We start from the raw sequence: 57437 nt of genomic DNA on the forward strand, positions 1-57437 counted from the left end.
CCGTTGACTACATTACCTTTGACGAGCCAATTGAATATGAATACCCATTCAGCGGCGGGCCATCTTTATCGACATACTCGCCACGCTAAAAACGGAGCCGGATTATCCGGCTCCATTTTTTTAGGATTACACTATCCTTTTATAAATATTTTACTGCACCAATGATCATCAATACCCATGCAGCAAGAAAGCTAACGCCGCCAAGCGGTGTGATCGCGCCCAGAATCCCTACCTTTGTCAAGCTCAAGAGATAGAGGCTGCCGCTAAAAAGAATAATCCCGATTACCATCAGCCACCCCGACCAGGTAAACAACGAACTGGACGCAACTTTTCCGAGCAAAATCCCCGCAACGAGAATGCCAGTAGCATGAAACATTTGATAGGTGACACCCGTTTTCCATATCTCCAAATACTTGGGCTCCAGCTTGTTTGCAAGGCCATGGGCGCCAAATGCCCCAAAAGCGACAGCTAAGAAAGCATTAATTGCACCAATAACAATAAAAACTTTCACTTTCATTCCTCCACTTTAAAAGTCAAATAAGGAATCGCCATTTGCACCGTCATCCGTTTCCAGTTTTTTCGGTTGATTCAAACCAGATAGTGGTTTTGCGGCCGCTGGCAAGGATGATGCTGGCGCTGTATGGATCATTGCCTCATTGCTTTTTACTGTTTGCTCATCAAGAATTAACTCACATAATATTTTAATAGAGTAAATTTTTTCCCGCAAGTTTTCTTCCTTGCCACTACTTTTGGCCATGTACAACTCTGTCTCCATTTTCGCCAATAACTTCTCAATTGATATGTTCATGAAAAAAACCTCCCGAATTCTTTTTCTATTGTACATGAGAAGCAGACCAAAATTAAACAATTTGCCGACCGGGTATTCGCTTCCTTAATTCGACATTATTCTGCCCTGTTTCACGTGAAACAAGTAGAAGTTTGGAAAATTACCGCGGATCTTGTTCTATACTGCCATCTTCATCATGTTTATTCTTTTGTTTAGGGGATATATAAAAACTATCCATGCGGATGCATTTTACTAGAGAAGGAGGAGTTCAGATGTATAAAGTAGAAGTGGTCGAAAATGGTGTACAAGCATTGGATGTCATTTCAAATTTGCAAACCGATGGATTTAGCCGCGAGGATGTTTATCTTTTTGCCCACTCTGAAAAAAGGGAAGAAGATTTAGCCGATGCTACCGCAACAGCTGAGATTGGCATGAAAGAACAAGGAATGCTGGATTCTGTCAGCAATTTGTTCAAAAGCCGGGGCGACGAGCTGCGTTCCAAGATGCAATCGCTCGGTTTAACAGAACAAGAAGCTGAAAAATATGAAAAGGAACTCGACAACGGCCGTCTCGTCATCATCGGCTCAAAAACCAACTAATCCGCATTATTGCCGAAGGCTTGGCTAGCTACCAAAATGAAAAACCCGTACCGAAAAATGGTACGGGTTTTTTACCCCATAATCCGTTGATAAACGGTTTTGGCATGAGCTAAATCCTTTGTTCCGTGGATGAGTGCGCGGCCATCTGTAAAAATAACCATCCGTTCTTCTTCCATTTCGACGGATACCAAATAAGGATTGCCGTTAACCTTGTAGCCTGCCGTTCGCAGCTGATCGGCAAACCGTTGCAGTGAGAGCTTTAGCGGTTTTGCGGGGCGAACCTGCACCGTATCACGGCCGCAAAGCACAGTGGTCTTCGTCTGATTTTCTTTTTGCAAATAAGGATAGGTGGGGTGTGTCCCGCATGATAAACAGCCGGGGTTCTTTGCTTTTCCCATTTTCATTTGATTGTATTCATTCCGCCATACATCAAAGCTGACAAACGTTGTGCGCACGGCTTGCCAATCCTCCGCAAGAATTTTCAGCGCTTCCGCTGTTTGATGGGCAATCACCATTTGAACAGCCGGACCGATGATCCCGCCTGTATCGCATGTTAACCCTTGCAAGGGGACTGTTTTCAACAGGCAATTCAAGCAAGGCGTCTTACCGGGTATAATGGTAAAGCTCATGCCATAACTGCTGACACAAGCCCCATAAATCCATGGAACCCGATACTTTTGTGCAGCATCGTTGATCACCATTCTTGTTTCAAAATTATCGGTAGCATCCATCAATAAGTCGGCTGCCCCTGCTAATTCCTCAAGCATCTCCGGCGTAGCATCCCCAATGATCGCACGAATGTCCACATTCGAATTGATGGCTCTCAGTCGCTTTTGTGCAGCTGCTGCTTTTGGCAGTTTGGCCGCCACATCTTCTTCTGTATAAAGCTGCTGGCGCTGCAGATTGCTTGCTTCCACATAATCACGGTCAACAATCGTCAATTTTCCAATTCCGGCACGGACAAGCACTTCGGCATTCCCGGAGCCAAGGGCGCCGGCGCCGATGATGACAACATGCTTTTCGCTGATTTTTTTCTGTCCCTCTTTACCGATCCCTGCAAAAAGAATTTGCCTTGAATAGCGCTCACTGGTACTCATGTTGCTTCCCCTTTTCCACACCGTATTAGCCCCCGCTTACTGGCGGAATAAAAGCGATCGTATCCCCTGTTTTTATCACTTCATCATCGGCAGCAAACTCTTCATTGATGGCCGTCATCACCGTTTCCATTTTCTGCAGCTTGTAGTTAGTTGCAATCTCTTCTTTTAATTCCGCTACCGTTTTTCCCGCAGCATCCCATTCGATAAACTCTTCACCCACGGCGTCACGCAAATGGGCAAAAAATAACACTTTATTCATTTAGATCGCTCTCCTCAGGTCTTCCGTTTGGATATTCAACGGTTTCCAATTGATTTCCCATCCATTTTTCGCCGTTTTCCCAATGTTCCTTTTTCCAGATTGGCACAATCTCTTTGATTCGCTCAATTGCATATCGGTTCGCCTCATAGGCATCAGCGCGGTGCGGCGTTGAAACGGCAATGACAACTGCTACATCGGTAATCTCAAGGCGGCCGATGCGGTGCGTGATCGCTACCTTTGATCCTTGCCACCGTTCTTCGATCTCTTTACCAATTTGCTCAAGCTTTTTAACTGCCATCGTTTCGTATGCCTCATAAATTAAAAACAATGTTTTTTTGCCATCTGTCAATTCCCGAACCGTTCCAATAAATGTTGTGACCGCACCGGCCTCGCGCTGGATCACTTTATCGATGACCGATTGAATGTCAATCGGTTCTTTTACTATCTCGTAGTTCACGAACTTCCCACCTCATCGTTCAACCTGCCCAAGGCAAGCGAAATTATGTTTCTATGATTGTCCTCGCCCATCTTTTAGCCTCTTCATACTCATTCGGACGATTCATATTGAAAAAAATCCGTTCCAACTCCCCGGCAGCAAACATGGGCAAATCACCCTCTGTCATATAGTGGACATGCAAACGTTCCAGCACCTGTTTCATGCGCAGTTGATCGGTTTTGATACTATTTTCAACGACGGCAGCCGTTTTCTTTTTAAAAATTGAAAATAAAGGATGCTGTTGACCGCAGATCACCGGCACAACCGCATCGTAATCTGCCATTTGTCCGATCATCACTTTTGCAAGCGCGGGCGACACAAACGGCATGTCACAGGCAACAATTGCATTGATTTCATGGGTTGCTGCGGTTAAACCAGCGTGGATTCCAGCGAGCGGCCCTTTCCCCGGGTAATGATCCGAAACGGTTGGCAACTGTAAAAATCGATACTCCTCAGGATGATTGGTTACAAGGATGAGCTCCAGAAAATGCGGTTTTAGCAATGAAACAATCCGCTCAATATTCGGTTGTTCGTTGATGGGCAGCAGCGCCTTATTTGTCCCCATTCTGCTCGACTTTCCGCCTGATAGTAGTATCGCTCCTGCTTTCATGAACAGCACCTTCTTCCGCCTTTTCTTTATCCATTATACTTTGAACGGATTCCGGCCGCCAGACATACCCCTCACAACCCTATCATTGCAATGGAATCTTTTTCAAGAACCCTTTTTCACTGAAACATTCAACCTTAAGGATAATGCGGTACTGAACGATTACTCCTAACCGTATAATACTTTTGCACCTAGCTTTTAACAGTAATGTTTATCACGCTGAAGCCCTTTTTGATTGCCTGAAAACTACGTTTACTCGGTTCTCGGCAGGCAGGGGTTTCGCTTTTTGCAGATGATTTTAGTATGATAATACTGTTTCCGCTATAAAATGAACAATATAAATGGAAGCGAGGCGAAACGTAATGAAACCGATTGAAGTAAATTCTGTCCAAGAAGCCATTAACCGCTTTGCTGATAAAGATGTGTATGTACACCTTGAAACGACGAACGGGGCTTATGCCTCTCATCATGATGAAACGTTCTTTTCAGCAGGTGCTTATATCCGAAATGCCCTGATTCGGTTTGAACGGGGAAAAATAACCGGAAGCGGACCGTATCGGGTCGGTCTGAAAACCGGAATTGGCTGGGTTTATGCAGAAGGCCTGACCCATTTTGAAGTGGATGAAGAAAATCGGCTTCTTTTGGCTGGTCACGATTTTAACGGCAAGCTTGCCGTGGCGCTTGAAATCAGTCATACACCGTTTGAATGACGGTTGCCGCAAAGGCTCATGTGCAGACATTGATAAAGCTCAAATGGAAAAAAATACTTTCGAGGAGAGGTATTCATGGAAAAAGAATCTCATGTTTTAGTTGTGTTCCCTCATCCGGATGATGAAGCATTTGGTGTTTCCGGAACGATTGCATCCCATATCGAAAACGGAACGCCAGTGACTTATGCCTGCCTCACATTGGGTGAAATGGGGCGCAACATGGGAAATCCCCCGTTTACAAATCGGGAAAATCTCCCGAAAATTCGCAAGGAAGAATTAAAACAAGCAGCACAGGCGCTTGGAATTCAGGATTTGCGCATGCTTGGTTTTCGTGACAAAACGATCGAATTTGAAGATGAGGAAATGTTGGCGGATCTCATTTCTTCTCTTATTGATGAATTGCACCCCTCGCTGATTATTACCTTTTATCCAGGTTATGCTGTCCATCCGGATCATGATGCTACCGGTGCTGCAGTTATCAGAGCGGTCAAGCGCCTGCCAGCAGAAGAACGCCCGAAATTGAATTGCGTTGCGTTTTCACGAAATTGTATTGAAGAACTTGGGAAGCCGGATATCCACAACAATATTCAGAATGTGATTGAGAAAAAGCTGGCAGCAATCAGCGCCCACCGTTCCCAGACGGAGCATATGACAAAAGACTTGCCTGAAAAGCGGAAAAACGAAGATCCGCAAATTATGGCATGGCTGAAAGATGAACGGTTTTGGACGTATAAATTTTAAAAGGGTGTTCCAAAAGCATTGCTTTTGGGTACCCTTTTTTCTTTTACTTTTAAAAAATAGCCATTGACCTTTGCAAATTATCAACTATAATTGGGAGTGAGTAATCACTCATTTTTTAGTAATGGGAGGCTTTTGAATGGTACCTTCAATTGTGGTGGACCAAGTCAGCAAACGTTTTGGCAAAAAAGAAGTATTGCAGAATGTGAGTTTAAAAGTACAGCCCGGGGAAATTTTTGGCCTCATCGGGCCATCCGGCTCTGGAAAAACAACGCTTGTCAAACTGATTGTCGGAATGGATCAGCCGTCCGCAGGGGAGGTCCTTGTCAAGGATACCCGGATTCCGAATTTGTCGATTCTGCAAAAAATCGGCTATATGGCCCAAGCCGATGCCCTTTACACCGATCTAACCGGAAAAGAAAATCTCTCCTTTTTCGCATCATTGTTTCAATTAAAAAAAGCAGAGCAAGTGGAACGAATTGCTTACGCTGCCGAATTGGTGAACCTATCCGGAGAATTAAAGAAGAAGGTTCAAGCCTATTCCGGCGGCATGAAGCGTAGGCTCTCACTTGCAGTCGCCGTTATTCAGAATCCAGATATCCTTATTTTGGATGAACCAACCGTCGGAATTGATCCGGAATTAAGACAGTCGATTTGGGCAGAACTTTATCGCTTGAAAGAAGCCGGCAAAACGATTTTGGTTACAACCCATGTAATGGATGAAGCGGAAAAATGCGACAGGCTGGGAATGATCCGCGACGGCAGACTGATCACAAGCGGTTCCCCTGCCGAATTGAAAGCCCAATATGGCATCGATAGCTTGGAAGAAGTATTTTTAAAAGCAGGGGGTACGGGCAGATGAGAATTCTTGCGCTAATCAAGCGAATTTTTCAGCAGATTTTAAGGGACAAACGCACACTTGCGCTGATGATGGTTGCCCCGTTATTTATTCTGACCCTTATGCATTTTCTGTTTAACAGCACATCACCTGATCCTAAAATCGGCGTGATCAATGGCAGCACCGCCTTCATTCAACAATTGCAGGACAAGGCTATTCACGTAAAGCAATATGATGAGGTGAAAAACATCAAGAAGACGATCGTTGCCGACGATTTGGATGGAATCTTGAAAATCGACGGTTCCCGCTACCAATTAACCGTAAGCAACTCCGACCCCACTGCCGCAAAAGGCCTGGAAATGAAAATTCAGCAAATCATTGCGGCAGAAACAGCGAAAACGCAAGCCGCCAATGGTGCAGCCTTTATGGAGAAAGTTCAAAAGGCAGTTCCTGCCCTGCCTGCCAAAATGGAACAGATTCAGCCGCCTAAAGTGGAGACAGCCTATGTATACGGCAATAAAGACACGACCTTCTTCGACATATTGGGACCGATTTTAGTTGGCTTTTTTGTTTTCTTTTTTGTTTTTCTGATCTCTGGAATTGCTTTATTGCGCGAACGGACAACAGGTACGCTTGATCGCTTATTGGCGACCCCGGTTCAGCGGCGCGATATTGTTTTTGGCTACTTGTCCGGCTATGGATTGTTTGCGATCATCCAGACAGTGATCGTCGTCTTCTATGCCGTAAAAGTTTTAGGGATTGTCCTTGCCGGTTCGTTATGGAATGTGATTTTAATTAATTTAATTTTGGCCCTTGTTGCGCTTTCGCTTGGAATTTTGCTGTCGGCTTTTGCGAATTCAGAATTCCAAATGATGCAGTTTATTCCCATTGTCGTCATTCCGCAAGTATTTTTTGCCGGCATTTTACCGGTTGACGGCATGCCAAACTGGCTTCAAGTCATTGCAAAATTCATGCCAATGTACTACGGAGGCGATGCGCTGAAAGCGATCATGTATAATGGACTCGGGCTCGGCGATATTCGCAGTGACATTTTGATTCTTCTCGGTTTCGCAGTCTTCTTCATTGTCCTGAATGTATTTGCTTTGAAAAAATACCGGAAAATTTAAGCCGGGAGGAGAAGTTGTTGAATTCATGCGGAAAGTTGTAGAATGAAGCTGGAAAGACGTCGAATCCGATTGGGATCATGTTGAATCCCTTGTTAGTTGCGTCGAATCCGATCGGGATCGCGTCGAATTCCTCGTTAGTTGCGTCGAATCTGATTGGGATCGCGTCGAATCCACTTGCAATTGCGTCGAATTCCTCGTGAATCGCGTCGAATCCACTTGCGATTGCGTCGAATTCCTCGTTAGTTGCGTCGAATCCACTTGCAATTGCGTCGAATTCCTCGTGAATCGCGTCGAATCCACTTGCGATTGCGTCAAATTCCTCGTAAAACGCGTCGAATCCACTCGCGATTGCGTCGAATTCTTCGTGAAATGCGTCAAATCCACTTGCGATTGCGTCGAATCCACTTGCGATTGCGTCGAATTCCTCGTAAATCGCGTCGAATCACTCGCGATTGCGTCGAATCGCACCAAAAAGTGGTCGAATTCACTTGTAAAGCCAATTCGGCCCGCTCTAGGAGTGACCGAAAGTGGCTTGATCATCAATTAGTTAATAAAAGGTGATGAAAATCCATGTCAGCAAGAAATTTTATTGAATTGGCCATTAGCCAAGCAAAGAATAAACAAGAAATGACAGAAAAACAACAGCGTGTCTTTGAAGCAGCCATCTCCTTATTTGCCGAAAAAGGCTATGCTTCCACGTCAACGAGTGAAATTGCCAAAGCCGCCGGGGTTGCTGAAGGGACCATTTTCCGCCATTTTGGCTCAAAAGAAAATTTATTGTTCTCTGTCATTCTGCCATTTATCATTGAGTCGATTCCGATTGTCGCAGATGAGTTTATTCAAGATGTCTTCACCAAATCCTATCCCAGCTTCGAAAGTTTCCTGACAGCTTTAATTGAAAACCGGCTGCACTTTGTCAAAGAGAATCAGGAAATTTTTAAAATATTGGTTGTTGAACTGCTGCAGCGTGACGACTTGCGGATGCAACTAATCGCTTTTTTTCAAAAAGCCCCATCCCAGCACATCAATCGGATTCTGGATGGTTTTAAACAGCGTGGTGAATTAATCGACCTGCCCAATTTTACATTGATCCGATCCATGCTTACGCAAATCTTTGGCTATTTCATGATCCGTTTTACCATCCTGCCGAACCGGAAATGGGACGATGCAACAGAGGTAAAGCGGCTCGTTCAACTCATTCTTCACGGCGTCGGGGCGTAAAAGATCGAAAAGATACACTAACGCTGTCGAAATTGCAGTATTCTTTATGACTGTTCGATCAACGATCCGCGAAAAACATACGCTATGTACTATTCGATAGATATATAAGGCCGATTTTCCCTATTTTTAGGAACTTTCGGCTTTTTAGAAATAACCATACTATATATGTTCGTCAATTATTAATATAAATTTTGATAATCACTTCATTTTCAGTATGGAAAACTTGTTTAATTTCATTCGTTTTAAAATTAAAGTATTTAACTGACGATGAAGAGCCTATTGGGTTATCATCAGCAATAAAATAATAACCATTGTTTTTTTGGTCATATATTGGGTTACGAATATTGAAAATTTGTTTTGAATCTTGAAGTAATGGTTTTAAACTATGCCTATCTATCGAGTATTTAGCTACGATCGAAGGTTTATTTGGTTCAATTCCATCTTTATAGTTGATTAAAATTGTCTTTCCATTATCAGATAATGCGGCACTTCGTACAAATTTTTTTAACACTAATACTTCTTTTTCCAAATTTCCATCCTCAGTATATAGAGATATTTTGTATACAGGTGGTATAGGTGCCGTTTTAGTTTTATTCGCCTTATCAATATTTTCGAATTCTTCTTTTATTGATTTAGTTACTGCTAATATTTTATTTGCTTTAGCATTATAGTCAAACCATACTACGGATGTATCCGAATCATGTGGATTCCAAACTTCATACTTTGACGTAAGCAAATTATAAGTTGCAATATGAAAATTACGATCAGTATTTCCAACCAACGCTCTTATATATATCAATTGTTTTGATCTATTCAATGATAAAAAATCAATAAAATTTAAGTCTTTTGTCAGTTGTTTAGTTTGATTATTGTTAAGATCTTTTTCAAATAGTTGGGTGCTCTTATTTTCGATTGATTTAGAAAAATAAATCCTGTTATTCTTTTCGGAATAAGCAGAAGTGGGATATGCCTCCTGAACAGGCCTTTTTAATAACAATTTCTTTTCCTTCGTATTTGCATCTATTTTTATTTTATATAAAAAATGATTCAGGTTGTCCGCAGTATCAATGTATAAATTTTTCACTTTTGTTAGATTGTGGTCTAATGAAAGGACTTTAACCTTATTAAAAGTAGTCACTGCAATAATTAATGCTATAGCAACTATCAATGAAAATATTATAAATTTTTTCCTCATAGATACACCTCTATATTAATAGACCTCATCCTTACAATGTAAAGATGAGGCACTTAAAATGATACTTACATTAATTAGTAACTTATTCTTCCATTGGGGATATATCCTAATGTAATACTTCCGCCCAAGTCATATTGGAATGCTGACCTTTGAACATCTAATATTACAGGATCATTAAATCCACCCCAATCCCATTTATAGAGAGTGACAAATTTTAGTTTATCTTCATTAGAAGTATAAATTGGTGTTCCTTTAGTAATATATTTATAGAGAAATCCAACTGCACAATCATACCGTGTAAGTATTTTTTGATCTGCACCTAATTTACCTTCTCCATCATAAAAACTAATCTTCCCTCTTCTAACTGTTGCCGCATCTGATTCTTTTATTCCAACAGAGACAGCAACTAATGAAAACACCATAGCTAAAGCAATTAATCTCTTTAAAAAATCATCCCTTCCACTCCCTTTGAAAATAGTTTCTGTAACAAATTGAATAATTATATATAAAATACCATAATCCTCCTGTGTTATAAAAAAAGTATAAACTAAAATATTTTGTCTTTTTTAACTATTTGTACGTGTTCAAAGAGTCTATATTCTCTATGTGTTCATAATAAACTCTATATCGGACGGAATGGTCGTACAAATGGTGACCTCATCGCTAAATTTGTGGACGAATGAACAATTCCTTTGTAGCACACAAATCAAAATAAAGGGTATCATTCCCCAACCAGATGTATAATTGAGTATATACACGAAAAACGGGGAGTGTTACAATGGAAGCAAAGAAAAAAAGGAATGAAAAAGAGGTGGAACGAATGCCAATAGCTACAACGATCCAAAAATGGGGGAATAGTCTTGCAGTAAGAATTCCCAAAGAGATCGCAGAAAGAGTCAGAATGCAGCAAGGCTCTGAAATAGAAATCCGAGTTTCTGCTAATGACGAGGCTATTACATTAACCCCCAAAAAACAACAAAAAAAATATTCATTGGATGAACTCTTGGCAAAATGCAAACCGGAATATCGCCACAAGGAAATAGATTTGGGAACAGAGGGGAATGAGCTAATCTAATGTCAACACCGGATCAAGGCGATCTTGTTTATGTGAATTTCAATTCGCAATCAGGACATGAACAAGCAGGAAATCGTCCTGGGATTGTTTTATCGCCAAAAGAATTTAATGAAATAACAGGGTTTGCAGCCGTATGTCCCATTACAAATACGATTAGAGGATGGGGATTTGAAGTCATGCTCCCTGAGGGCTTGGCTTTTCAAGGCGTCATCTTAACGGATCAAGTGAAAAGCCTGGATTGGAAAGCTCAAAATCTCAAAATAAAAGGACAAGTACCGGAAGAAATCGTCAATGATTGTCTAGCAAAAATACATACTTTTTTATAAAACACTGATACAACTTTAAGCAATTCCCCAACCGAAAAAAACCACAACCTACGGCCATGGTAAGTATGGTAAATAAAAACTCGCCAGCAGGCGAGTTTTTATTATTCCAATACCGCTAAAATTGCTTTGGCTACGCCGCTTTTCTCATTCGTATCCGTAACGAAATCGCAAAGGTCCTTGATCATTTGACTGGCATTTCCCATTGCCACTGAGCGGCCGGCTTTTTCAAACATCGACACATCATTAAAATTATCACCGATCGCCATTGTTTCTTCGAGCGTTATTCCTCTTGCTTTTACAAATGCCTCCAAGGCAATGCCCTTTTGGGCCTGTTTGTGGGTAATTTCAAGGTTTTCATGACCCGAGGAACTAATAGCAAGTGTTTCAATTTGTGCCAATTCCTTTCCTGCCTTTTCTAGTTTTTCCGCATCAAAGGAAAAGGCCAGGAATTTGTATATGTTGGTGTTCTCATTCGCAAACAATTCATGAAAATCTTCCACTTGATGAATCTTTTTTACCCTTTCCTCGGCAAAATGAATCACTTCTTGATAATCTGCATCCGGATTGGCACTTACGACAATGTCAACCATCACCGATACGGACTTTTTCGGATCGTTGGTAAATTTGCCTTTATCGGTGTAAACCTCAAAATACACATCATTTTCTTTTAAGAACATGGCGGCATCTGCCGCATCCTGCTTTACCATAGGAGTCCTCGCGACGACTTCGCCTTGCTCTGACCGGACCTCCGCACCGTTTACACAAATTACCGGGCACTGCAATCCGGCTTCTTCCAGCAAGAAATCCGCTTCATCATAAGATCGGCCGGTAGCAATGACAACCTGAATGCCTTGGGACTGCGCTTTTAAAATCGCAGCCCGATTTTCATCCGTGATTTTTTTCGCTGTTGAATTCAAAAGAGTACCATCCATGTCTGTTGCAATACATTTAATCATGCTGTTCTCCTTCTCTACTTATTTCCCTTTTCCATTTTACCATGATCTTCGACAATAGTATTGGCTTTTTGCTTTAGTCGAATGCCGCATTGATGAATAAAAATCACGATAAGGATGAAACTACAAGTAGTTTCGATGAAGGGAGATATCCAAAATTGACCAAAAAATACAATAAAGGAAGTAAAAATCAAAACGCCCCGGAAGCAGGCGGTACATCCGTAAGCGGTGACAATAGTAAAGGAAATAAACGCAATAAAGACCAACACAGCAAAGACCATTCATAATCCTGGATGCATAAAGGAGCTTGAAGATGGCAAAAGATCATGAAGATAGGAAACTCTCACGCTCACGAGGCCAAGGGCTTTCAGAAGCAGAGGAAGCAAATCTTGAAATGCAGAAACCATTCAAGGGGGATACGGAACAAACACCGGATCAAGGAATTTCCTCCGCATTTATTTTCACGCCTGTCGTCAATGTGAAAAAAGAATAAAACTGTTCAGGGTTCCCCCTCCCCGGACAGTTTATTCTTTATTTAATCAATTCAACAAACTCCGCATGCGTAACCTTTTTTAATTGATTCGGGTTTATAACGATTTGCAGCCCGATTTTCCCGCCGCTGACCACCACTGAGTCAAGGGCTTGCCCACTCTGATCAATAAAAGTCCGATAGTCTTTTTTCATCCCGATTGGCGAGCAGCCGCCGCGAATATAGCCAGTCCATTTTTGAATGTCCTTTACCGGAACCATTTCAACCTTTTTTTCGCCGGAAACTTTCGCTGCTTTTTTCAAATCAAGCTCTGCACTCACGGGAATGACAAAAATCACTATCGCTTTGCTTGCTCCCTGTGCCACAAGCGTTTTAAAAACTTCACTGCTGCTTCGACCCATTTTCGCCGCTACGGAAACACCATCAATTTTTCCATCATTGGCATCATACGATACCATTTCATAAGGGATTTTTTGAGCGTCAAGAAGCCTCATCGCATTTGTCTTTGTCTGCGCCATCGTCCTCATCCTTTCATTAATGGGTGTCTACTAGCTATTTTGAACGATTGGCCAAAAAATTTCACCCTTCAAGCCTTTAAAAATAACACAGGAACCGGAAATGCCCGATTCCTGTTTTCGTTTTAATGTCCGCCCAAATAGGCATTTCGAATTTGGTCGCTTTGATTGAGTTCTTCGGCTGTTCCTGCGCTGACGATCCGTCCTGTTTCAATGACATAGGCGCGATGAGCAATGGACAGCGCCATGTTTGCGTTTTGTTCAACAAGAAGAATTGTTGTCCCACTTTGATTAATTTCTTCGATAATCCGGAAAATCGTCTTTACTAACAATGGCGCCAGACCCATTGACGGCTCGTCGAGCAAAAGCAACCTCGGCCGCGCCATTAATGCCCGCCCCATGGCAAGCATTTGCTGTTCGCCGCCTGACAAGGTTCCGGCTTGCTGTTTTTTTCGCTCAAAGAGCCGGGGAAACAGCTGGTACACGTTTTCAAAATCTTCGCGAATGCCTTGTTTATCTTTTCGTAAATACGCTCCAAGCTCTAGATTTTCTTCGACAGTCATGTTGGAAAAAACACGCCGTCCTTCCGGAACATGGGAAATTCCCTTTTTAACAATCGCTTGGGCGACTTTTCCGCCAATGGACTCTCCTTCAAAGACGATCTCGCCCTGTTTCGGTTTTAACAGGCCGGAAATCGTTTTGAGCAGGGTGCTTTTGCCTGCACCGTTCGCCCCAATCAGCGTCACAATTTCCCCTTCCGTTATTTCCAAAGAAACCCCTTTGAGCGCCTGAATATTCCCATAATAGACATTCATATTGTTGATCTGTAGCATTAGGAAACCTCCTCCCCGAGGTATGCTTCAATGACCTTTGGATTGCTGCGAATTTCCGCCGGTGTTCCTTCGGCAATCAGCTGGCCGTGATCCAGCACATAAATCCGCTCACAAACCCCCATAACAAGCAGCATGTCATGTTCAATCAAAAGCACCGTCAGCGAAAATTTTTCGCGAATAAACGCAATTAAATTCATTAATTCTGCCGTTTCCTGCGGATTCATTCCGGCCGCGGGTTCATCCAGCAGCAGCAGCTTCGGATTGGCCGCCAGCGCCCGGGCAATTTCCAAACGGCGCTGCTGACCATATGGAAGGTTTTTGGCTTTTTCGTGCATGTATTTTTCCAGCTTAAAAATTTTTAGAAACTCAATCGCCTTCTCTTCCATTTCCTGTTCACCTGAAAAATGGGGAGGTAGGCGAAAGATCGAACTCGCAATCGAATGCTTGGCAAGCGAATGGTAGGCAACCTTTACATTATCAAGCACAGACAATTCGCTGAATAAGCGAATATTTTGGAACGTCCGGCTGATTCCCTTCCTTGTGATTTTATAGGGTGCCAATCCATTTAATTTTTCACCATCCAGCTCGATGGTTCCTTCTGTCGGAACATAAACACCCGTAAGCAAATTAAAGAACGTTGTTTTTCCGGCGCCGTTTGGTCCGATCAAGCCGGCGAGCTCGCCTTGCCGCAATTCCAGATTGACATCCGATACTGCTTTTAATCCGCCAAATTGAATGCCGACATGATCCACTTTAAGCAACGGTGTGTTTGCTCTCATCGCTCATTCCTCCTTTGGCAGTTGATCGTCCTTTAAAAAAGGAAGTCAATTCTCTTGTGCCGAGCAGTCCTTGTGGACGGTAAAGCATCATCACAATTAACACAAGGCTGTAAATGATCATCCGCGTTCCCGGATAATCCTGCAAATACGTCGAAATAATCGTCAGCAGTATTGCGGCAATAACAGCACCTGACATGCTTCCCAATCCGCCAAGAACAACAAAAATTAAAATATCGAATGATTTCAAAAAGCCAAAATTGGTCGGCTGGATAATATAAAAATTATGAGCATAAAGAGCGCCCGCGACACCAGCAAAAAAAGCGCCAATGGCAAAAGCGGTTACTTTGTAATAGGTCGTATTGATCCCCATTGCGTCTGCTGCAATTTCATTTTCCCTGATCGCTATACAGGCGCGGCCATGTGTCGAGTTGGTAAAATTGACAATCACTACAATGGTTACCAGCAAGCTGAATACAAGCCATGGCCATGTCGTTAGGTGGGACACTTGCATTCCGCTTGCTCCGCCCACATAATCGATATTCAGAAAGGTAATTCGGACGATTTCACCAAAGCCAAGGGTCGCAATGGCCAAGTAATCGCCTTTCAACCGGAGACTTGGGATGCCAATCAGTAAACCGGCAACAGCTGCGGCTAAACCGCCTGTCAACAAGGCAACCGGGAAGGGAAGTTGCAGCTTCATGGTCATAATCGCCGAAGCGTAGGCGCCAACCGCCAGAAATCCGGCATGTCCAATCGAGAATTGCCCGGTGATGCCGATGATCAAATGAAGACTAGCAGCAAGGATAATATTGATGCCAATAAAAAACAAGGTGTTCACATAAAACGTATTCAGTGTTCCGCCGGTAATCAGGAATTGGATAACAATTGAAAAGATGGCGGCCAAAACGATTGCGGTCCAAAAGCCTTTTGCTCGTTTAACTGTATTCATCGCTAAAGCCCCCTACACTTTTTCTCTGACGTTTTTGCCGAGCAATCCGGATGGACGGAAAATCAAAATCAAGATGAGGACAACAAAGGCGACGCCATCCCGCCATAGCGAGTAACCAAGCGCACTGACAAGCGCTTCGACCACACCGAGCAGCAAGCCCCCGACCATTGCCCCGGGAATGATTCCGATTCCGCCTAAAACTGCGGCAACAAACGCCTTCAATCCAGGAATAATCCCCATCAGTGGCTCAATTTTTGTATAGTACATTCCAAAAATAACCCCTGCGGCACCTGCCAAGGCAGAGCCAATTGCAAAGGTTGCGGAAATGGTGTTATCAACATTAATACCCATTAATCGGGCGGCATCCATATCATGAGAAACGGCGCGCATAGCCTTGCCGATCTTTGTTTTGTGTACAATAAATTGAAGCAAAATCATGAGCAAAACCGATACGCCTAAAATAAACAGCGACTGGCTGTTGATTTCAATCCCCAAAAATTTAATCACTTTTGTCGGAATGATTCCATCTGGATAGGCCTCAGGCTGGGCTCCTCTTAAATAAATCGTTCCATACTCAATAAAAAGCGATACGCCGATCGCTGTAATCAATGCCGCAATCCTTGTCGCGTTTCGGAGCGGTTTATAAGCAATTCTTTCAATTAAAACACCGAAGATGGCACAGGCTACCATTGAAAGCAAGAGTGCCGGCAGAAATCCCAAATGAAAAACCGTTATGGAATAAAAGCCAATAAATGCCCCAACCATGAAGACATCTCCATGGGCAAAGTTAATTAATTTTACAATTCCGTATACCATTGTGTACCCTAACGCAATCAGGGCATAAATACTGCCCAGCGAAATACCGTTGATCAGCTGCTGAACGAATTCCATGTGTGAACCTCCTTTAAAAGGGCCAATTGAGACAGTTGTGGTTGGTTTAAAAAAACCAGAAAAGGGAGACCCCGCATCTCCCTATTCATCTTTCTATTCTTTCTTTCATTTAGTTGTCTGCCGGATGTTTCTTTTATGTCTATCCGACCTTCCGCTTTAAGGATTCACCTTTGTTTTGAAAACTTGCTGGCCGTCTTTGTATTCAAGAATAACCGCTGATTTAATTGGGTCGTGATTTTTATCCAACTTGACTTTTCCAGTAACAAGCTGGAGACCATCTGTTTTGGCCATTGCATCCTTAATTTTTACCGGATCAGCACTTTTTGCCCGCTTAATGGCATCGGCGAGGAAGTATCCTGAATCATAACCAAGAGCATTAAAGGCATCCGGCGATTTGCCATTGTATTTTTCTTTAAATGCTTTCACAAATTTTTGCACGACTGGATCCGAATCGCCTGATGAATAGTGATTCGTAATATACGTATTGTTTAACGCTGCGGCTCCGGCTATTTCAACGAGTTTTGGAGAATCCCAGCCGTCTCCGCCCATAAACGGTGCGGTAATGCCAAGCTCCCGTGCCTGTTTGACAATTAACCCGACCTCTTCATAATAACCAGGGAGGAAAACGAACTCCGGATTTTTGGCTTTGATCCGTGTCAACGTTGCCCGGAAGTCAGTATCTTTGGCAACATAAGCCTCTTCTGAGACAATTTCGCCACCATTTTTCGCAAACGATTTTTTAAACGCAGCAGCTAAACCTTTCGCATAGTCGCTTGAGTTATCGATTAAAATAGCTGCCTTTTTAACCTTTAATTCTTTCGCCGCAAAGTTGGCTGCAACCGTTCCTTGGAATGGATCGATAAAAGACGTACGGAAAACAAATTCATTCACTTTTCCATCTTTATTTGTAATCGTGGGACTTGTACCAGTTGGCGTCAATAGCGGAATCTTATTGTCTTGTACGATTTGCACTTGAGCCAATGTATTCGTACTTGTTGCCGCGCCAACAATCGCAGCAACCTTATCCTGACTGACAAGCTTGATGGCAGCATTGGTTGCTTCACCAGCATCTGATTTATTATCAACTTTTACCAATTCCAGTTTCTTCCCATTAACTCCGCCATTTTTATTTATTTCATCAAAAGCGAATTCTAAACCTTCAAGTGCAGACTGCCCATATGAAGCAACACCCCCAGAAAGCTCGAGGTTGGCGCCAATTTTGATGGTTCCGCCTCCGTCTCCGCTTTTTCCACCCGTGCTTGCAGAACTGCACCCGGCGATCACGCCTGCCGTTAACATCAATGTCGCCAGCATGCCTGCAAATTTTCTTTTTCTCATGGTATACCCCCTAAAAAATTTGTCAATTGCAATTGCGCAAACAACCCAGCAAGCAAATTCATATTTTGCCCACTTTTTGGATTGTTACCAATAAAAATAATATTCTGAAAACATTGTACATAATAATTGACCTTTCGTCTAGTAGTACGTACTATTATTTTAAAATAATTGTAATAAATGGGTTTATTCATAAAAATCAGTTATTTTTAATTTATTTGTGTAAAAATTTTTTTGAGTAAAACGAATTGTGATTCAAAAGGATTCTTCTTTTTCTATCGGGACAAAAATAAAAGAATGAACGTTTCATTGCGTCCATTCTTTTGTTGCTTAAGCCAATTCTTTTTGTTTTGTTTCTTTTCCCAATACAAGGACACTTGCAGCGCCAATTAAAACAGATAGGGCAAAGAGGATGAAAATAGTCGAAATGGATACTTGTCTTGCCACAAGGTAGCCAACGAGAAGCGGACCAATGATGCCGCCTATTCGGCCAAAGGAAGCGGCCAAACCTGCGCCTGTTCCGCGAATTGCCGTCGGATACTGTTCAGGTGTATAGGCGTATAACGCTCCCCATGCCCCGAGATTAAAGAAGGACAATAATATTCCCGAGGTCATTAACAAAGCAGTTGTTCCAGCTGTCCCAAACCAATAAGCGCTAGCTGCTGTTCCCAATAAATAGACAATCAAAACAAATTTACGTCCAAATTTCTCAATCAGCCACGCAGCCGTAAAATAGCCAGGAAGCTGCGCAAGCGTCATCATCAAAATATATTCAAAACTTTTGATCAACGTAAAGCCTTTCATTACCATCACACTTGGAAGCCATAAAAACATTCCATAATAAGAGAAGACAACCGTGAACCAAAGAATCCAGAGCATCGTTGTCTGGACTGCATATTCTTTTGACCAAACCTTGGCAATGTTGGCAAAAACACTGGACTTTTCTTGTCCCTTTACTTTAGCAAACTGCGGAGAATCCGGCAGCCCCAATCGTAAATAAAGGGCATACAATGCGGGGAGGGCACTGATGAACAATGCCGATTGCCAGCCATATTTCGGAATAATGAAATAGGATATAATAGCCGCAGCAAGCCAGCCCCCCGCCCAAAAGCTTTCGAGCAGAACCACGACGCGCCCCCTTTTTTCTTTCGGAACGCTCTCCGAAACAAGGGTCGAAGCAACAGGCAACTCTCCGCCGAGACCCATTCCGATAAAGAAGCGCAAGATTAAAAATAACGCAAACGACGTGGTAAACGCTGCTGCCCCGCTGCCGATTGAAAACAATAACAAAGTAGCGATGAAAACATTTTTTCTGCCAATCTGATCAGCCATAACGCCAAAAAGAAATGCGCCTACGGCCATTCCGATTGAATTGAGGCTGCCAATCCAGCCCATTTGTTCAGTCGTTAAATTCCAATCGATTTTTAATGCTGCAATGATGAAAGAGAGCATGCCAACATCCATTGCATCAAACAACCAGCCCATGCCGGCAATGCCTAGCAGCTTGCCGCTTGAGACGTCATTTCTTCTATTTAGAACCATCTTCTGACCATATGCATCCACGCAAAGCCCTCCTTTTCGATCATCTAGCAATCTTTTTACATTATAACAAGTGTCATTACACATGTCACTATGTTTTTCATTCCTACCAATACTTTTTCACCCATTATCCGATTTTATCCCGCATAAAAATCCAATTGGTTGAATCCAGTGAAACATGCTGATGCTTGAGCGAGTTGCTTAATAATAATTACAAGTGTGCTTGTGTTTGTCGAAATTTGCATCACAAAAGATGGCTAACAGAATTTACAGACTATTCTAATAAATGTATAATAACTTTGTATCATAAACGAAAGGAGGATAGTGTTTATTTTTTACGGTCAAACAAAGGGGGTATTCTAAATGGCAGTAAATGAAAAGGATTTACCATACGGGGTCAATCGTCATTCCGCACTCGACTACACTGAAATTGTTCAATCATCTTCATTTCAACAACTTCTTCAGGAAAAGCGCAACTTTATCGTACCATGTTCCATTTTCTTCTTAGTCTTTTATTTCACCTTGCCAATTTTAACTGCTTATACATCTGTACTTAAAAGCAATGCATTTGGGTCGATCAGCTGGGGGTGGGTTTTTGCTTTTGCACAATTTATCATGACATGGGCATTATGTATGATTTATACAAAACGAGCAGCAAAATTTGACCAATCGGTCGAAGAAATCAAACAGGCGGCGGATCTAAAGGGGGCACAAGAATAGATGAACACAACAGCCTTTACACTCTTCCTCATCATTGTCGGCCTCACACTTGTCGTAACATACGTCGCTTCAAAACGAACAAAAACAACAAGCGATTTTTATACTGCCGGCAGCAGTTTAACTGGCTGGCAGAACGGACTGGCGATTGCCGGAGACTACATGTCTGCTGCATCCTTCCTCGGCATTGCCGGGATGATCGCCCTTTCCGGGTTCGATGGCTTCTTTTACAGCATCGGCTTTCTGGTCGCTTATTTGGTTGTCTTGTATATTGTAGCCGAACCGCTTCGCAACCTTGGCAAATACACAATGGCAGATATGATTGCCGCCCGGTTTAACGAAAAAAATGTTCGCGGCGTTGCGGCCTTAAATACCATTACGATTTCCACCTTCTATATGATTGCACAGTTGGTCGGCGCAGGCGCATTGATAAAGCTGCTGCTCGGCATTGACTATATATATTCTGTTTTAATTGTCGGTGTCCTCATGACCGTCTACGTTGTTTTCGGCGGAATGATGGCAACAAGCTGGGTACAAATTATTAAGGCTCTCCTGCTAATGGGTGGAACAGTGGTCATTTCAATTATGGTGTTTGCCAAATTTGATTTCAACGTCATGACAATGTTTGATCACATGAAAACGGCCACACCGTTAGGGGAAAAGTTTTTAAGTCCCGGCAATAAATTTACCAATCCACTTGACACGATTTCGCTTAACTTGGCATTGGTGCTCGGAACAGCGGGCTTGCCGCATATTCTTACCCGCTTCTTTACGGTAAAAGATGCGATCACCGCCCGGAAATCAGTGGTTTATGCGACATGGATTATCGGTATTTTCTATGTGATGACGATCTTTTTAGGCTTTGGCGCCGCCGCATTTGTCGGCTATGATAAAATTGTCGCGGCCAATGCTGCCGGTAACATGGCTGCACCGCTTTTGGCGGAAGCATTGGGCGGGGAATTCTTGTTCGCGTTCATTTCCGCGGTTGCATTTGCAACGATTCTCGCGGTTGTTGCCGGGCTTGTGCTGTCTGCCGCATCGGCGTTTGCCCATGACTTCTACAGCCATATCATCCGTCATGGCAAAGCAACAGAAAAGGAGCAGGTTGTCGCTGCACGCTGGGCATCCATCGGCGTTTCCGTGCTCTCCATTTTGCTTGCCTTGTTTGCACAAAAATTAAATGTTGCTTTCCTTGTTTCACTGGCTTTTGCCGTTGCCGCAAGTGCGAACTTGCCGGTCATCGTGTTTACGATCTTTTGGAAACGCTTTAATACTGCTGGAGCGATTACCGGTATGATTGTCGGGCTGATCAGTTCGCTCGTTTTAGTTGCCATCAGCCCAAACGTCTGGTCACCGGAAGTTGGTAAAGCAATCCTTGTCGGCAAGCCGCTTGTGACCTTGACAAACCCGGGAATCATTTCGATTCCGCTAGGCTTTATTGCTGCTTATCTTGGAACCGTGCTGTCAAGTAAGAAAGCAGACGTGAAGAAGTTTGATGAAATTCTCGTCAAAGCGAACACAGGATTGTAAGCTAAGAGGCTGCCAGGAAAACTCCTGGCAGCCTTTTTTGGTTCTTGAAAATTTCCCGGTGTGGACACCTTGTTTGAATCCAACCCAGGCGCCTCCTAATCAAAAGCACCTTCGACATTTTTGAACTGGTTGTAGTACATCTGGTAATACCGGCCGCGGGCTGCCATCAATGCTTGATGGCTCCCTTTTTCCACCAATTCTCCATGGTCAATCACCATAATCGTGTCGGCATCGCGGATCGTGTTTAACCGATGGGCAATGATAAAGCTTGTGCGCCCTTTCATCACTTCCAGCAAAGCATCTTGAATATGCAACTCTGTTCTTGTGTCAATGCTGCTTGTTGCCTCATCCAAAATCAACAGCGCCGGTTTCGCCAAAATGACCCGGGCAATTGCCAATAGCTGCCGCTGTCCTTGACTAAGATTGCCGCCGTTTTCTGACAACACGGTCTCATAGCCATTTGGCAGCCGCTGAATAAACTCGGCTGCATTGGCCAGCTCGGCTGCCGCCACCACTTCCTGATCAGTCGCATCCGGATTCCCGTACAGAATATTTTCCTTAATCGTGCCGGAAAAAAGGTACGTATCCTGAAGCACAAAACCAAAACTGCGGCGCAAGCTGTCCCTTGTATAGTCGCGAATATCCCTGCCATCAAGCAAAATTCGGCCACTTGTGACATCGTAGAACCTTGTCAGCAGATTGACAACCGTTGTCTTGCCCGCACCCGTCGGGCCAACAAGCGCCGTGCTGCTGCCTGCAGGAGCCTCAAAATGTATGTTTTTTAAAATCGGCACATCTGCCCGATAACCAAACATGACATTTTCAAACTGTACATGCCCTTTCGGATGGACCAGTGGAACGGCATTCTCGGCATCTGCCGGCTCTTCCTCTTCATCAAGAACTTCAAAAACCCGTTCCGCCCCGGCAACGCCCGATTGCAGCACATTGAAAATATTGGCAAGATCATTCAGCGGGCGGACAAATTGTCTCGAATACGTTAAAAAACTGGCAATTACGCCAACCGTGATACTATTTTGTACCGCAAGAATACCTCCGACTACGGCCACAACGGTAAAGCCAAGATTGTTGATCGCATTCATGATCGGCATCAAAAAGCCAGACCAAATTTGCGCCTTAAGGCCGACATCAAGCAGTTGGTTGTTGACTGCTTCAAATTCTTCAATTGCCTTTTGCTCATGATTAAATGCTTTGACAACTTGAAGACCGGAAATGGTCTCCTCAATATGACCGTTCAATTTTCCCAGTTCCACCTGCTGATTCTTAAACAAAACACTTGTTTTTTTCGCGATGGTTCTGGTTAATAAAAATACGAGCGGTACCGTGATGAGACTGGCAATCGTTAAAACCGGACTCAACACGAGCATCATTGCCAGCGAGCCAAGAATCACAATTGCACCCGACATCAGCTGGGTAGTGGACTGCGAAATCGTATTGCTGACATTGTCAATATCGTTTGAGAAGCGGCTCATCAGCTCCCCATGCGTTCGTGAATCAAAAAAGGCAACAGGCAATTTCTGCAGTTTCTGAAAAAGCGTGCTGCGCAAACTTCTCACAATCCGCTGAGAAACTCCCGCCATGAACCAGCCTTGCAAAAAGGTTAATACCGCATCGAAAATATAAGCAACAAGAAGGCCGACGATCATTGTTTCAAGCAGGGGAAAGTCCACTTTGCCGCCATGTAACGACATCGCATCGACAGCTTTGCCGATCAAATAAGGAGCCAGAAGCGTTAGGACAGAATCGACCACAATAAAGAGAAAGATCGAAAGCAGCACTTTTCGCTCTTTGCCAAAATAAGACCAGAGCCGTTTCAGCGTTCCTTTGAAATTCTTTGGTTTGACTACAGGGCCCCGCCCGTGGCGGAAGCCGCCTCCTCCAGGCCGCCCTGGCCCGGGTAGGACGGGTGTTAGCTGCGGATTGGCGTTAGGCTGTTGTGATTGTTGCACCATCGTTTTTAGCCGACCTCCTTGCCGAGTTGCGATTGGAAAATTTCCTGATAAACCGGACAGCTCTTTAGTAAGTCCTCATGCTTGCCAATCCCGGCGATTTCTCCGTGATCGAGAACGACGATTTGATCCGCATCCATAACCGAAGTGATCCTCTGGGCAATCAGCAAAAACGTAAGGTCTTTTGCGTACGTTTTCAGCGATTCCTTTATTTTTGCTTCTGTGGCCGCATCAACTGCACTTGTACTATCATCCAAGATTAAAATTTCCGGTTTTCTTACAAGCGCCCTGGCAATGGAAATCCGCTGCTTTTGCCCGCCGGAAAAATTCACGCCGCCCTGACCGATTTTCGTTTCGTATCCTTCAGGTGAGGCCTCGATAAATTCAGCAGCACAGGCCATTTCAGCAGCATGCCGGATTTCTTCAAACGAGGCCGCTTCTTTTCCCCAGCGGATATTGTCAGCAATACTACCGGTGAAGAGAATATTTTTCTGCGGTACAATCGCAATTTTTTCCCGAAGTGTTCGGGGATCGATTTTACTAATGTCTTCCCCGTCCACTTTGATCGTCCCGGAACTGACCTCGTAAAACCTTGGTATCAAGTTGACAAGCGTACTTTTTCCAGAGCCGGTTGAGCCAATGATCCCGACTGTTTCCCCCGGCAGGCATGTCAAATTGATTTTTTTCAATACAGGCGTGCCGGTCATCCCTTCATAGGAAAAGCAGACATGTTCAAAATCAATTCTTCCTTTTTCACCCGTGTTCCCTTTGCTTTCAACCGTCTTTGTTTCCGGTTCATCCAATGCGAAAATGTCAGCGATCCGGCTCGTCGAAGCCCTTGCTCGAACAAACATGTTGAAAACCATCGAAATCATCATCAAGGAAAAGAGGATTTGTGTCATATAGTTGATAAAGGCAATAATATGTCCCACTTGCATTTGACCTTTTTCAACCCCATATCCGCCCAGCCATAGCACGGCGACAATCCCGAGATTGACCGTCAGCATGATGGCCGGGCTGAAAATGGACATTAGGCGGCTCGCATTGATCGACTGGTCTTGAAACTCAAGGTTGGCAAGATTGAATTTGTTTGTTTCATAGTCAAACCGATTGAAAGCTTTGACGACCCGGACACCCGATAAATATTCACGCATGACGCTGTTGACGCGGTCAAGCGCTTTTTGCACTTTTTGAAAAAGCGGGAAGCCCAGCTTCATATTGGCCGCAATGAAAAGGGCAATGGCGGGAACGACGACGGCCAAAACAACCGAGAGGCGAATGTTTAAGCGGATCGCCATGATTAAGCCGCCAATCGCCAGCAGCGGCGCTTTGACAAAAATCCGCATCGTGCCGTTCACAAACACCTGCACCTGGGTAACATCATTGGTCAGCCTTGTCACGAGCGATGCGCGGTCAAACCGGTCAATATTTTTAAACGAGAGCGACTGAATTTTCCGAAACAAATCGGAACGCAATTCAGCACCTACATTTTGCGAGACTTTGCTTGCAAGAATGCTGCGCACCGAAGCAGATAACGCTCCGAACCCCGTAATCAGCAGCATCAATCCGCCCATTTTCCAAACATACGGGAGATTTTTTTCCGCCACACCGACATCGACAATCTTGGACATAATCGTTGGCTGCAACAAATCTGATACCGCTTCAAAGGTTAAAAATAAAATCGCAATGCTAAACAGCTTCCAATACTTTTTTGCGTATTTTTTTAAAAATTGCATAGGAGGTCCACCTTTATTCCATTCTCGAAGGGTTTGCTTCTTTCATTATAAATTTTTCTTCGGGTGACGAACAAATTTTAAACGTAAAAAAACAACAGCCTGAAAAGTGCTCCAAGCTGTTGTGATCGTTATGAAAATTTACCATAAGTTCGGTTTGATGACCATGAATCCAAGAACCACCAACAAAATCAGGATGTACCAGATCGTCGCACTCATCAGTTTCTTCGACAGTACCTCACGATCTTGCTTTTCCTCCGTAAATTTCCTTAGCAGCGGGGAAAAGGCTCTGGCAAAAAAATAGAGCGAACTAACCATAATCAGGATCGGAACAAGAATCCAGGACGTTGTCCATGTCCAACTGCTAAAAATGACAAGCAAAATCCCGGAAACAACCAAAACATGGGCAGCATGCATCGTCAAGCGAACGACAAATTTAAATGTACTGATATAAGCTTCCTGTGCGGCCGCCTGTGCATCACGAAGTTTCTTGATGATGGGCAAAACGGCAAAAAAAGGACCGATTGTCAAAATAGCACTGGCTATATGGATGTAAAGAAGGATGCGATGAGCCATCTTCATTCACTCCGTTCATTGCTCTGGTGCAGCATGAAATTCATGAACCCAGACACGCATGTGCGGAAGCCACGGCATTCCCGGATGTATTGACAGAATGGACTGTTTGTATTCTTCCAAATTGGCGAATCCTTCCCGCTTGGCGTCCTCATCCGTCAGATCTCCGAGCGATTGCGAATAGACCCGGTCGATCACGAACTTTTTCCCTTCAAGAACCATGATTTCACCAACATCGGCATAGCGTCCATTTCTGCGCGTCGCTGTTTTTTCACCGGCTAACACCTTTTTGACATCTTCCGCTACTCTCACCAACCGGTCAATGCTGCACGTTTTGGGCGGTAACGCACCATTACCATTATCCATTAAAATGACCACCTTTCAACTGTTCTACTTCCTATCATATAAACTATTATTACCTTTTATAAATAGCGTTTGCAAATTTTTAGAACAGAAGGGGCATTAACTGGGTTTTCAAAAAACCATGGGACAGGCCAACCGCGAATGTTGGTCATTGATCAAAGGGTCTTCAACTTTTATCTGCGAAAAATCCCCGTTTATCCGCGAGCTTTGTTCATTTATCCGCGGAGTTTTCCGTTTTATCCGCGAACTTTTCCGTTTTATCCGCGGACTTTTCCCGTTTATCCGTATTTGTCACTTTTTCGGCAAATTCCCCCACTTGTTTGTTTGCCACTCCGTACTTGTCCGCGGGAATTCCCCGTTTATCCGTGAAGTTTCTACTTTTATCCGTGGAGTTTGTTCATTTATCCGCGGAGTTTCTACTTTTATCCGCGAACTTTTCCGTTTTATCCGCGAACATTTCCCGTTTATCCGTATTTGTAATTTTTTACCTCGATGAAAATACACAAATCTACTAGCCCCTCTTTAAGCCATTGCAAATAACCAGCAAGCTTTCGCCTCACGCTTATACAATGGAAAAAGCGGGAATAATCAAAAGGAATTTACTTTGGTTGTGTGGTGGTAATGAAATGTTTGATCGAAATCATAATCCTGACTACAATGCCCGGCTGCTATTTGTCCTTGGCCATAAACGGTTTCAGCTCAATAAAGAAGTTATTCGAACCAATCGTTTTTTTGCGGCCATCCAAAACGAGCCAACGCCAAAAACGGCACCTATTTTTCCAGAGTGGCTGAAAAAGCTGGACATGGAATACGAAAAGCTTTTAAAAAAAGTGAAAAAGGAAGTCAATGTGAAAGAATTTGGTGCAAAAGGTGATGGCAAAACAGATGATACACAAGCCTTTCAAAAAGCAATCGGCGGAGGGAGAGTAAAAGTGATTGTTCCAGACGGCGTTTATCTGACAAAAGGAATCCAGCTTCCTTCCTACACAATCCTGACAGGCAGCGGCAAAAGAAAAACAACGCTAAAGCTGCATGACGATGCGCCAAAAAGCACAAGGCTTGTCACCAACTCCCATTATTGGCTGGGAAATCACCATATTTATATTGAGGGATTGAGTTTGGATTGGAATGTGGAAAGACTGGGAACGCAGCCGAAGACAAGCACAGGTGGGAATCATTCCAGCTGCGTAACATTTGCCAATGTAAAATTCGGCTGGGTGAAAAAGGTAGAGGCGATCAATCCCGGCCTTCATGGGTTTGACATTACCTCGCCGTATTACGACTATCGTGGTGATGGAAAAAGAGGCTGGGGCGGGAGCCGGTATATTTGGCTCGACCATCTGATCGGCCACGGCTTTGGCGATGACGGCATCACCACCCATCACAGCGAAAATATTTTGATCTCTTATTCCCATATGTGCGACCCGAGCGGCAGGGCGCACGCGAAAGGTTTTTCCAACTCCAATGGGATCGAAATTGACGATGGATCGAAAAATGTTTGGCTTTCCAACAATTCAACAGCCCATTGCTTTGGCGGAGTTGAAGTCAAGGCCCATGAAAATTCTTCCGCCGCAGCAAACGTGCAAATCATTGGCCATTTGTCAATAAAGGATAACCGGTCTTTCAATTTTCGTCATATCGGCCACCACAAAAAGACCGATCCAGAGTCAAAAACGGCATACTCGATCCGCGCAACCAATCTAGTCGCCGTCGCACCTCAATATACTGATTTATATAAAAGCTCTGCGCCAAGAGCGATGGTCGTATCAGCTTATAAAAATGTAGTGATCAATCAATTTACCGTAATTGGCGATCCTGCCGTTGATTTTAAGGGTCATCCCGTCATTGCCGTTCAGTACCGTGCCCGCAACATTGTACTCAATCAAGTTACCGTACGAAATGTTTGCAATGCCGGAGCAGGCATTAAAGTATTTGGCGGTGATCACCATGCAGACGATGTTTCAATTCGAAATCTCGATTGTCTTCAATGCGGCGGCAAGCCAGTTGTGATCGGGCAGGGCGTTGCCAATGTTCGGACAAAAAATATACAAAGCCGTAGATGTTAAAAGGCAGCGTGCAAATGCGCTGCCTTTTAACTCCAATCAGAATTTCATATCCCTTTTCGAAAAAAACAGGTAGGTGGCCGAAACAAAGCCAGCGATCAAAACAAGCGACACGGTAAAATATAACGGATCAAGTGCTCCGTTCTGTAAAATCCGCTTATTTATAAAAGCACTTTTTTAGAATCCCAGCGTATTCATTGACTTCGGCAAACAATTGTTCACCATTCATTTCCGAAGAATGCAACTGTTTCGCCTTTTGCATTCCTTCATTTCCAAAGCTCTCGAACGTCCACATAATGATTTTCAGCGCCTTTTTCACCACAACATCCTCCCGGAACTTCGAAACGTCAATCCCTTCAAACATCGATTCAGATTAAAAGCCGTCCGTTCCCTTTTCCGCTGATCAAGCTCATGCGACACCTGCACCGCATCCTCCATTTACGCCCTCTCCAAAAATTTAAACACATCCGGAAACTTTTGCAGCAATTCCATTTTGATCAATGAAGCTTGTTTGGTTCTTTCGAAAAAGTCTGGCTCCGACAGGTCAATTTTTTGGTAAAATTCGTTTGTAATCACCTCTATAAAGTAATCAAACATAAACAAAAACAGCTGCTTTTTATTTTGAAAATAATGAAACAGCAGTCCCTTCGCAATGCCCGCTTCTTTCACCATTACGTTTGTCGAAGCATTTACAAAGCCTTTCTGGGCAAACTCTTTACTAGCGGCATTTAAAATTCGGATCTGTTTCTCAAGATCAAGTTGGAGGAATTTTTCAAACACTTATAAAGCCTTCTTTCTAGCAGGATTGACCACTCTAGTCAGTTCCATTGCAGTTCCATTGACTTATCTGGTCAATAGATGATTTGCCCATTTGTTGAAAAAGTTATGATATGATGAAGCTAATGAATCAAGAGGAGATGAACCCATAGTGAAAGACGAAATCATTGCCCGATTCACTTCGTATGTTAAAGTGGATACCCAGTCAAATGAGGAAAGCAGCACCTGCCCTTCAACCCCGGGACAGCTAGTCCTTTTGAACAAATTAGTTAAAGAATTAAAGAAAATCGGTATGGAGGACGTAACGATTGATGAAAACGGCTATGTCATGGCAACGCTTCCAGCGAATACGGAAAAAGATGTCCCGACAATTGGCTTCTTGGCCCATGTCGATACCGCTACCGATTTTACCGGCAAAGGGGTCAACCCGCAAATCGTCGAAAACTACGATGGACAGGATCTGACCTTGAATGATTCCTTACATATCGTGTTATCAACAAACGATTTTCCACAGCTTGCTGATTACAAAGGACAGACGCTGATTACAACTGATGGAACAACTTTGCTTGGTGCAGATGACAAGGCCGGTGTTGCTGAAATCATGACGGCAATGGCTTACTTAATCAATCATCCGGAAATCAAGCATGGAAAAATTCGCATTGCCTTCACGCCCGATGAAGAAATCGGCAGGGGACCGCATAAGTTTGACGTTAAGGCCTTCAATGCCAATTATGCCTACACGGTTGACGGCGGACCGCTGGGCGAGCTCGAATATGAAAGCTTCAATGCGGCGGCCGCAAAGCTTACATTTAAAGGAACCAATATCCACCCGGGGACTGCAAAAGGTAAAATGGTCCATTCCGCAAAAATCGCGATGGAGTTCCACGGCAAGCTTCCAGCAAAAGAAGCACCGGAATATACAGACGGATACGAAGGATTTTATCATTTGATTTCCTTTCATGGCGACGTGGAAGAAACGAAGCTGTACTATATTATTCGTGACTTTGATAAGGCCAACTTCGAAGCCCGCAAAGCCACGGTTGAAAAAATTGCAAGTGAGTTGAAAGCCAAATACGGCGAGAAAGCGATTGTTTTAGAAGTAAATGACCAATATTATAATATGAAGGATAAAATTGAGCCGGTAAAGGAGATTGTCGACATTGCCCATGAGGCGATGGAAAACCTCGGAATTAAGCCCATTACGAAACCAATCCGCGGCGGCACCGACGGCTCCCAGCTTTCCTATATGGGACTGCCAACGCCAAATATTTTTGCAGGTGGGGAAAATTTCCATGGCAAATATGAGTTTGTCTCGGTTGAAGTGATGATGAAAGCAGTCAAGGTCATTGTAGAAATTGCCAAATTGTTTGAGCAAAAAGCGTAGAATAGAGCTAATGGACCAAATTCTTTTGGTCCATTTTTCTTTTTCAAAAAGCTTAGCGCGAGACTAAGCATAACATTTGCCGAAAACAGCATATGCTTTACTATTGATTGCTTTTTCTTGGAGGGATCACCATTGAACGATCAGCCGTTTCTTGCAAAGCCTTATTTGCTTACGCACAGCTTAATGCCGGAAAACCACGAGACCCCCATTTCGTTTATTGACACGCCCTTCGTCCCGAATAAGTATTTTTATCGACGAAATCATTTTGCCTATCCTGCCTTATCGTATTCAAGCTATTGGCTTCCGATCGGAGGATTCGTGGAAACACCAACGGTATTTACCCTAAAAGATCTACTTCAGCTGCCGGCAAAAACTCTGAAGGTTGCTTTAGAGTGTTCTGGAAACAAGCGCGACTTTTTCCAGCCAAAGGTGTTTGGCGAGCAGTGGAAACGCGGCGCCATCAGCCAAGGCCAATGGAAAGGTGTTCCGCTTCGGACATTGCTGGAAAAAGCCGGACTAAAGGAAGGAGCTGTCGATGTCGTTGTTGAGGGCTATGATTATGGACCGCGAACCGATTTGGACAAAACCTATTCGTTTATGCGAAGCCTGCCGCTCGAAAAGGCGATGGATCCGGATACAATCATTGCCTACGAGTACAACCAGAAACCGATTCCTTTTAAACATGGATATCCTTTAAGACTGATTGTTCCGCAATGGTATGCGGTAGCTTCCGTCAAATGGATCAAACAGATTCAGGTGATTGACAAGCCATTTAAAGGGCCGTTTCAAACAATTGATTATGTATATTATCCCCATAAAGACGACGATCGCGGCGCTTTTCCGGTGACGACCATGAATGTGAATTCATCGATTCAGTATCCGTTGGAGTACGAACTTCTCAATACGGGCATGCACGTTATTAAAGGGATTGCTTCCACAGGCATGGGAACGATTTCAAAGGTGGAAATCAGTACAGATGAAGGCGAAACCTGGAGGACTGCCGAAATCGCGGCAAACGAAGAATTTGGATGGACTTCCTGGTCTTACAATTGGACTGTTCACGACAAAGGAGAGTACACCATCCTTTCCAGGGCAACTGATTCATACGGGCGAACACAGCCTGAAACTGCTTTTTGGAACCGGAAAGGCTATGGTTATAATGCAATCGACCGGGTGAAAGTGAAAGTGGAATGAAACAGGGGGACGGCACCTCTGTATTTTTTTGGAAATCAAGAGGCCGATGCTTCCTTTTTGTGGAAATACAGATAAATGGCAAATTCTCGCGGATAAACGGAGATTTTTCGCGGATAACAGACAAATTCCCGCGGATAAACAGAGCTCACTCGCGGATAAAAGTTGAAATCATACGGATAAATCGATAAACCTAACGGATAAATTTCTGGATTGAACAAATTACCTTCTAATTTGTATTTTTGCCGTGCCTTCTTTCTTTAAAAGAAATACCGTATTACTATATCGCTGCAAAAGATGGTGAGATTTTGATTAAAAAAGAACCAATGATCTTTACTCATGGCAATCGGACCGTTCCGAAAATCGCAGTAACCTTTGATGGCGGCAGCACCGACTTTCAAACCGAAAGAATCCTTCGTATTTTACAAAAAACTGAAGCAAAATCGATATTCTTTTTAACAGGGGAATTTATAGATCACTATCCCGAACTTACGAAAAGAATGGTTCAGGACGGCCACGAAATCGGCAATCATTCAAATCCTCATCCGGATTTCACCAAATTGAGTACGGATGAAATGATCAAAGAGATAGCCCTTTGTGAAGAGAAAATTTTTCGAACCACTGGAATTACACCCCGTCCGCTTTTTCGCCAGCCGTATGGCTATTACAACCAAAAAGTTCTCAATGCTGTTCACCAGGCCGGCTACAGAAGCATTCTTTGGAGTTTGGACTCGCGCGATTGGAAACAACGCAAAACCAATTATCTTGTCCACAAAATTGTTGGCAAGGCAGAAAACGGTGATATCGTGTTATTCCATTTGAACAGCAAAAACACTCCTGAAGCATTGGAAATCATTCTCCCTTTACTAAAAAACAAATTTCAGCTTGTAACAATAAAAGTGCTTCTTGGACTTTGAAAGAGGGTACAGGCCGTGAACATTTTGTTTCTCGAGGATCATCCGATGTGGATTCACGGGCTTCCAAATGGATTTAAGGATCTTGGCCATCATGTAAAAATTTTCGGATTCCCTCAGGAACGAATGCTTACGGATTTCCATCCCGACCTGATCGTTACGATGGGATGGACAAAGAGAACCAACTCACCCCATAAGCAAGCAGAAATTAAAAAATTTGTCCGACAGGCAAAGGTACCTCACATTTTTTGGTCTACTGAAGATCCTACCCATTCCAAAACGTTCTCGATTCCTTATATTCAAAATACCGAGCCGAATTTTATTTTTACCATTTGTCCTGACTCTGTCGCTGATTTTAAGCAATTAGGCTATCCTGCCGCCCACATGGACTTTGGTTATCATCCAAACGTGCATTTTCCAGTTAAAACAAGCCAGCATTTTTCGATCGCATTAGTGGCAAACGCCTACCCTGATATTTTGCAAAAATACCCGAACCATTATCGGCATCAAGCCATTGATATCCTTATCCGCCCGTTGATCGAGAAGAATAAACGAATTGATTTTTGGGGGAGGGATTGGGAAAAGATGAGTATCTATTTTACAAAAGAGTTGCCGCAAAGCTGGCTGCACGGCTATCTAGACTATCAAAAAGCCAATACTGTATACTCCGGCGCTGATATTGTATTGGGTCTGCAAAATCATTTAACACAGTTGACCCAGCGCACATATGAAATTTTAGGATCAGGGGAATTTTTACTGACAATAGATACTCCGGAAATCAACCGCCTTTTTAAGCCAGGGGTTGACTTGGTCACGACCAAAAACAAGCACGAAACGATTGAACTAGTTACCTACTATTTAACCCATCCTGATGAGCGCAAACAAATTCAGTTAAACGGTCTTAAAGCAGTCCAGAAGCACTCCTATACAAATCGGGCTCGATATATACTGGAAACACTCCAATCCCATTCAATTTTGTAAAAAATAGCAAAACTAGCTGTTCTAAATTAGATCCATTTTTTGGAAATACGGATAAATGGCAAATTCTCGCGGATAAACGGAGATTTTTCGCGGATAAACGAACGAAATACACGGATAAACCTCAAAACTACACGGATAAAACACAAATTCCCGCGGATAAAATTTCCGAATCATTAAAAAGGAACCGCCACGAGCGGTTCCTTTTCTATTTTTCCAACTGAAGGGCAATGGTGCTCTTCCGAGTTGCCAAACTGCCAACGACAAATGCGATCAGGGAGATGACAATTGGCAAGACGACTGTATGCATGCCAAACGCATTTGGATAAAAGCGATCCAAGAAAATATAGGAACCCATTCCGAAAGTCATCGACGAGATCGCTCCATACTTATTGCCTTTGCGCCAATAAAGACCAAAAATCACCGGCCAGATAAACACCGATTCCAAACCGCCGAACGAAAATAAATTCAGCCAGACAATTAAATCAGGCGGACTTAAGGCGAGAAAAATCACGAGTATGCCAACAATCGCGGTCACACTGAAACTGACTTTTTTCACATGATTCTCGCTTGCATGGGGCTTTATATAATTCAAATAAACATCCTTTACCAGCGCGGAACTGACCAAAATCAGCAAAGCATCCACCGTTGACATAATTGCGGCCATTGGCGCCGCAAGGACAACCCCAGCAACAAATGGCGGCAGAACCTTCATGGATAAGAGCGGCATCACCGTATCGCCAACCTTGATACCCGGGAGAACAGGGCGGGCAAAAACGCCAATCAGGTGCATGCCTAACATAATAAAACCGACAACAATCGTTCCAATAATGATTGCCCGGTGCATCGCTTGTGAATTTTTATACGACATCGCCCTGACCGTAATTTGCGGCAGACCGACAACACCGACACCGACCAAAATCCAAAAAGAGGAGACGTAAGCGGGCGTTAACGTACCCGTGGCGCCAAACGGGCTGATCAAATTCGGATTTTCCGCAGCCAAACGGGAGATAATGGTTGGAATCCCCCCGCCCGCTTTAATGGTTGCGATCAATAGAATCAGCGTGCCGCCAAACATCACAACACCCTGTACGGCATCCGTGAGGGCGACCGCGCGGAAGCCGCCGACAATGACAAAAACAAGAACCGAGGCAACAAATAGCAGCAATGCCGCCGGATATGCCAGCCCGGTTAAAGACTCAATCAGCCGTGCACCGCCGATCCACTGCGCAGTCATCGATGAGAAAAGAAAAACAATAATGCTCGCCGCTGCTAACAACACAACCGTTTTGCTTTGATACCGTTGCTTTAAAAAATCGATCAGCGTAATCGCTTCATATTTACGGGCGACAATCGCAAATTTCTTCCCCAGCACCATAAGCACGAAATAGCCTGTTGCCAGCTGTGCCATCGCCAAGAGCACCCAGCCGAGTCCTTGCGTATAGGCAACTCCCGGGCCGCCAATGAAGCTGCTGGCACTTCCATACGTCGCCACCATCGTCATCGCTAAAATAAAACCGCCAAGCTGGCGTTCGCCTAAAAAGTATTCTTGGAGAAACGAATTGGATTTGAGCACAAATTTATTGGACCAGAAACCGACTGCAAAAATAAGCAGTAAAAAAAGCAACAATGGGGTAATGACCGCCCAATTCATTTGCTTTCCCCCTCTTTATCCTCAAAGGGAACATCTTTAAAGAAAAATGTAACTGCAATGGTCACAAGCACAACCATGACCACAAACCCGGCAATACAGCTGTAAAAGAACCATGCCGGCAAGCCAAATACATATGTATAATCTTCTACCTTCCCGGAACCAAGTCCATAAGCAAAACCGTACCACCAAATAAAATTAATGATGACAAGGATCACGCCGATGAGTGCTTCCCTGTGGGCAATTTTAAACCGCTTGTCCGCTGGATCAACTGTTTTTTTCAACAGTAACCCTCCTTATGTAAAAAATGACTTCTACTATAAGATCATACTTAATTTTCTCTCATTTCTAAAGCCTTTCTGCTTATTTTTTCATTGAATCGAATTTTTAGTAAAAAAAAGCACCAGGAATACCTGATACTTTTTTTACTATTAAAAATGAAGAAAAAGATCGGCAGATGCAGCTTCGTTTAAAATCCATTTAATCGGGACTTGTTCAGCGTAATGGCGAAATTCGCAATGATCTCCTACATCTAAATCGACCACATACAGCTGCACACCCATCTCTACCGCAATATCAAGCAATTCGGGAATAGAGGTAACACCGAAATTGGTTAGGGCATGGGACAAATAGTCCAATCCTTTAGACGGAACCCCTTTATAGCTTTTATCTAAAATAGTAACCCCTCTCCGGGAAAAAGCTAGAATAACTTCCGCTCCCGAGGAAACGGCACCGACGGCTATATTCAATGGAGGATAAGCTGACTCCAATTCATCATGGAGTGCCATGATCACCACTTTTTTCTGGTCCATAACCCATTCCCCTTTCAATAGCTTAGTACTGAATCAGCCTGATAGGCCAATTTTAAAAAAGTAGCGACCCCAGCCAGCTCAGCCCCTTCAATCAACTCGAGGCCATCGGCAATCAAAACGTTCATCTGGCAGCCATACAGCTTGATCCCTTTCCCCAGTGCCGCCTGCAGTAAATTCGCCAGTTCCATGCCGCGAACCTGCTCCATCATCCCTACATAGCGTTTGTCTAAAACCCTCGCACCATCGAGGTCGAAGAAAATGGCAACTTCATCCTGATCCGCCACCTTTTTAAGCGCTTCCAAAAGAACAAAGGGAACATTTGAACTTAATGACACAAAGTAAACGACCTTCTTTCCCGCCACGACAATCCCTTCTCTCTCCGTCTTCAAGAATGGTATAACCTTACACCTTCATTATACCCTTTTGGGTATTGAGAGAACACTTTACGTATCCAAAAACGGAAAAACCCCCGGTGACTCTGAACCAAAGGGCCCTTTCCTTTTAAAAATAACGTTCTTTCTTCAGCGGTTATCTACTTTCTCCGGATACAGATCATGGTTCATCATGCGGAATTGAGCCATTTCTTCGAATTTTGTCCCTGGACGTCCGTAGTTGCACCATGGGTCAATCGAAATCCCGCCTCTTGGGGTAAATTTCCCCCAAACCTCAATATAACGGGGATCGAGCAGCTTAATTAAATCGTTCATGATGGTGTTGACACAATCCTCATGGAAATCTCCGTGGTTTCGAAAACTGAACAAATACAACTTCAGCGATTTGCTCTCCACTATTTTTTTATCAGGAATATACGAAATGTAAATGGTTGCAAAATCGGGCTGGTGGGTCAGCGGGCATAAGCTTGTAAATTCCGGGCAATTGAACTTCACAAAATAATCGCGCTCAGAATGGAGATTATCAACTGCTTCTAAAACTTCCGGGGCATAATCAAATGAATACTGTGTATTTTGATTTCCCAATAGCGTTAGATCCTTTAAACCTTGTTCCTGGCTGCGTCCAGACATAGAAAAACCTCCTGTAATGATTTCCCATACTTTAGCAGGAGGGCTCACTCTACACTTCAACGAACAGAACAGCAACAAAAGCGCCATACCCCTTATGGACATGGCGCAATAGTTGGCGTGTATCCATAGTTTTTTATAGAGGGTTTACAGCTATGAACCTCTCCCGATCAAGTACGGGTATTTAATTCTTCCTTATCATATAAAACGAGACAGAATTCGTCAACTTCGAAAAATACTTGCGTTGTTCGTGAATGTATTATACAATTTACTGACTAAATATACAAAACTACGAATCTGTTATGACGGAGGGTTTCGAATGTACAAAACAACGTTCATTGATACAGCATTACAAGATTGGGCCATCCAGCAACGCAGACATTTCCATATGTATCCTGAGCTGTCTGGACAGGAATACAAAACAGCTGCCTATGTAAAAGAAAAATTAACCGAGTTCGGTATTGAAATCGATCATCGCTACACTGAGCCAAGTATCATCGGCTATTTAAAAGGAACGGAAGGAAAAAAAACCATCGCCCTTCGCGCCGATATGGATGCTTTGCCGCTTCAGGAAGAAGGGGAAGACAAGCCATACCTTTCAACCATTCCCGGCGTGATGCACGGCTGCGGCCATGATGGCCATACTGCCATCTTGCTCACGGTAGCCAAGTGGATGAGTTCAAATCCTCATTTAATCAAAAACAATATCGTATTTATTTTCCAAAGCTCAGAAGAAGCGTCGCCAAGCGGTGCGCAAAAGCTTGTCACAGAAGGCATTTTGGACGGGATAGATGCCATTTATGGCGTCCATTTAATGTCCACCATGCCGCTTGGGAAAATTGGCTTTGCTGTTGGCCCTGCGATGGCCTCAAGCAATGATTTTGAAATTACCATTAAAGGAAAAGGCGGACACGGTGGCTACCCGCACGAAACCGTTGACCCCATCTACATTGCGAGCCATCTGATTCAAGCATTTCAATCAATTATCAGCCGAAACGTAAATCCGCTTCATGCAGGCGTTGTTTCATTTGGCGGGATGCAGGCGGGAAACTCCTTTAATGTCATTCCATCTGAAGTTAAACTGACAGGCACGCTTCGGGCAATGACGTATGAAGCCGCCGCTTTATTGAGACAAAAAACCGAACAACTGACAAAAGCCATTTGCGCAAGCTTTGGGGCAGAGGGTCACTATACGTTTATTGAGGGAACACCACCGTTGTACAACCATCCGGAAGCATGCGAATTTGCCAAGGACGTGATCGTCAACACATTCGGCTCTGATGCCTTTTTGCCGATTGAACCCGTTATGGGTGCCGAGGACTTTTCCTATTATTTAAAAGGGAAAACAGGCGCATTTATAAATGTTGGCATGCAAAGTGAAAAAAGCCAATATCCACACCACCACCCGAAATTTGATATCGATGAAAAAGCCATTCCCGCCGCGATTGAACTGATGATTCAATTGGCGTTAAATGCATAAAAAAAGAGCAAGAAGGATCCATTCCTTTTTGCTCTTTTTTCATCTTTAACTGCCCTGCTTTTCTCCTTGCCGCTGCTCTTTGATTAACAGGCTGCCTACCAGTCCGAGCAGTGAAAAGACAACAGGAATGAGGAATCCATAGCGATAGCCAACATTGCTTCCAGCGGTATTGAAATAGTCCAGTACTTTTCCAAAAACAGTTGGCAACAGTACTGCGCTTAAAAAGCCACCCGTGTTGGCTACTCCCGAAACAACACCAACCTCTTTGATCGGGAAAGATTGCCGAACGACTGCAAAGGTTAATGCGCTGGCGCCATTGCCATAGCCAATCAGCAGAAATAGAACGGCCAGCAAGAAAAACGGTGGTTTGCCGCCGAACAAAAGAAAGGATGTCCAGCCAATAAAAACAAGGCATTGAATCATAACATATGGTCGCTTAATCATCTCCAAGCGGCTTGTAATCCAAGTCGTCAGCGGCCCGCCGGCAATGGCACCAAAAAGGCCAATCATAATGAGCTGACTGGCGGCTGAACGGGACATATCATATACTTGCATCCCATATGGCACTGCCCACGAACCAATAAAACCGACATATGTTCCAACAACGCCAAAATGGCAAAAAAAGGTTGCCCACGTCTGACGCTCCGTAAAGACCCGCCGTAAAATGACCCGTGTTTTTTCACGTTTCACCGCCTTTTTAACCGCAGCCTTTTTCTTTTTCTCCGACGAAACAATGCCGATCTGCTCTGGCCTTTTTACTAAAATAAAATAAAGAAAAATGCCAATACCCATTAAAAGGATTCCCACTGTGAAAAAGGGAATTCTCCAGCTTGTAGCAGCGATCCATGCGGAAAAAGGAACGGTGGCCATCAAGAAACCGAGACCGCCAGACATTCCAGCAATCCCAAGTAAACCAATAAATTCTTTAACCTTAAACCACTGGCTTAGTATCAACACCAAATTCACCCAAATGGTTGCATCACCCATACCAACCAATAAGCGGGCTGTAAAAAGCACCGCTTCATTTGGAGCTAAGCTATATAGAAATGTACCTAAACCATTCAGGATCGTGCCGCCAATCAGAAAAAAATTCGGACCAAAGCGATCAGACAAAATCCCAATCGGGATCTGCAAGCCGGCATAAGCCAAAAATTGAATGCTCGTCAGCAGCCCAATCGTTGAAGCCGAAATTGTAAATTCTTTCATTAACCGATCCGTTATTAATCCCGGTGCCGTTCGCTGGCTGACAATCAAAAAATAAGCAGCCAGCACCGCAGCAAACACAACCCATCTGTATGAGCTATTCTGTTTTTCCACTGTTCTCTTCTCCCATTTCATGTTACTCATTCTATTATAGTGTATTTTTCAAAAATAGGAAGTTTGAAGAACAAGGGAGAATGGACAAATTAGCTGTTACTGCTTCAGTTTCGGATCAAGCACATCCCTTAACCCGTCGCCCATCAAATTGAACCCCAATACAGTTAACATAATCGCAACACCTGGAAAAAATAATGTCCACGGGGCTTGCACCAAGTATTGTTTTGAATCGGAAAGCATTTTGCCCCATTCCGGCGTTGGCGCCTGGGCACCTAATCCGAGAAAGCCCAATGCTGCAGCTTCGATAATCGCCGTAGCAATTGCGAGTGTTGCCTGAACAATAACAGGGGAAATGCTATTAGGCAAGATATGGTGAAACAAAATTCGCGTGTCCCTCATCCCCACTGCCCGTGCCGCCATAATATATTCTTCCTGTTTGACGCTGAGCACTTTGGAACGAACAAGTCTTCCGAAGTTTGGAATATTGATCACTGCAATAGCAATCAGCGCATTTTGCAGTGAAGGGCCTAAAATTGCCACAACGGCGATTGCCAACAGAATGCTTGGAAATGCCAACATAATATCGAAAATGCGGGAAATAATCGTATCGACCCAACGGCCATAATATCCAGCGACAATGCCAAACAGTGTACCTAGAATAACGGACCCTAAGACTGAGAAGAACCCAACCCACAGTGACAGCCGTGCCCCATACAAGACGCGCGAAAAAATATCCCGGCCAAAGTCATCGGTACCAAAAAAATGCTTGCCCGAAGGCGGCATCAATCGCTCAGCCAAATTTTGATCTTTATAACTGAATGGTGCTGCAATCGGCGCAATGAAGGCTAAAACAATAAAGAAAAGGACAATTCCTAAACCAATTACAGCTAACTTATTTTGGTAAAAAGATTGCCACGCTTCTTTCCAGGGAGGTGTGTGTATTTCTTCTAGATGAACTTCTGGAACAGTTGTCGTATTTTTTGCTAGTTCAGCCACCTTCTATCCCTCCTATTTCGTATATTTAATCCGCGGATCAACCGCAACATATAATAAGTCGACGATCAGGTTGATCAGTACAAAGATAGCCGCAATAATCAAAATCCCTGACTGAATAACAGGATAATCACGGTAGCCGATTGCATCGTATAAATATCTTCCGATTCCTGGCCAACCAAAGATCGTTTCTGTTAAAATAGCTCCTCCCAATAACAGACCCACTTGCAGGCCAATAACCGTCAAAACGGGAATAATCGCGTTTTTCAGTGAATGTTTGTATACCACCCAGAACATCCTTAGTCCTTTTGCTCTTGCCGTGCGGATATAATCCGACTTCATCACTTCAAGCATGGTTGAACGGGTCATCCTTGCAATAATGGCCATTGGAATGGTTGCAAGCGCGAAGCTTGGCAACACAAGATGCTGAATAACCGCAGTAAATTGATCAAACCTTCCCTGCAGCAATGTGTCGATTAAATAAAGATTGGTAATCGCCGATACGGGATCCCGGACGTCCTCACGTCCTGTTGTAGGAAACCAGCCCAATTGAATCGAAAAGGCCCATTGTTCCATTAAACCAAGCCAGAAAATCGGCATAGACACACCAATAAGTGCAAAAATCATTGCAACATAATCAAACCACGATTTTGAAAACCAGGCACTGATGATCCCGGCATTCACACCGATGACGACTGCAATCAGCATCGCGACCATCGTTAATTCCAATGTCGCTGCCAAGTACGGCCAAATCTCCTGGTTAATCGGCCCCCTTGTCCGTAGGGAAATGCCTAAATCGCCATGAAGCAGTGCTTTAAGATATTCAAAGTATTGTATGTACCAAGGCTTGTCCAATCCTAATTGTTGAGTTAGTGCTGCCACTGCTTCTTTCGTTGCCCTTTGCCCGAGAATGACTTGAGCCGGATTTCCGGGAATCGCATGAATAATGGAAAAAACGACAAGCGTCATACCGATTAATACAGGGATTAACGCAAGCACACGGCGGACTGAATAGGTTACCAAACTGCTCACCTCTTTTTTTAAAATCTGAATCTTTAAAGTGGAAAAAGGGAGGGATACTTCCCCTCCCCTTCACACGTTAATTTTTAAATTCAACTTTGCTCAATAGATCGGATCCAGTTGGATGCGGCAAATAGTTTGCTACGTCTTTCGCTGCTGCTAATAGCGGTGTTGAGTGAACAAGCGGTACCCATGGAGCATCATCATGAATGATTTCTTGAGCTTGTTTGTATAAATCATTACGTTTCGTTTGATCTGTTTCAGACTGTGCTTTAATTAAAATGTCATGTAATTGGTTGTTGCTATATTGAGAGTAGTTGTTTGCCCCAATGCTGTCTTTATCAAGCAATGTATAGAGGAAGTTGTCTGGATCCCCGTTATCACCTGTCCAGCCCAGCATATATGCATCAAATTGGCCTTTTCCGGCATTTTGTAAATAAGTAGCCCAGTCAACTGTTTTGATATTCGCTTTCACACCGATTTTTGCAAAGCTTGCTTGAATGACCTCGGCAACCTTCATCCCTTCAGGCATATATGGACGGGCTACAGGCATTGCCCACAAATCCATGCTGAATCCATTTGGATAGCCAGCTTGTGCCAATAACTGCTTTGCTTTTTCCAAGTCATATGGATAAGCAGAAATGGCATCGTCATACCCTTCAATGGAAGGCGGCATTGGATTTTTCGCTGGAATTGCCTGACCGCCGTAGAACGCTTGAATGATAGCTTTTTTGTCAACGGCATAGTTTAATGCCTGACGGACGAGCTTGTTATCAAAAGGTTTACGCGTGACAGTAAAGCCTAGATAGCCGATATTCATTGATGGACGTTTGATGACTTGAAGTTTTGGATTCGACTTGACCGTGGCTTCATCCGAATTGTTCAGTCCATCCATCACATCGATTTCACCATTGGCTAAAGCATTTAATCGAGCCGTGTTTTCAGGGATAACACGGAAAATGACTTTGTTTAACTTTGGCAGACCCTTTTGCCAATAATCAGGATTTTTCTCAAGTGTAATCCGGTCATTTTGTTTCCATTCAACAAACTTGAATGGACCGGTACCCACTGGGTGTTCTCGGAATTTATCACCATATTTCTTCACAGCTGCCGGGCTGGCAATTCCGAACGCAGACATGGCCAAGTTTTTCAAGAATGGAGCCTGCGGCCGTTTTAAGACAAACTGCACTGTATATGGATCGACTGCTTTTACTTCTTTAATGACGTGTCCTTCATCTTTTTTATAGCCGCCAAACATCGTGTAATAAGGGAATTGCTTCTCATCGCCGTTCATCCAGCGATCAAAGTTAAATACGACAGCATCTGCATTGAAGTCTGTTCCATCTTGGAATTTGACGCCCTTACGCAGATGGAAAGTGTACGTTAAGCTATCTGGCGAAACATCCCATTTTTCAGCCAGTCCTGGATGCAGCGTTGTATCCTGGTCCCCATAGTTAACGAGCGTTTCAAAAATATTTTTCGTAACCTTAAACGTTTCTCCTTCAGTTGAGGTAATTGGGTCAAGTGAAGTAGAATCGCCTCCGCGGCCATATACGAGCGTATCTTTTTTTGAAGTGCCGCTTGAATTTGAAGCGCCATTGTTTGACGTCTTGTTGGACTGGCTGCAGCCCGCAAGAACGAGGCTAATTGCCAGGATGGCAAATGCCAGCAATTTAACGGTTTTTTTCATACGTTTTCCCCCATTTTCTCTTTTATTTTTTATCATGATTGGGCATTTTACTTGGTGAACAAGTGGCATGCCACAGAATGACCGTTAAGATATTGTTCTTCAGGCCTTGTCGTTTTGCAAATATCCATACACTCTGTGCACCTCGTGTGGAATGCACAGCCCGACGGCGGATTGGCCGGACTCGGAAGTTCCCCTTGAATCAACGTTCTCTCCCTTTTTATGTCCGGATCAGGTATGGGCACCGCGGAAAGAAGTGCCTGGGTATACGGGTGTTTCGGATTTTCATAGAGTTCTTCACTGTCAGCCAGTTCAATTAATCTGCCTAAGTACATGACGCCGACGCGATCACTGATGTGGCGGACAACCCCTAAGTCATGGGCGATAAAAATATAGGTAAGACCAAATTCTTTTTGAATATCTTTCATTAGATTCAGAACTTGCGCCTGGATCGAAACATCAAGTGCCGAAACGGGCTCGTCCGCAATGATCAGTTTTGGCCTTGTCATTAATGCTTTCGCAATTCCAATCCGCTGCCGTTGTCCGCCGCTGAATTGGTGGGGATAACGTTTGGCATGATAACTGCTTAAACCTACTACTTCAAGCATTTCCCGCACTTGCTTCCTGCGTTCTTCCTTCGTACCAATTCCGTGAACAATTAACGGCTCTTCGAGAATCTGTTCGATCGAATGTCTTGGATTTAACGAAGCGTACGGGTCTTGGAACACCATTTGGATGTCCCTTCGCGTTCTACGCAGTTCCGATTTTGACATTCGGGTAATCTCTTTGTCTTCAAAAATAATTTTGCCATCGCTCGCTTCGATGAGACGCATGAGCAATCTTCCGGTTGTTGATTTTCCGCAGCCGCTTTCGCCTACAATTCCTAATGTTTCACCTTTTTTGACGTAAAAGGAGACATCGTCCACTGCTTTGACTTCGCCTTTTTTATTGCCAAATAATCCTCCTGTAATGGGAAAATATTTTTTGAGGTCTTTGACTTCAAGAAGTAATTCCGACATGCTGATCACTCCCCTCTTTCACTGTATGTAAGAAACAACGAGCAACATGCCCGTCTTTATTGGTCGTGTGCAAATCAGGGGATTCATTATGGCAGATAGCCAATGCTTCAGCACAGCGCGGTGCAAACCGGCATCCTTTTTGGATTGTCCCTGGAGCCGGTACACTTCCAGGAATGCTGTAAAGCCGCTCTTTTTTCTCGGTTAAATTAGGAACAGATTTCAGCAGGCCTTTTGTATAAGGGTGCTGGGGATCCTTTAAGATCGTTCGAACGTCCCCTTGCTCAACTACCTGTCCCGAATACATCACAATAACACGATCACAAATTTCCGCGACTACACCTAGGTCATGGGTAATCAAAATGATCGATGTATTTGTTTTTTGATTGAGATCCTTCATTAAAGTGAGGATTTGTGCCTGAATCGTTACATCAAGGGCTGTTGTCGGCTCGTCCGCAATCAGCACTTTCGGATTACATGCCATTGCCATCGCAATCATGACGCGTTGCCGCATTCCTCCAGACAGCTGATGCGGATATTCTTGTAAAATACCTTCCGCCCTTGGAATCCCGACTAGCTTCAGCAATTCTATGCTACGGGCTTTTGCGTCGGCTTTCGAAAGCTTTGTATGTAATATAATCGCCTCCATAAGCTGGTTGCCAATTGTAAACAGCGGATTCAATGATGTCATGGGTTCCTGGAAAATCATCGAGATTTGATTACCTCGTATTTTCCTGAATTCCTTTTCCGATAGTTTGGTTAAATCCTTTCCTTCAAAAAGGATTTCTCCCTTTTCAATCTTGCCGGGCGGTGTCGGAATGAGCCCCATTGCGGTTAAAGAGGTAACACTTTTCCCACTTCCGGACTCACCGACAATTCCCAGTATTTCTCCTTCATTTAATTCGAAACTTATTCCATCAACTGCCGGAGCATATTTTTTCCCAGATTGAAACGAAACTTTCAACTCTTTGAATTGTAAAATAGGTTGGTTCGTCACTTTTACACCCGCCTGATAATTCAGTTATTTGCGAAATAATATAATTATTACACATATTGCAATATAGTAAATTTTATAATAATTATGACATTTCTTATTGTGTAGGTTTTGTCGAAACTTGTCAATAAGAAAATCAATTTTTCCGACAAATTTCGGATACGGCATACAGAAGTAGGAAACGTTTGATAGGACCTCTCCTATTGACCAATTTTCCCGTCTATTGTAACAATGCGCTCGAAAAACTTCGTGAGAATGGGACACTTGCGCGGATTAGTAAAATATATTTCGGTGAAGATATCACCACAAAACCGAATTAACGGGCTACATAGAATGCTAGAAAGGATGTTGTTACATTGCCTAGTTTTTCTCATTTTGCAAAAGTGCTGACAGATACAAAAGGCGTATTTATTGACGCTATGTTTTTAACGTTAAAATTAACAGTTGTCTCCATTCTTATCGGTATTGTTTGCCCATGAGGTCGCTGACTGGATTGTCTATATGAATGAGGGAAAAATAATTGAGAGAGGTCGTCCCGGGGAGTTTTTTGACAATCCAAAAGAAGACCGCACAAAGGAGTTTCTAAAAACGACTGTGTTAAAGTAGTGCTTAACTTAAATCAATGAAAAACCATCCATCGTGAAACGTTTTGAGAACTTAGTTAAATCATTGAAAGGCAAAACTCCAGTTAATGACTGGAGTTTTTTATCTTTTTTTTGCATAGTTGGGGGGTGTTGGCGGAATTATTCAGCATGAAGGCGGAAAAAGCCGCAACGAAGGCGGAATTCCGGAACACGAAGGCGGAAAAAACAAAATAAAGGCGGAATCCACCTCCTTCTAACTGCGTTACTCGCAATCTTTACCCTTGCCGCGTCATGATCGCTCCAACTCACATCATGATTGCAATTCATAACCCAACCTTTCTCATCCCTTTACTCCCGTCAGCGTGATTCCTTCAACAATTTGCCGCTGGAAGAGGAGGAAGACGATCACCATGGGCAAAACGGCCAGCGTACTCATCCCCATAATGGTATTCCATTGGATGCCGCCGCTATCGCCCGTTGCGTAAAGAGAAATGCCGACCGGAAGCGTCCTCATACTATCAGTCGAGGTAACAATCACCGGCCACAGATAGGCATTCCAATTTCCTAAAAACGTTATGATCCCGAGCGCCGACAAGGCTGGTTTCACTTGGGGAATCGCAATCCGCCACCAGATTTTAAACTCGCTCATGCCATCCATTCTTGCCGCATCAAGAAGATCATCGGGGATGCCCAACATAAATTGCCTCATCAAAAAGACCCCAAACGCTTCAATCAGTCCCGGGAACATGATTCCCAAATAGCTGTCAATCAAGTTTACCTTTGTCCCCATCACATACCATGGAATCACCAACATTTCCGTTGGGATCATCAGCGTACTTAAAATTAAAATAAAAATAATCTTAACGCCCGGGAATTTATATTTTGCCAATGTATAACCAACAAGCGAATTAAAAATTAAGCAGCTTACCGTCACAATCAAACCGACGAGAAGACTGTTCCAATACCATTTTAAAAAATCAGTTTCCTGCAAAATAAATTGATAGGCTGAAAAATCAATTTTTTTCGGCCAAAAAGAAAAACGATAAAAGTCTGGCAAACTTTTAAGCGATGAGAGAATCATCCAAAGAAACGGGAAGGCCACCACCATTACACCAGCAATCAGAACTAGATGAATACAAAGTTCCAGCCCTTTAAATTTCCGGTTATTCAACTTGTTCCCACCCCCTAATATTCATAGTTTTTGTTAAGAATTTTAATTTGCAAAAGCGTAATCAATAAAATCACGATAAATAAGACAACGGCAACGGCTGAAGCATACTCCATATTAAAGTCCTGGAATGCATTTTTATACATATAGATCACGACACTAATCGTACTGTTCAACGGGCCCCCGGCACTTGCTCCGCTGCTCGCTGTGAGATTTTGTATTTGCGTGAAGGTTTGCAATGCTTGGATGACGCCTGTGACTGCCAGGAAGACAATGGTTGGATTGAGCAAAGGGAATGTGATTTTCCAAAATAATTGCCATCTTCCTGCACCGTCTATTTTTGCGGCTTCATAAAAATGTTTCGGAATCGATTGAAGGCCAGCCATAAAGATTAGCATGCTAAAACCCATTGTTTGCCAAATCATGACGGCGGAGATACAGAATAGCGCCAGCTTCGGATCGGACAACCAATTTTGCGGCGGAATGCCAAACCAACCAATAAATTCATTGAGGAAGCCGGTATTTGGGTCAAACATCAGCCGCCACACCCAGCTGACGGCAACAACTGAAGTGATATAGGGCAAAAAGTAAACCATTCGATAGAACCAGCGAAAATGATGGATGCGTTCAATTGCCAGAGCAATCAGCAAGCCAAACGCCATTTGCAATGGCACCGTAATGATAACGTATTTTGCCGTGTTCCACACTGATTTCCAAAAAACTTGATCGTTAAATAATTGCTGATAGTTTTCAAGCGTAAAACCCGAACCATTTTGCGGTGAAAAGGACATTGAAAAAGCGTATAGAGTTGGATAAATTCGGATCGTGAGAAAAAATAACAGGGGAACGGTTAAAAACGTATAGGCAACGAGCGTTCTCCTTGTTTTCAGCTTGATAGGGCTTCTTTTTTGCCCAAATACAGTTGAATGTTCCAATAAATAAAGCCTCCTTTCCTGCCTTTAAAAAAGGGGCGGTCTACTAAGTACACCGCCCGAAAGTTCCATTACTGATTTTTAAAATAAGCATCCCGTATTTTTTGCTGTTCTTTCACAAGGTTTTCAAAGGTTTGATCAATTGGCTCATTGCTTAGTAAAATTTTATCGATATGCGCGGACATGGAGTCGCGTTCCTTTGGTTCATCAACAAAGAAGGTCGCATGGGCACTCTTTAAACCTTGAACAAATGGACCGTAAATTGGATCCTTGCTGATCGATTGATCGGCTGCAAAAGAAGCATCCGCAGGCAATTCGCCGACATTTTTCAGCCAGTCTTTTTGCGTTTCTTCCGAAGTGAGGAATTTTAGAAACTTCTCGGCCGCTTTCAGTTTTTCTCCTTGAACCCCTTTGGCAATCCCGTTGGTCCAATAGGAGCCAAAGTTGGATTCTAAACCGCCTGGTTCTTTGACCGGAAGAGTTGTCACACCCCAATTAAACTTAGCAGCATCCTTTACGGCAGCAATGTCAAAGGAACCATCAATCATCATTCCTGCTTTTCCTGCCTTAAAGGCTGTATTGTACTCTTGAAGGAACGTCGGCTCGCCAATTTTCTCCTTCTTCGTCATGTTCACCCAATAGGTGAACGCTTCAAGGCCTTTTGATGAAGAGTTCCACAAAACCCTTTTCCCATCCGGACTAAACGGCTCTACGCCCCATTGTCTAAGCAAAACCTCTTCAAACGCATGATAGCCTTGGCCATTAACATCCCAGGCAAAGCCTTCCTGTTCCAGTTTTCCATTCGCTTTTCTTTTTGTTATTTTCTTCGCATCCTGGATCAGCTCATCCCATGTTTTCGGCGGTGTGTTGGGATCAAGTCCCGCTTCTTTAAATAAGTCCTTGTTCCAGAAAAGGGCAAGGGAGCGAACGGCAATTGGCAGAGTATAATATTTCCCGTCAATTTTTGATGCCTGGATCATCGGAATGTATTTTTTTTCAATCTCAGCCGTGCTCATGAAGTCTTGCGGAATCGGCTGCAAGTACCCTTGTTTCACATATTGCGAAAGCCAGCCGTAATAGAGATTGAGTATATCTGGTCCTTTGCCGGCATGCATCGCCGCGGAAACTTTTTGGTTGTATTGATCATATGGAAAGTCTTGGGCAACAACTTTGATATTCGGATTCTCTGCTTCAAATTTTTTAATGAGACTCTTGATTTCCGTTACCTTTGCCGGGAACGTGTATTGCCAATAGGTGATGGTTGTAACGTTTGAATTTGTACTTGACGATTTGCTGTTGCTGCTGCACCCGGCAAGCGCAGTAATGCTGATGACCATCACCACGATAAAGATACTGAAAAATCTCTTTTTCATGTAAAATTCCCCCTTTAAAAATTGGCTGGTTTTCTCTTTATTGATCCCGTTCCCATGTTTGCGTTAGTATGTCAAGCTGTCCCACACAGTCATTGACGCGATGGATTTCATTTTCCAATTGATGAATGGTTTCTCTTAGGGATTTCTTTCGTTCAGCGATTCCCCGTTCAATTTCCTTCGGCGCCGTGCCTCCGGGAAGCGAGCGAATTTCAATAAAATGTTCTGGATCCATTGCTGTCCGGATGACTTCTGCGGATACATGTAAACGTTTGCCAATTATCGACTCTGCTGCTTCATCGACAAGTGCCGTTGTGATTTGGTCAGCTGTCAACCCTTTGGCTATTGCCAATTTCACCACTTTGCTTGTAATGGCATGGGCGGTTCGGAAAGGAATATGTGTTTCCCGGAACAGGGTATCCGCCAATTCCGTTACAGAGGCGAAGCTTTCTCTCGCCCTTTTTTTCAACATTTCTTCATTGACTTCCAGCGTTCCAACAACCGCACTTGTTAAGCGAAAAATTTGATCAATCAGCCTTAATCCTTTCCATAAATACGGCTGCAGATCATCCTCTGTATCGTTGATATCCCCATACGGCGTATTATGCAGCATTTGCAAAACAGTTTGCGCATTTCCTGCACCGCTTGAGCCCAATGCCCGGATATGTTCCAGCGATACCGGGTTGCGCTTTTGCGGCATGATGGAGCTTGTTTGCACAAATGGATCCGCAATTCTTACCGCTGAAAATTCTTGCGTGCTCCATAAAAGCAGATCTTGGGAAAAGCGACCAAGGTTGATAAACGCCAATTGCATGGCCGCAGCCATTTCACCCAAATAATCGGCGCCAGCGATCGCGTCGTAAGCATTTTTCACCAAGCCGGAAAAGCCTAAAAGCTCAGCTACCCGCAAGCGATTAATTGGAAATCCGGTTGTTGTTAATGCTGCTGCGCCAAGGGGACTGGTATTGCAAGTTTCATAGGCCGCTTTTAGTCTTTTAATGTCACGGTGGACCACATCGTACATTCCGAGCACATAATGTGAAAAAGCCATTGGCTGCGCCTGTTGTGTATGGGTATGGCCTAAAACAACTGTATCCTTGTATGTTTCAGCTGTGTCCAGTAGTGTTTCTTGAAAAGCAAGTACCGATTTTAACGCCTTTTGGAGCTTGCGGCGAAGCACCATTCGATACATCGCGACTCCCATATCATTCCGGCTCCGCGCAAGATGCAAGCTCCCCCCTGCTTCACCCGCAATCTCAATGATCTTGCTTTCAACCAAAAAGAACAGATCCTCGTATTGGCCGGTGTAGGTGGACTCTTTAATTGCCTGGATGTCCAATGAACGGATCCCTTCCATAATTCTGGCTGCTTCTTTTTCGGAAAGAAGGGATTGTTCAACCAGCATAATCAGATGGGCTTTATGGATGGCAATCATCGGCTCAAGCAGCACATGCTTTGCATTTTCATAAGCCGGTGCTAAAACAACTTCCGAATACGTGGCGCCAGGAAAGTTTGTTCCTTCCATTTTAAAAATACGATCCCTATGCATAACATAGCCCCTTTATTTCAGTGAATAGTCTGTCTTAAAAATGGAGATTAGTAAATCATATTAGCTTTGTCGGTTTATTTAGAACCTTATTTTCGACGTGAATGAGGCGGATTCCGCCGTTTTTATGCTTTTTCTCGCCTTGCTTATGCGGAATTCCGCCTTCATTTCCCTTTTTTCCGCCTACATCCCACGGAATTCCGCCTTCATCAAAAAAAGGCAACGGCCTCCATAAAAGGAGACTGTTGCCTTCTTTACACTTCAAATTTTACCGCACACAGATTCGCCTTTCCACCTGTTGCAAAAAAACGAATTCCATGGCTGTCTTCTTTTGGAAAAATACGGCTCGTAAATACTTCTTCGCCGTCATTGATAAAAATCTCGACTGAAGAAACATCGACAAACAAATGGAATTTGATTACTGGCGCATCAAGTGAACATTTGCGAACCGTTCCGTAATCCTCTCCAACCACTTCTCCAGAATTCGTCCGATCCAGAATGACCTTTTTCTGAACAGCATCATACTGAACCACCGTTTTCTCGTCCTTTCCCACTCGAAACTCAATACCAAATTTGCTTGCATCAAAATCTGCAAATTCCGCAATCAACTCATAGGCAGTTCCTGAAAACCCGGCAAACCCCCTACTTTCATCGGCAAGAACTGCATTCGCTTCATATTGCTGTCCCCGCAATGTTTGCAATTCTTTCACCGGCTGTTGGATCAATTTCCCCTCTTTAATCGACAGTTCCCTTGGCAATGTCAAACAATGGGCCCAGCCATTTTTATCGGTAGGGTATTCAATTTCCGGAAGTCCCATCCATCCGACTAAAATCCGCCGGCCATCCGGATTCACCATTGTTTGGGGAGCATAAAAATCAAACCCGCGATCAAGCTCGTAAAACGATCCGTGCGACAACGACAATTGGTTCGGAACGAGCTGACTGCCAAGTACATAGCCAGATTGATAAATATTTTCAAATTGATCGCCCTTAGGCTCGATTCCTTGCGGTGAAAAAATGAGGACCCCTTTATCCTGCAATGTGAAATAATCCGGACATTCCCACATGTAGCCGAAATTTTCAAGACTTGTACTGATTTCGCCGGCAAATGCCCAATGAAGCAAGTCTTCTGAACGATATAGCACAACACAGCCTGTTTCATTCAACCGCTGGGCACCAATCACGGCAAAAAATTCATTGCCCTCTTTCCAGATTTTTGGATCGCGAAAATGATCCGTATAACCTGCAGGGACTCTGTCAATAACCGGCCGTTCCAGCTTCACAATTTCCCCCGATTGATCCATAATCGCCATACATTGAAACGGGTGTCTAACCCAATTGTCATCACGCGTGTTGCCTGTGTACAATAAATACAATTTTCCTTCATGCTCAATCGCACTTCCAGAATAGGCACCATGACTATCATACGCAGTGGTTGGTTCAATGCCGATGCCAACATTTTCCCAATGAACAAGGTCTTTTGATTTCGTATGGTACCAGTACTTTAAACCGTGTACAGGCCCTAGCGGGAACCATTGATAAAACAAATGATACTCTCCGTTAAAATAGGAAAAGCCATTCGGATCATTCAAAAGACCCGTTTCAGGCTGAATGTGGTAGGATTGCCGCCACTTACACCCGTTTACTTCCGACCGCAGTTTTAAAAGTTCTTCCTGACTTGCCTCTTCAATCCGGCGGTAACGCTTCTCTTTTGTCCAAATCATAGTTGCCTAACTCCTTTACGGAATAAAGGAGAATCGACTGATTCCCCTTTCAATTTGATCGATTATGCCGCTTTATTTTCTACCTCAACAGCATTTTTTTTTGCGTTTCTTTTGGCTAACACAAGGGTCATTGTAAAAGCAACCACAATGGAGATAGCCATTCCAATAACATAGTAGAGGATCTCGCCCGGCTTAATGGAAATAATTCCCGGAAGACCCGCCGCTCCTAAGGCAACTGCCTTTACCTTAAAGAAAGTAATGAAGGCAGAAGCGATGCCGGCGCCAATGATCGCTCCAAAAAATGGATACCGCAGTTTTAAGTTCACACCGAACATGGCAGGCTCCGTAATTCCTAACAGTGCGGAAATCCCGGATGCTGATGCAAGGCTCTTCATTTTTTTATCTTTCGTAATCAACAATACAGCAAGAGTTGCAGCACCTTGCGCTACATTGGACATCGCTGCAATCGGGAACAGGAATGAACCTCCTGTCTTAGCAATATCTGAGATTAATTGAGTTTCAACAGCAATAAAGCTTTGATGCATACCGGTAATAACAATTGGCGCATAGAAGAAACCAAAGATTCCGCCGCCAACAAATCCAGTTGTGTTGTAAAGCCAAACGATTCCATCTGTGAAAAGGTTCCCGGCACTTCTTGTAATCGGACCCACAATCGTGAACGTAAGTGCGGCTGTTACGAGAATCGATAGCAATGGTGTTAATAAATTATCCAAGGCAGATGGCGTAATTTTCCGCAACCCAATTTCAATTTTTGCTAGAATGAAAGAAGATGCTAGAACAGGAAGAACCGTTCCTTGATAGCCAACCTTTTCAATCGAAAAGCCAAGAATATTCCATACAGGTACCTTGTGTTCGACTAATGCCGCACCATAGCCATAGGCATTTAACAAATCAGGGTGAACCATAATCATACCGAGTGCAGCCCCTAAAAATGGGTTTCCGCCAAACCGCTTCGTTGCGGAAAAACCGATCAGCACCGGCAAGAAGACAAAGGCCGCGTTGGCAAATGTATTAATCATCGCTGCTAAGTCAGCAATTCCAGGGTTTGCGTCAATCAATGATTTTCCGGCAATAAATAGATCTTTTGCTGTTAGCAAGTTGTTCAGACCCATCAATAGACCGCCGGCAACGATGGCTGGAATAATCGGGACAAAAATATCAGAAAGCAATTTAACAAGCTGCAAAAGCGGATTTTGTTTTTTCGCACTGGCACTTTTAACTTCACTTGTCGACATTTCGTTAATTCCGACAAGCTGTATAAATTGTTTGTATACTTCATTGACAATGCCAGAACCTAAAATAATTTGAAATTGTCCTCCTGTTGAAAAAGTTCCTTTGACAAGTTCCATATTATCTAATGCAGCTTGATCAATTTGATCTTCATCATGTAAAACCAACCGAAGTCGCGTTGCACAATGTGCAGCAGCTGAAACGTTTTCTTTTCCGCCAATCGCCTCTAAAATGGCTTGTGCACTTTCTTTGTAATTCATCTTCATTCTCCTTTTTAATTTGACCTTCATGCTATATGGTACCGGTTCCAAACAAATCGTTAAAAACTCTCTATTAAAAATAGCTTGGTTTTAGGAACCGGTTCCAATTGATTCAAAAGAAAAGTGGAACCGATTCCACTTGCATTATAAACCACGAGCAACTATATTGTCAACGCTTTCCCGTTTCGTAATTTTATACTTTGATAGAATGACCGGAGCGATGGTTTGGCCATTAAGCAGTTTCACCATACTTTGCGCCGCAATCTTTCCCGCATCCGCGTAAAAAAATTTCACGGTTGTTAAACTGGGGTGAATGATTTCGGTAACATCGTAGCCGCCAAACCCGGTAATCGATAAATCGGCCGGCACCTTGATTCCTTTTAAATGAGTAGCTTTGATCGCACCAAGGGCAATATTGTCGGTTGCACAGACTAAAACTGTAGGATGAAATTCATCAATGATCGAAGGCACCTTTTCGATCGCTTCATCAATTTTAAAGCTTGTCTCGTAAAATTTTACTTCACAATCATCCACTTCTTCAAGCGCCCGTTTAAACCCTTCCTTTCGCCTTACCCCCACGGCAATATCCTTTTCCGTTACGCCTAAAAAAGCAATTTTGCGGTGGCCGTTGGCAAGGATATATCTTCCCAATTCATAGGCGGCATCATAATCGTTGTGAATGACACTAAAAACATCCTCGTGCTGCTGGCCGACAAGCAATACAGGGATTTGCAGCTGTTCAAATGCTTCTAAATGGGCATCGGTTATTTGTGTTGCAAGCAAAATAATCCCAGCCACCTTTTGCCTTGCCATGCTATAGATATTTTCAATTTCCCGCTCCAAATCTTGGCTAGTATTGGAAATGAGCATTTGGTAGTTGAGCTCTCTTAATTGCTCATCAATGCCAATCAATGTTTGCGATGTTGCAAACGAATCAAGACGCGGGACAATCGTTCCAATAATAGTTGGCTTTTTTGCTTTTAAGCTTTGGGCAAAAGTATTTGGGATATAGCCTGTTTCTTTAATGACACGCTCAATCTTTTTTTTCGTGGCCTCGCCGACAGAACCGCCATTGAGGTAGCGCGAAACCGTGCTCTTGGCAACACCCGATAATTGGGCAATGTCGGAAATTGTTTTTATCATACTCGGATCCTCATTCTTCTATACACATTCGAATTTTTCTACAAAGAACCGTTTGTTGGATTAACCAGGAGGTTCATGGGTATCTTAAGTATAAGATGAATTTTTTTTGCTCGAAAGAGTTTTCATTGAATTGCCATTGATTTCTTGGCAAGATATTATTAAAATAATTTGGTGAGTTACTATCATTATATCAATGAATGGAACCGGTTTCCAAGGATAAAAAAGGTGGTTTTTAAAATATGTTTAATTTTTTCAAGAAGAAGGAAGTTGAAAATGATTCATCTATCATGATGCCGTTAGAAGGCCAAATCGTCGCGATTGAAGCTGTTCCGGATCCCGTCTTTTCGCAAAAAATGATGGGTGATGGCTTTGCAATCCAGCCGACAAATGGAACCATTGTATCTCCGGTTGATGGTGAAGTGATCAGCGTTTTTCCAACCAAGCATGCTGTCAGCCTTAAGGCTCAAAATGGAAGGGAAATTTTAATCCATGTTGGCCTTGATACGGTAAATTTGGGTGGCGAAGGCTTTACGGCTTTTGTGAAAGATGGCCAAAAGGTGAAAAAAGGGCAAAAATTGCTTGAAGCTGATTTTGATTCGATTAAAGACAAAGTTCCGTCCATCATCACGCCTGTTGTCTTTACAAACTTAAGCGAAAATGAAAAAGTCGTTGTGGAAGGTCAGAGTGTAAGGATTCAGTAAAACGTAAGAAACGCCGGGCAAAAACCAGCCCGGCTCTTTTTAGTTTGGCGGCTAAACGGAGTCTGTTGATTTCCGCCCCAGGCACTCGCTTTCCGGGGGGCATGCGGGTGAGCCTCAAGTGCCCGTTTTACCCTGAAAAATTCGAGAATTGGGCATCAGGAAAGCTAGTAATGACCGGTTCGACCCAAAAAACAGAAGAAGCGGGCATTCGAAAAGCTAGTAATGACCATTCTGACCCAATAAACAGAAGAAGCGGGCATTTGGGAAGCTTGTAATGACCGGTTCGACCCAAAAAACAGAAGAAGCGGGCATTCGGGAAGCCTCTGGTGACCATTTACCCTGATAAATAGGAGAGTTGGACTCAAAAATGCATCCGAATTTCCTTCGTTCAATGGTATTTCAGGAAGCTTTTTCAAAGTCCTGCGGGGGCTTGCCTGTAACGCTAATTTTCGAGGAGTCGGTGCGTTCCGCTCTAATCAGCCATAAACGAATCCCACCCCGAGTACCTCGTATTTTCTCATTTTTGTTGGTATCTTTATGGCGATAAATGGCTTATCAACCCGTTTTTTCCTTTTAACGGTCAAGAGATATGTTAAGATCTAAATTCTGATAGTAGAACAAAGCCAATCAAGTGATTGGCTTTGTTCTTTACATTCTCAATGCTTTGTGGGCGTTTTTTAAGTCATTTTCCAACATTTGGCCTAAATCATATGCCGGATAGTATCCGTTTTTCAGCATATACCTGAAAATTTGTTCATGCCCATTGATCGCTCTTACTAAATGATTGATCAGCGTTTTTCGTAAAACAGGGGTTGCCGTTTCTGTAATTGCAACAGAATAATTCCGGACGGATGTTTTTAAAAGAGTCAATAAATCTGCGGCGTAAAAGCTATGATCTTCTCTTTCAGACTCCTCTTCCCGCTGAACAGGTGCGGGGACAGACGAATAAAAAGAGATCAGCTCTGTAACATTTTGCTTGAGCTCATTGATTACCTTTCTGTAGAGATCTTTCAATTCTTTATCATTCACTTTATTTACAGCCATTTTTAGTTTAATCAAACCGACGGATTGAAAAGCGACCAATTCATGAATTTCTAGCGTTTCATGCCAGGCCAATAATTTTCTTTCTTCTTCAGACATCTCCATACCTCCAATGATCTTTTTTCGTCAGAGTCAGCATATTCAGGTTAAAGAAAAAGGAGAATGTCCTAGCACAGTTC

The 57437-nt window shown here is 43.5% G+C and carries 63 protein-coding genes, 1 pseudogene and 1 riboswitch (1 of these 65 cut by a window edge); of the genes and pseudogenes, 22 read left to right on the plus strand and 42 right to left on the minus strand.

What is annotated here, in order from left to right:
- Positions 1-89: the end of a spore coat protein GerQ gene (gerQ, locus tag ACQYAD_RS17585; protein WP_430240398.1), read on the plus strand. Its footprint begins 367 nt before the window's first position; the window shows 89 of its 456 coding nt (coding positions 368-456); its start codon lies beyond the left edge, outside the window; it ends in the stop codon at positions 87-89.
- Positions 90-139: 50 nt separating this feature from the next.
- Here gerQ and ACQYAD_RS17590 read toward each other — a convergent pair whose 3' ends face one another.
- Positions 140-511 carry a DUF423 domain-containing protein gene (locus ACQYAD_RS17590; protein WP_430240227.1) on the minus strand — a complete coding sequence of 124 codons (372 nt, stop codon included), beginning with the start codon at positions 509-511 and terminating at the stop codon, positions 140-142.
- A 15-nt stretch (positions 512-526) separates the two neighbouring features.
- Positions 527-808, minus strand: coding sequence for a YwdI family protein (locus ACQYAD_RS17595; RefSeq protein WP_430240229.1), 282 nt, complete (start codon positions 806-808; stop codon positions 527-529).
- A gap of 251 nt (positions 809-1059) precedes the next feature.
- Here ACQYAD_RS17595 and ACQYAD_RS17600 point away from each other — a divergent pair, with 251 nt between their 5' ends.
- Entirely contained in the window at positions 1060-1386 is a 327-nt protein-coding gene (locus tag ACQYAD_RS17600) for a general stress protein (protein ID WP_430240231.1), read from the plus strand.
- A gap of 71 nt (positions 1387-1457) precedes the next feature.
- Here the strand turns inward: ACQYAD_RS17600 and ACQYAD_RS17605 are convergent, their stop codons facing one another.
- From ACQYAD_RS17605 to mobA, 4 genes are read right to left on the minus strand one after another with little or no spacing between them, the layout of a single operon-like run.
- The gene (locus tag ACQYAD_RS17605; RefSeq protein WP_430240234.1) at positions 1458-2483 is read right to left on the minus strand and encodes a MoeB/ThiF family adenylyltransferase; all 1026 of its coding nucleotides are present in this window, start codon (positions 2481-2483) and stop codon (positions 1458-1460) included.
- Between the two features lie 25 nt (positions 2484-2508).
- The gene (gene moaD / locus ACQYAD_RS17610) at positions 2509-2742 is read right to left on the minus strand and encodes a molybdopterin converting factor subunit 1 (protein WP_430240237.1); all 234 of its coding nucleotides are present in this window, start codon (positions 2740-2742) and stop codon (positions 2509-2511) included.
- Positions 2735-3199 carry a molybdenum cofactor biosynthesis protein MoaE gene (locus ACQYAD_RS17615; protein ID WP_430240239.1) on the minus strand — a complete coding sequence of 155 codons (465 nt, stop codon included), beginning with the start codon at positions 3197-3199 and terminating at the stop codon, positions 2735-2737. Before ACQYAD_RS17615 ends, moaD begins: the two co-directional genes overlap by 8 nt.
- Positions 3200-3242: 43 nt before the next feature.
- Positions 3243-3848, minus strand: coding sequence for a molybdenum cofactor guanylyltransferase (gene mobA / locus ACQYAD_RS17620; protein ID WP_430240242.1), 606 nt, complete (start codon positions 3846-3848; stop codon positions 3243-3245).
- Positions 3849-4207: 359 nt separating this feature from the next.
- On the opposite strand from mobA, the gene ACQYAD_RS17625 reads away from it, so the two are divergent.
- From ACQYAD_RS17625 to ACQYAD_RS17645, 5 genes are all read left to right on the plus strand, one after another.
- Positions 4208-4555 (plus strand): YojF family protein, encoded by a 348-nt coding sequence (locus tag ACQYAD_RS17625; RefSeq protein WP_430240244.1) that lies wholly within the window; start codon positions 4208-4210, stop codon positions 4553-4555.
- A gap of 75 nt (positions 4556-4630) precedes the next feature.
- Complete coding sequence (gene bshB2 / locus ACQYAD_RS17630; RefSeq protein ID WP_430240246.1) at positions 4631-5296, plus strand: bacillithiol biosynthesis deacetylase BshB2; 666 nt, start codon at positions 4631-4633, stop codon at positions 5294-5296.
- A 136-nt stretch (positions 5297-5432) separates the two neighbouring features.
- The gene (locus ACQYAD_RS17635) at positions 5433-6155 is read left to right on the plus strand and encodes an ABC transporter ATP-binding protein (RefSeq protein ID WP_430240248.1); all 723 of its coding nucleotides are present in this window, start codon (positions 5433-5435) and stop codon (positions 6153-6155) included.
- Complete coding sequence (locus ACQYAD_RS17640; RefSeq protein WP_430240250.1) at positions 6152-7258, plus strand: ABC transporter permease; 1107 nt, start codon at positions 6152-6154, stop codon at positions 7256-7258. Before ACQYAD_RS17635 ends, ACQYAD_RS17640 begins: the two co-directional genes overlap by 4 nt.
- Positions 7259-7828: 570 nt before the next feature.
- Entirely contained in the window at positions 7829-8479 is a 651-nt protein-coding gene (locus ACQYAD_RS17645) for a TetR/AcrR family transcriptional regulator (RefSeq protein WP_430240251.1), read from the plus strand.
- Positions 8480-8651: 172 nt separating this feature from the next.
- Here the strand turns inward: ACQYAD_RS17645 and ACQYAD_RS17650 are convergent, their stop codons facing one another.
- Together ACQYAD_RS17650 and ACQYAD_RS17655 are read right to left on the minus strand one after the other, a co-directional pair.
- Complete coding sequence (locus ACQYAD_RS17650; RefSeq protein ID WP_430240252.1) at positions 8652-9674, minus strand: hypothetical protein; 1023 nt, start codon at positions 9672-9674, stop codon at positions 8652-8654.
- 74 nt (positions 9675-9748) lie between these two features.
- Positions 9749-10096: a hypothetical protein gene (locus ACQYAD_RS17655; RefSeq protein WP_430240253.1), complete on the minus strand. Its 348-nt coding sequence runs from the start codon at positions 10094-10096 to the stop codon at positions 9749-9751.
- Between the two features lie 356 nt (positions 10097-10452).
- Between ACQYAD_RS17655 and ACQYAD_RS17660 the strand changes: the two genes are divergently transcribed.
- Positions 10453-10749: an AbrB/MazE/SpoVT family DNA-binding domain-containing protein gene (locus tag ACQYAD_RS17660; protein ID WP_430240254.1), complete on the plus strand. Its 297-nt coding sequence runs from the start codon at positions 10453-10455 to the stop codon at positions 10747-10749.
- Positions 10749-11075 (plus strand): type II toxin-antitoxin system PemK/MazF family toxin, encoded by a 327-nt coding sequence (locus ACQYAD_RS17665; protein WP_430240255.1) that lies wholly within the window; start codon positions 10749-10751, stop codon positions 11073-11075. The genes ACQYAD_RS17660 and ACQYAD_RS17665 overlap by 1 nt, the downstream gene beginning before the upstream one ends.
- 101 nt (positions 11076-11176) lie before the next feature.
- Here the strand turns inward: ACQYAD_RS17665 and ACQYAD_RS17670 are convergent, their stop codons facing one another.
- The gene (locus ACQYAD_RS17670; RefSeq protein ID WP_430240256.1) at positions 11177-12031 is read right to left on the minus strand and encodes a Cof-type HAD-IIB family hydrolase; all 855 of its coding nucleotides are present in this window, start codon (positions 12029-12031) and stop codon (positions 11177-11179) included.
- 155 nt (positions 12032-12186) lie between these two features.
- On the opposite strand from ACQYAD_RS17670, the gene ACQYAD_RS17675 reads away from it, so the two are divergent.
- Both ACQYAD_RS17675 and ACQYAD_RS17680 read left to right on the plus strand, forming a co-directional pair.
- On the plus strand, positions 12187-12315 hold the full coding sequence (locus tag ACQYAD_RS17675; protein ID WP_430240258.1) for a hypothetical protein: 129 nt from the start codon (positions 12187-12189) through the stop codon (positions 12313-12315).
- Positions 12316-12341: 26 nt separating this feature from the next.
- Positions 12342-12521 carry a hypothetical protein gene (locus tag ACQYAD_RS17680; protein WP_430240260.1) on the plus strand — a complete coding sequence of 60 codons (180 nt, stop codon included), beginning with the start codon at positions 12342-12344 and terminating at the stop codon, positions 12519-12521.
- A 38-nt stretch (positions 12522-12559) separates the two neighbouring features.
- Here the strand turns inward: ACQYAD_RS17680 and ybaK are convergent, their stop codons facing one another.
- From ybaK to ACQYAD_RS17715, 7 genes are all read right to left on the minus strand, one after another.
- Positions 12560-13036: a Cys-tRNA(Pro) deacylase gene (gene ybaK / locus ACQYAD_RS17685; RefSeq protein WP_430240261.1), complete on the minus strand. Its 477-nt coding sequence runs from the start codon at positions 13034-13036 to the stop codon at positions 12560-12562.
- A 122-nt stretch (positions 13037-13158) separates the two neighbouring features.
- On the minus strand, positions 13159-13866 hold the full coding sequence (locus tag ACQYAD_RS17690; protein WP_430240263.1) for an ABC transporter ATP-binding protein: 708 nt from the start codon (positions 13864-13866) through the stop codon (positions 13159-13161).
- Positions 13866-14645, minus strand: a complete 780-nt coding sequence (locus ACQYAD_RS17695) for an ABC transporter ATP-binding protein (RefSeq protein ID WP_430240265.1) — start codon at positions 14643-14645, stop codon at positions 13866-13868. The genes ACQYAD_RS17690 and ACQYAD_RS17695 overlap by 1 nt, the downstream gene beginning before the upstream one ends.
- Positions 14620-15594, minus strand: a complete 975-nt coding sequence (locus tag ACQYAD_RS17700) for a branched-chain amino acid ABC transporter permease (RefSeq protein WP_430240268.1) — start codon at positions 15592-15594, stop codon at positions 14620-14622. The genes ACQYAD_RS17695 and ACQYAD_RS17700 overlap by 26 nt, the downstream gene beginning before the upstream one ends.
- 12 nt (positions 15595-15606) lie before the next feature.
- Positions 15607-16485, minus strand: a complete 879-nt coding sequence (locus tag ACQYAD_RS17705) for a branched-chain amino acid ABC transporter permease (RefSeq protein WP_430240272.1) — start codon at positions 16483-16485, stop codon at positions 15607-15609.
- A gap of 156 nt (positions 16486-16641) precedes the next feature.
- A complete protein-coding gene (locus ACQYAD_RS17710; protein WP_430240274.1) occupies positions 16642-17823 on the minus strand; it encodes an ABC transporter substrate-binding protein in 1182 nt (393 codons plus the stop codon).
- A 327-nt stretch (positions 17824-18150) separates the two neighbouring features.
- The gene (locus tag ACQYAD_RS17715; protein ID WP_430240401.1) at positions 18151-19362 is read right to left on the minus strand and encodes an MFS transporter; all 1212 of its coding nucleotides are present in this window, start codon (positions 19360-19362) and stop codon (positions 18151-18153) included.
- A 360-nt stretch (positions 19363-19722) separates the two neighbouring features.
- On the opposite strand from ACQYAD_RS17715, the gene ACQYAD_RS17720 reads away from it, so the two are divergent.
- The gene (locus ACQYAD_RS17720; RefSeq protein ID WP_430240276.1) at positions 19723-20079 is read left to right on the plus strand and encodes a DUF485 domain-containing protein; all 357 of its coding nucleotides are present in this window, start codon (positions 19723-19725) and stop codon (positions 20077-20079) included.
- On the plus strand, positions 20080-21606 hold the full coding sequence (locus ACQYAD_RS17725; RefSeq protein WP_430240278.1) for a solute symporter family protein: 1527 nt from the start codon (positions 20080-20082) through the stop codon (positions 21604-21606).
- A gap of 95 nt (positions 21607-21701) precedes the next feature.
- Here the strand turns inward: ACQYAD_RS17725 and ACQYAD_RS17730 are convergent, their stop codons facing one another.
- From ACQYAD_RS17730 to ACQYAD_RS17745, 4 genes are all read right to left on the minus strand, one after another.
- Positions 21702-23576: an ABC transporter ATP-binding protein gene (locus tag ACQYAD_RS17730; RefSeq protein ID WP_430240280.1), complete on the minus strand. Its 1875-nt coding sequence runs from the start codon at positions 23574-23576 to the stop codon at positions 21702-21704.
- 5 nt (positions 23577-23581) lie between these two features.
- On the minus strand, positions 23582-25309 hold the full coding sequence (locus tag ACQYAD_RS17735; RefSeq protein ID WP_430240282.1) for an ABC transporter ATP-binding protein: 1728 nt from the start codon (positions 25307-25309) through the stop codon (positions 23582-23584).
- Between the two features lie 138 nt (positions 25310-25447).
- Positions 25448-25882, minus strand: coding sequence for a DUF2269 family protein (locus ACQYAD_RS17740; protein ID WP_430240284.1), 435 nt, complete (start codon positions 25880-25882; stop codon positions 25448-25450).
- A gap of 15 nt (positions 25883-25897) precedes the next feature.
- Positions 25898-26251, minus strand: coding sequence for an ASCH domain-containing protein (locus ACQYAD_RS17745; protein WP_430240404.1), 354 nt, complete (start codon positions 26249-26251; stop codon positions 25898-25900).
- A gap of 617 nt (positions 26252-26868) precedes the next feature.
- Between ACQYAD_RS17745 and ACQYAD_RS17750 the strand changes: the two genes are divergently transcribed.
- The gene (locus ACQYAD_RS17750; protein WP_430240286.1) at positions 26869-28308 is read left to right on the plus strand and encodes a glycosyl hydrolase family 28-related protein; all 1440 of its coding nucleotides are present in this window, start codon (positions 26869-26871) and stop codon (positions 28306-28308) included.
- A gap of 154 nt (positions 28309-28462) precedes the next feature.
- Here the strand turns inward: ACQYAD_RS17750 and ACQYAD_RS17755 are convergent, their stop codons facing one another.
- Positions 28463-28624 (minus strand): hypothetical protein, encoded by a 162-nt coding sequence (locus tag ACQYAD_RS17755; protein ID WP_430240289.1) that lies wholly within the window; start codon positions 28622-28624, stop codon positions 28463-28465.
- Positions 28625-28743: 119 nt separating this feature from the next.
- Entirely contained in the window at positions 28744-29085 is a 342-nt protein-coding gene (locus ACQYAD_RS17760; RefSeq protein ID WP_430240291.1) for a TetR/AcrR family transcriptional regulator, read from the minus strand.
- Between the two features lie 148 nt (positions 29086-29233).
- Here ACQYAD_RS17760 and pepT point away from each other — a divergent pair, with 148 nt between their 5' ends.
- The 4 genes from pepT to ACQYAD_RS17780 all read left to right on the plus strand — a co-directional run bounded on the left by pepT (position 29234) and on the right by ACQYAD_RS17780 (position 33552).
- Complete coding sequence (pepT, locus tag ACQYAD_RS17765) at positions 29234-30466, plus strand: peptidase T (protein WP_430240293.1); 1233 nt, start codon at positions 29234-29236, stop codon at positions 30464-30466.
- A gap of 132 nt (positions 30467-30598) precedes the next feature.
- Positions 30599-31660, plus strand: coding sequence for a sulfite oxidase (locus tag ACQYAD_RS17770; RefSeq protein WP_430240295.1), 1062 nt, complete (start codon positions 30599-30601; stop codon positions 31658-31660).
- A 305-nt stretch (positions 31661-31965) separates the two neighbouring features.
- Positions 31966-32574: a polysaccharide deacetylase family protein gene (locus ACQYAD_RS17775; protein WP_430240296.1), complete on the plus strand. Its 609-nt coding sequence runs from the start codon at positions 31966-31968 to the stop codon at positions 32572-32574.
- Positions 32575-32589: 15 nt separating this feature from the next.
- Positions 32590-33552: a CgeB family protein gene (locus ACQYAD_RS17780; protein ID WP_430240298.1), complete on the plus strand. Its 963-nt coding sequence runs from the start codon at positions 32590-32592 to the stop codon at positions 33550-33552.
- Between the two features lie 205 nt (positions 33553-33757).
- Here ACQYAD_RS17780 and panF read toward each other — a convergent pair whose 3' ends face one another.
- The 5 genes from panF to queF all read right to left on the minus strand — a co-directional run bounded on the left by panF (position 33758) and on the right by queF (position 37034).
- Positions 33758-35203: a sodium/pantothenate symporter gene (gene panF / locus ACQYAD_RS17785; protein ID WP_430240301.1), complete on the minus strand. Its 1446-nt coding sequence runs from the start codon at positions 35201-35203 to the stop codon at positions 33758-33760.
- Positions 35200-35484 (minus strand): YhdT family protein, encoded by a 285-nt coding sequence (locus ACQYAD_RS17790; protein ID WP_430240303.1) that lies wholly within the window; start codon positions 35482-35484, stop codon positions 35200-35202. Before ACQYAD_RS17790 ends, panF begins: the two co-directional genes overlap by 4 nt.
- 147 nt (positions 35485-35631) lie before the next feature.
- Positions 35632-36012, minus strand: coding sequence for a peroxiredoxin family protein (locus tag ACQYAD_RS17795; protein ID WP_430240306.1), 381 nt, complete (start codon positions 36010-36012; stop codon positions 35632-35634).
- A gap of 14 nt (positions 36013-36026) precedes the next feature.
- Complete coding sequence (locus tag ACQYAD_RS17800) at positions 36027-36374, minus strand: DsrE/DsrF/DrsH-like family protein (protein ID WP_430240309.1); 348 nt, start codon at positions 36372-36374, stop codon at positions 36027-36029.
- A 159-nt stretch (positions 36375-36533) separates the two neighbouring features.
- The gene (gene queF / locus ACQYAD_RS17805; RefSeq protein WP_430240312.1) at positions 36534-37034 is read right to left on the minus strand and encodes a preQ(1) synthase; all 501 of its coding nucleotides are present in this window, start codon (positions 37032-37034) and stop codon (positions 36534-36536) included.
- Positions 37035-37153: 119 nt separating this feature from the next.
- A riboswitch (PreQ1 riboswitch) is annotated at positions 37154-37201 on the minus strand.
- A 149-nt stretch (positions 37202-37350) separates the two neighbouring features.
- Between queF and ACQYAD_RS17810 the strand changes: the two genes are divergently transcribed.
- Positions 37351-38511 carry a M20 metallopeptidase family protein gene (locus ACQYAD_RS17810; RefSeq protein WP_430240315.1) on the plus strand — a complete coding sequence of 387 codons (1161 nt, stop codon included), beginning with the start codon at positions 37351-37353 and terminating at the stop codon, positions 38509-38511.
- Between the two features lie 45 nt (positions 38512-38556).
- Here the strand turns inward: ACQYAD_RS17810 and ACQYAD_RS17815 are convergent, their stop codons facing one another.
- The 6 genes from ACQYAD_RS17815 to ACQYAD_RS17840 form a co-directional block, all read right to left on the minus strand.
- Entirely contained in the window at positions 38557-39828 is a 1272-nt protein-coding gene (locus tag ACQYAD_RS17815; protein WP_430240318.1) for an MFS transporter, read from the minus strand.
- A gap of 96 nt (positions 39829-39924) precedes the next feature.
- Entirely contained in the window at positions 39925-40824 is a 900-nt protein-coding gene (nikC, locus tag ACQYAD_RS17820) for a nickel transporter permease (protein ID WP_430240321.1), read from the minus strand.
- A gap of 12 nt (positions 40825-40836) precedes the next feature.
- Positions 40837-41844: an ABC transporter permease gene (locus ACQYAD_RS17825; RefSeq protein ID WP_430240324.1), complete on the minus strand. Its 1008-nt coding sequence runs from the start codon at positions 41842-41844 to the stop codon at positions 40837-40839.
- 76 nt (positions 41845-41920) lie between these two features.
- Positions 41921-43531 carry an ABC transporter substrate-binding protein gene (locus tag ACQYAD_RS17830; RefSeq protein ID WP_430240327.1) on the minus strand — a complete coding sequence of 537 codons (1611 nt, stop codon included), beginning with the start codon at positions 43529-43531 and terminating at the stop codon, positions 41921-41923.
- Positions 43532-43578: 47 nt separating this feature from the next.
- Positions 43579-44547, minus strand: a complete 969-nt coding sequence (locus ACQYAD_RS17835) for an ABC transporter ATP-binding protein (protein WP_430240330.1) — start codon at positions 44545-44547, stop codon at positions 43579-43581.
- On the minus strand, positions 44528-45541 hold the full coding sequence (locus ACQYAD_RS17840; RefSeq protein ID WP_430240333.1) for an ABC transporter ATP-binding protein: 1014 nt from the start codon (positions 45539-45541) through the stop codon (positions 44528-44530). Before ACQYAD_RS17840 ends, ACQYAD_RS17835 begins: the two co-directional genes overlap by 20 nt.
- Before the next feature lie 353 nt (positions 45542-45894).
- Between ACQYAD_RS17840 and ACQYAD_RS17845 the strand changes: the two genes are divergently transcribed.
- On the plus strand, positions 45895-46017 hold the full coding sequence (locus ACQYAD_RS17845) for a hypothetical protein (RefSeq protein ID WP_430240335.1): 123 nt from the start codon (positions 45895-45897) through the stop codon (positions 46015-46017).
- Positions 46007-46144 (plus strand): annotated as a pseudogene (locus ACQYAD_RS17850) (polar amino acid ABC transporter ATP-binding protein); the annotation flags it as partial. The gene ACQYAD_RS17845 and the pseudogene ACQYAD_RS17850, both read left to right, overlap by 11 nt.
- Positions 46145-46462: 318 nt before the next feature.
- Here the strand turns inward: ACQYAD_RS17850 and ACQYAD_RS17855 are convergent.
- The 8 genes from ACQYAD_RS17855 to ACQYAD_RS17890 all read right to left on the minus strand — a co-directional run bounded on the left by ACQYAD_RS17855 (position 46463) and on the right by ACQYAD_RS17890 (position 55516).
- A complete protein-coding gene (locus tag ACQYAD_RS17855; protein ID WP_430240338.1) occupies positions 46463-47293 on the minus strand; it encodes a carbohydrate ABC transporter permease in 831 nt (276 codons plus the stop codon).
- Between the two features lie 14 nt (positions 47294-47307).
- Complete coding sequence (locus tag ACQYAD_RS17860) at positions 47308-48225, minus strand: carbohydrate ABC transporter permease (protein ID WP_430240341.1); 918 nt, start codon at positions 48223-48225, stop codon at positions 47308-47310.
- Positions 48226-48293: 68 nt separating this feature from the next.
- Complete coding sequence (locus tag ACQYAD_RS17865; protein ID WP_430240344.1) at positions 48294-49595, minus strand: extracellular solute-binding protein; 1302 nt, start codon at positions 49593-49595, stop codon at positions 48294-48296.
- Between the two features lie 37 nt (positions 49596-49632).
- Positions 49633-51141, minus strand: coding sequence for an argininosuccinate lyase (gene argH / locus ACQYAD_RS17870; RefSeq protein WP_430240347.1), 1509 nt, complete (start codon positions 51139-51141; stop codon positions 49633-49635).
- A gap of 55 nt (positions 51142-51196) precedes the next feature.
- A complete protein-coding gene (locus ACQYAD_RS17875) occupies positions 51197-51361 on the minus strand; it encodes a hypothetical protein (protein WP_430240350.1) in 165 nt (54 codons plus the stop codon).
- Between the two features lie 31 nt (positions 51362-51392).
- Complete coding sequence (locus ACQYAD_RS17880) at positions 51393-52862, minus strand: glycoside hydrolase family 32 protein (protein WP_430240353.1); 1470 nt, start codon at positions 52860-52862, stop codon at positions 51393-51395.
- A 62-nt stretch (positions 52863-52924) separates the two neighbouring features.
- Entirely contained in the window at positions 52925-54373 is a 1449-nt protein-coding gene (locus ACQYAD_RS17885; protein WP_430240356.1) for a sucrose-specific PTS transporter subunit IIBC, read from the minus strand.
- 144 nt (positions 54374-54517) lie between these two features.
- Positions 54518-55516: a LacI family DNA-binding transcriptional regulator gene (locus ACQYAD_RS17890; protein ID WP_430240359.1), complete on the minus strand. Its 999-nt coding sequence runs from the start codon at positions 55514-55516 to the stop codon at positions 54518-54520.
- Between the two features lie 239 nt (positions 55517-55755).
- Between ACQYAD_RS17890 and ACQYAD_RS17895 the strand changes: the two genes are divergently transcribed.
- Positions 55756-56217: a PTS sugar transporter subunit IIA gene (locus ACQYAD_RS17895; protein WP_430240362.1), complete on the plus strand. Its 462-nt coding sequence runs from the start codon at positions 55756-55758 to the stop codon at positions 56215-56217.
- Between the two features lie 648 nt (positions 56218-56865).
- Here the strand turns inward: ACQYAD_RS17895 and ACQYAD_RS17900 are convergent.
- On the minus strand, positions 56866-57357 hold the full coding sequence (locus tag ACQYAD_RS17900; RefSeq protein ID WP_430240365.1) for a spore coat protein: 492 nt from the start codon (positions 57355-57357) through the stop codon (positions 56866-56868).
- Positions 57358-57437: the final 80 nt, after the last annotated feature.

The organism is Neobacillus sp. SM06 (assembly GCF_050496765.1).
In the GTDB taxonomy this organism is placed as follows: Bacteria; Bacillota; Bacilli; order Bacillales; family Cytobacillaceae; genus JAEVLT01.

Bases quoted from the DNA above. Each gene is read 5' to 3' on its own strand.
- panF (WP_430240301.1), bottom strand. From the start codon at position 35,203: ATGAATTGGGCGGTCATTACCCCATTGTTGCTTTTTTTACTGCTTATT.
- ybaK (WP_430240261.1), bottom strand. From the start codon at position 13,036: ATGGCGCAGACAAAGACAAATGCGATGAGGCTTCTTGACGCTCAAAAA.
- ACQYAD_RS17725 (WP_430240278.1), top strand. From the start codon at position 20,080: ATGAACACAACAGCCTTTACACTCTTCCTCATCATTGTCGGCCTCACA.
- ACQYAD_RS17650 (WP_430240252.1), bottom strand. From the start codon at position 9,674: ATGAGGAAAAAATTTATAATATTTTCATTGATAGTTGCTATAGCATTA.
- ACQYAD_RS17795 (WP_430240306.1), bottom strand. From the start codon at position 36,012: ATGGACCAGAAAAAAGTGGTGATCATGGCACTCCATGATGAATTGGAG.
- ACQYAD_RS17880 (WP_430240353.1), bottom strand. From the start codon at position 52,862: ATGATTTGGACAAAAGAGAAGCGTTACCGCCGGATTGAAGAGGCAAGT.
- ACQYAD_RS17635 (WP_430240248.1), top strand. From the start codon at position 5,433: ATGGTACCTTCAATTGTGGTGGACCAAGTCAGCAAACGTTTTGGCAAA.
- ACQYAD_RS17680 (WP_430240260.1), top strand. From the start codon at position 12,342: ATGGCAAAAGATCATGAAGATAGGAAACTCTCACGCTCACGAGGCCAA.
- queF (WP_430240312.1), bottom strand. From the start codon at position 37,034: ATGTCTGGACGCAGCCAGGAACAAGGTTTAAAGGATCTAACGCTATTG.
- ACQYAD_RS17595 (WP_430240229.1), bottom strand. From the start codon at position 808: ATGAACATATCAATTGAGAAGTTATTGGCGAAAATGGAGACAGAGTTG.
- ACQYAD_RS17735 (WP_430240282.1), bottom strand. From the start codon at position 25,309: ATGCAATTTTTAAAAAAATACGCAAAAAAGTATTGGAAGCTGTTTAGC.
- ACQYAD_RS17700 (WP_430240268.1), bottom strand. From the start codon at position 15,594: ATGAATACAGTTAAACGAGCAAAAGGCTTTTGGACCGCAATCGTTTTG.
- ACQYAD_RS17865 (WP_430240344.1), bottom strand. From the start codon at position 49,595: ATGAAAAAGAGATTTTTCAGTATCTTTATCGTGGTGATGGTCATCAGC.
- ACQYAD_RS17600 (WP_430240231.1), top strand. From the start codon at position 1,060: ATGTATAAAGTAGAAGTGGTCGAAAATGGTGTACAAGCATTGGATGTC.
- ACQYAD_RS17605 (WP_430240234.1), bottom strand. From the start codon at position 2,483: ATGAGTACCAGTGAGCGCTATTCAAGGCAAATTCTTTTTGCAGGGATC.
- ACQYAD_RS17835 (WP_430240330.1), bottom strand. From the start codon at position 44,547: ATGTCGGAATTACTTCTTGAAGTCAAAGACCTCAAAAAATATTTTCCC.
- ACQYAD_RS17640 (WP_430240250.1), top strand. From the start codon at position 6,152: ATGAGAATTCTTGCGCTAATCAAGCGAATTTTTCAGCAGATTTTAAGG.
- ACQYAD_RS17660 (WP_430240254.1), top strand. From the start codon at position 10,453: ATGGAAGCAAAGAAAAAAAGGAATGAAAAAGAGGTGGAACGAATGCCA.
- ACQYAD_RS17625 (WP_430240244.1), top strand. From the start codon at position 4,208: ATGAAACCGATTGAAGTAAATTCTGTCCAAGAAGCCATTAACCGCTTT.
- ACQYAD_RS17885 (WP_430240356.1), bottom strand. From the start codon at position 54,373: ATGAATTACAAAGAAAGTGCACAAGCCATTTTAGAGGCGATTGGCGGA.
- ACQYAD_RS17715 (WP_430240401.1), bottom strand. From the start codon at position 19,362: ATGGTTCTAAATAGAAGAAATGACGTCTCAAGCGGCAAGCTGCTAGGC.
- ACQYAD_RS17710 (WP_430240274.1), bottom strand. From the start codon at position 17,823: ATGAGAAAAAGAAAATTTGCAGGCATGCTGGCGACATTGATGTTAACG.
- ACQYAD_RS17690 (WP_430240263.1), bottom strand. From the start codon at position 13,866: ATGCTACAGATCAACAATATGAATGTCTATTATGGGAATATTCAGGCG.
- ACQYAD_RS17895 (WP_430240362.1), top strand. From the start codon at position 55,756: ATGTTTAATTTTTTCAAGAAGAAGGAAGTTGAAAATGATTCATCTATC.
- ACQYAD_RS17705 (WP_430240272.1), bottom strand. From the start codon at position 16,485: ATGGAATTCGTTCAGCAGCTGATCAACGGTATTTCGCTGGGCAGTATT.
- ACQYAD_RS17695 (WP_430240265.1), bottom strand. From the start codon at position 14,645: ATGAGAGCAAACACACCGTTGCTTAAAGTGGATCATGTCGGCATTCAA.
- ACQYAD_RS17730 (WP_430240280.1), bottom strand. From the start codon at position 23,576: ATGGTGCAACAATCACAACAGCCTAACGCCAATCCGCAGCTAACACCC.
- mobA (WP_430240242.1), bottom strand. From the start codon at position 3,848: ATGAAAGCAGGAGCGATACTACTATCAGGCGGAAAGTCGAGCAGAATG.
- ACQYAD_RS17900 (WP_430240365.1), bottom strand. From the start codon at position 57,357: ATGTCTGAAGAAGAAAGAAAATTATTGGCCTGGCATGAAACGCTAGAA.
- ACQYAD_RS17655 (WP_430240253.1), bottom strand. From the start codon at position 10,096: ATGGTGTTTTCATTAGTTGCTGTCTCTGTTGGAATAAAAGAATCAGAT.
- ACQYAD_RS17890 (WP_430240359.1), bottom strand. From the start codon at position 55,516: ATGATAAAAACAATTTCCGACATTGCCCAATTATCGGGTGTTGCCAAG.
- ACQYAD_RS17645 (WP_430240251.1), top strand. From the start codon at position 7,829: ATGTCAGCAAGAAATTTTATTGAATTGGCCATTAGCCAAGCAAAGAAT.
- ACQYAD_RS17830 (WP_430240327.1), bottom strand. From the start codon at position 43,531: ATGAAAAAAACCGTTAAATTGCTGGCATTTGCCATCCTGGCAATTAGC.
- bshB2 (WP_430240246.1), top strand. From the start codon at position 4,631: ATGGAAAAAGAATCTCATGTTTTAGTTGTGTTCCCTCATCCGGATGAT.
- ACQYAD_RS17750 (WP_430240286.1), top strand. From the start codon at position 26,869: ATGTTTGATCGAAATCATAATCCTGACTACAATGCCCGGCTGCTATTT.
- argH (WP_430240347.1), bottom strand. From the start codon at position 51,141: ATGCATAGGGATCGTATTTTTAAAATGGAAGGAACAAACTTTCCTGGC.
- ACQYAD_RS17740 (WP_430240284.1), bottom strand. From the start codon at position 25,882: ATGGCTCATCGCATCCTTCTTTACATCCATATAGCCAGTGCTATTTTG.
- ACQYAD_RS17670 (WP_430240256.1), bottom strand. From the start codon at position 12,031: ATGATTAAATGTATTGCAACAGACATGGATGGTACTCTTTTGAATTCA.
- ACQYAD_RS17665 (WP_430240255.1), top strand. From the start codon at position 10,749: ATGTCAACACCGGATCAAGGCGATCTTGTTTATGTGAATTTCAATTCG.
- ACQYAD_RS17810 (WP_430240315.1), top strand. From the start codon at position 37,351: ATGTACAAAACAACGTTCATTGATACAGCATTACAAGATTGGGCCATC.
- moaD (WP_430240237.1), bottom strand. From the start codon at position 2,742: ATGAATAAAGTGTTATTTTTTGCCCATTTGCGTGACGCCGTGGGTGAA.
- ACQYAD_RS17720 (WP_430240276.1), top strand. From the start codon at position 19,723: ATGGCAGTAAATGAAAAGGATTTACCATACGGGGTCAATCGTCATTCC.